Here is a 44,970-nt window from a genome sequence, read left to right as displayed (position 1 = left end):
GACGTTCAAGCGATATTCATCCGTAATATTCTCCGCGATGCTGACATCAAAACCAGCATCCGTCATCAATTTACGGGTTTCCTGGACGTCCAACAAATGAGGGGTCGAAGGTTCGTTTTGCTTCCACTTATCCAACTCCGGTGCTTCCCCTCCCATACCATCAAGCATGAAATCTGACATCATGAACTGACCTTCCGGTCTTAACATCCGATGAATGGCTTTGAAGCATTTTCGTTTATCTTTTACGTGGAACAAAGATTCTGACGAGTAGACCACGTTTGCCGAACGGTCTTTGGGTTTGAAATCCTCAAAATCACATTTAACGGACGTTATATTGCGTTGCAGACCCGCCATTTTTGTCATTTCATTGGCCGCATCGATAAGCGTCTGGTCTTCATCATAATTAGTTACATATGTTTCATATGTTTCCGCAACCCAACGCGAGAATCCCGCCATGTTTCCACCGAGCTCACTCACACTCATGGTTTTGTTGATGCCCATGGGCTGGGTCATTTTGGTTTTCATCTCGTCGGGAATACAACGGGTCATCCCTTCACCAAAAAGCGTGACCACGGACTTCTGACGACTGACACTCCATCCCTTCACCGTCGGCGGACCATCATCAGCAACTTGTTGCCGCTCTGCTTCTTCAAGAACAAGTTGAGGCTTTCCGTCATCCAGATCATAGCCATTCCACCAAGCTTTGAAGCGCTTTTTTAATGTCGGTTTGTCAGCGATATCCGCTTCCAGACCCTCATCTCCCGTACTCATTCTAAATACCTTGATCTCAAACAAATCTGCCCGCCCGGAGGCGGAAATACCAACTCAATAAATTTATGCTCTTATTTTGGCAGTAAACTCTTAAACTTTGGTAAAGCAGTACTTAAAGAGTACTAGGTAAATTTTATACGCGAAATAATTGTAAATCTAAATGCAACTCAACATCCCTATGACCGTTAGGAATTTTCCCAGTACGGCACCCGAAGTTCACGTTTCATGACTTTGCCAATAGTACTGCGCGGTAGATTATCGCGAAATTCGACAGCAGATACCCGCTGGGATTTCCCCAGCCGTTCATTCACCCATTTGCGGATATTTTCCTCCGAAGTCTGCGACCCGGAAGACCTGACAACAAGCGCTAGAGGCGTTTCCCCCCATTCCTCGCTCGGGATACCAATCACGGCCACATCGGCGACATTTTCATGTTTCGTCAACGCAACTTCGATATCTGCCGCGTATATATTGAACCCGCCGGAGATGATCATGTCTTTCTTACGGTCGAGCAGGAACAGAAAATCATCTTCGTCAAATCGACCCATATCGCCGCTTTTGAAAAAAACTTTTCCATCCGGCGACCGCCAAATCATTTCTTCTGTCAAATCCTGCCGACCATGATATCCAGACATCATGGCATCGGACCGGCCAACGATTTCGCCGATCTCGCCTTTGGCTAGTTCAACCCCTCGTTCATTGATGATCCGCAGCTCAGTGCCCTCACCGGCTTGTCCAACAGAGGCCAGCTTATCGGGAAACTCAGTTGCCGACAAAGCGGTACCGATGCCACCTTCCGTCAGGCCATACACTTCAATCATCTTGCCCGGCCACCGCGCGACAATATCTCGTTTGACGCCCTCACGGAGCGGCGCGCTGGTAGATAGTTTCACTTCAAAGGAACTGAGGTCATAGCTATCAAAATCGGGTCGCGCGAGAATGCGCTGATACTGCACGGGGACCAGCATGGCGTGGCTAACCTTTTCGAGCGCGGCGATCTTCAGAAACTCACCGGCATCAAACTTGGGCATCACGACAATCCGGCCGCCCAGCGCCAACGTGGGCAGCAGCGCTACCAGCGTTGTGTTTGAATAAAGTGCTGTGGATACAAGGGTCACGGCATGGGAATTAATTCCCATGGCTTCGAAGCGAACGATATGCTGGTTCCGCATTTTCTGGCTCTGTTCAATTCCTTTGGGAACTCCGGTAGTACCGGAGGAATAAATCAGGTTGAAGGGATCTGTTTCAACGACATCGACAAACAAATCAGCATCCGAAACATCCTCAAGTCGGCTTTCGTAGGGCGTCCAGCCTTCGGCTTCAAAGTCAAACGCCACATACCCATCAGCCGGCACGTCGTCGACTGTTCCTTTAAAAGGATCGATCAAATTTTTGGTGGCTTCAGACGCGAAGACCATTTTCGATCCGGAATCCCGGATCATTACAGCCAGCTGTTCTGACGACGCCATGCCAGAGAGAGGAACAATACATAACCCGGCTTGCAGCGCGCCCAGAAAAACTTCCAGATACTCGACACTGCTTTTTGCCAAAATCGCAACCATATCGCCCCGACCCAAACCACGGGAAGCCAGCATATTGGCCACCTGATTGGTGCGCGGTAAAAACTCCGACCAGGTGCGGACGATTTCACCACATTTGATAACCGGCAAATCCGGCTTGGCCGCCGCCGCCTGACGCATACGTTCGGCATAATGGATGAATTCAAAAGTTTCGGAAGAAGACGGCGTGACAAGGGTGTCGGTCATAATCTGGATCCTGTTTTATCTTTCGGCTGCGCTTGAACGGCGGCCGTGCGGTTGCTTTTGCCGCAGATTAACGTCAAGCATCCTGTTTGAAAAGCAAAGAAAAAAGCGCAAAGGCAAGTCTATGCCTTTGCGCCCATATTCTAGCTGTTATTTCGCGTTGATACGATCGCCTGTTGTCGGGCTTATTTCGCCGCGTTCAGCAATATAGTCGATGACCGTGGTCGCCATAAGCGTTCCTCCGGCGCGGTCAATTAACTGCGGTTTTCCTTTAAGAACCGCATACCCGTCGCCACCGTTGGCAACATAATCATTGGTCGCCAGAGTATATGTCTTAGACGGATCTAACGGCTCCCCGTTGACTTTGATATCATAGGCACGTGAGCCGACAGGCAATGCTTTATCGTAGCCAAAGGTCAGGCCTGAATAATGCCCAAACCGTCCGGCCACATCCTCAACTTTGGAGACGCCGGTTTCGACAACCTTTTTGACATCCGCTCCGGTAATCTCAACTTTTACAGTGACATTGCCAAATGGCAGTTCCGTCAGGATATCCTTGCGTGTCAGAACCGTTCCCGCGTCATAAACCTTGTCGCCGCGAATACCGCCGCCATTGGTGAAACCGATATCTGCACTCACTTCATCTTTCATGGCATCGGCAATGAGATTGGCGAAATTTGATTCCATTGAACGAACAGTCCCGCGGCGCGTATCCAGTGCCACGGTCGTTGTGCCAATTTCGACACCAAGTTCTTTATCGAGCTCTGCTTCATAGCGGGCAACAATGGCCCCGATTTTCGGGTCGCGATCCGCACCCTTCGTTGGGATCATGCGCCAGCTCGGTTGCACCACAAGGCGTTTCTTTCCGCGCTTTTCGATCCATTCAACATCCAGATCCACAACACCAAGATAAATACCCTGCGATCCGGACTGCATGATTGTCGTGCCGCCAACAACCATATTTGCCGGAATATGATCATGCCCAGCCAAAATCAAATGAATGCCTTTCACACTTCTGGCCAGTCGCATGTCTTCTTCAAAATCCATATGAGTCATGGCGACGATAATCTCTGCCCCCTGCTCTTTCAGGGATTTGACAGCCCGTTCCGCCGTCTCGAAGATATCGCCAAATTTGATGCCATCCCCAGGGGACGCTAGAAACTTGGTTTCCGGTGTGGTGATCCCGAAGAAGCCAACTTTGAATCCGGCAATCTCCATGATCAGGTAACCTTCGGCTCCGACCGCAATCTTACCGCTGGCATCAAAGATATTGGTGCCGAGCCATGGAAAGTTAGACTCGGCAACCCGCGCCGCCGTGACCTCAGGTCCAAAATCGAATTCATGATTTCCGAGCACAGCAACATCCGTGTCCACGGCGTTCATCAACTCGATCATTTGCGTGCCCTTGGTCAGACCCGAAAGAATGGACGGGGAAATCAAATCGCCCCCAAAGGTCGTAATGGAATTGGGAGAGCGTTTCCGTTCTGCCATTAACAAGGCAGAGAGTTCAGCAAAGCCGCCATTCCCCTTCACACCAGAAATCTGATCCATATCGTTGGTATGCAAAAAGGTCAGCCGCGTCGGTTCAGCCGTTGCCAGCGCTGTCATCATCAGCAGCGTCGCGGCAAGGGCCGCAATAAATTTGAGAGATATGACCTGTAACTTCATGTTGAAGCTCCTCATCCTGTTGGAAATAGGGGTTGTTCTTATTGCGCACCAGACTACGCGGTTCTGTCGCTGATGGCAAAAACTTGCTGTTCTTCAACGGTATTTTTGTATTACTGTTTACGCCATCAACCGCTCCGTCCGAAGACACTTATATTGAGGCCGCCATGTTTGACCTTCATCCACAGCTCGCCAATGACACTGAAACCGTACTTGAACTGGACATCTGCCGTGTGCTGCTGATGAATGATAGCCGTTACCCGTGGATAATCCTCGTCCCGCGACAGGAAAATCTTGTCGAGCTGCATGATCTGGATGCGGATATCTACCCCAGGGTCATGGCCGAAATTCGTCAGGCGTCCCGATTGATGAAAGAGCTGTTCTCGGCCCACAAAGTCAATGTAGGTGCCCTCGGCAACATGGTATCGCAACTGCATATCCATGTGGTCGCCCGGCATGAAGGCGATGTCGCCTGGCCCGGACCCGTCTGGGGTGTCGGGACCGCCATTCCCTATTCACAAGCGGATGAAATTGGCCGCGCGGCGCGCATTCGTCGCGGGTTCGACGCTTACAAAACCTCGTAACCGAACTGTTCAGCAGTTTCTGTAAGCCAGGTCCACATATTCAGCGCGGTAGTCCGCATGAAAATCAACTCGAACTGATCAGCTTTGTTGCGGATCAATAGAACACCCAAACCATGGATCTCCGTGAACCCGCAAGCGCCGACGGGAAAGGCTGCCTCCGACAAATCAAGACGGATGCCCCGCCTCAAAAGATTGGTAACTTTCGGGCCGCTGAGTGACAAGGCACAGCGGCTATGGCTAAGGGACACAACACTACCTTCGTCATCCGAGACCATCGCCCGCAGAATTTCCGCCGTGCCTTCATCCCCATAATAGACCAGTCGCCCCGGAGCAGCCCGCATCAAGGCGCCTTCCTTGATCCGCGAGACCTTACCCGCGATCGGCAGTTCATTGACGCCCAAAAGTTCGAAGAGTTTCGAGCTTAACGCCGGCGATGCGGCCGTCCAAAAGGTAAGTTCCAAATAGGAAAAACTTTTTGTTTCCTGAATGGTTACGCCTATTTCCTCAGATATATTTCCAAATTTCCCGAGGATACGTTTCTGGCTCAGGGGTGATTTCCGCTCAAGCATGTAATCTCTCCCCTTTTGGATCATAGAAATGCGGCGAACAGACCTTTACATCAATCACGCTGTCAGTCATGGCATCCACGGCTCGAATAATCGTCCCTTCACGGGCCCGGCCTTCGGCCAACAGCCCAAGCCCGATTTGCCGTTCCAATGCCGGACTATAGGTGACCGAGGTGACTTGCCCCAGACCATGACCGCGCGGCGTCGTCCCATCGCCTTCGAACAACAGATATCCGGCTTCCAAGGGGGTTGTGCCATCCACAGGCGACAGCCCTACCAGTTGTTGCCGGTCTTTTCGGATCAGGCCTTCACGATCTTTCAATACGCTGCCGACATAGGCTTTTTTGCTGCTCAGCAATCCGCCCATGCCTAAATCTGTTGCCGTCGTCCGTCCATCAAGCTCTGGTCCCGCCACATGGCCTTTCTCAATGCGCAGCGCCCCCAAAGCTTCCGATCCATATAAAACCATCCCTTCGCCCTGCCCGCCAACCTGCAACTGGTTCCACAACTGTTCGGCAAAGCCGGCACGGGTATAAACCTCAAACGCCAGTTCGCCGGAAAAGCTCAACCGGCAGATGCGGATCGGCATTCCTTCATACTCAAAATCAAGAACGCCCATAAACGGGACAGCTTCCGTACTGAAATCTGTGCCCGGAAAACTTGATGTCAGGATTTTTCGGCTGTTCGGACCCGCCAGTGCCACCCCGGCCCATTCATCCGTAACGGACGTCAGATTAACCTTCAATTCGGGCCAGTCGACTTGCAGCAAATACTCGAGATGCCGCATGACCCGGGCGGCGCCGGTGGTCGTGGTGGTCATAAAATACCGATTGTCCGCCAGCCGCCAGGTGGTTCCGTCATCCATAACCATACCATCATCGCGCAGCATCAAGCCGTAACGCGCTTTACCAACTGCCAGCATCTTCCAGCCATTGGTATAAACCCGATTGAGAAATTCTGCGGCGTCCGGTCCCTGAACATCGATTTTACCCAAGGAAGAAACATCCACCATACCAGCTGTCTGCCGAACCTCCGCTGTTTCGCGGATATACGCTTCAGTGACAGTCTCACCGGCTCTCGGATAGTACCAGGCGCGAACCCAGTCGCCAGCCTCGATAAATTTCGCCCCTGCCCGTTGGTGACAGGCATGAAACGGACTGAAACGGGTCGCGCTCAATTCGGCGCCGACAGACCGCCCGGCAATAACCCCGATACTGATCGGTGTATAAGGCGGCCTGAATGTCGTGGTTCCGATAATCGATCGTTCTTGTTTCTGTGTCTCAGCTAATATCTCTAATGTATTGATGTTACCTGTTTTTCCTTGATCTCCGGCCATGCCCTGCGTGGTGTATCTTTTGACATGCTCAGGCGATTTAAAGCCTTCCAGCTGAGCCTGTTCAATATCATCGCGGGTCACATCATGCTGCAAATCAACAAAGCTTTTTCCTGCTTTTCGGATCGGGATCGCGGTAACACTACGTCGATCCTCATCCTGCGTTCCTTTGAAGAGCAACGGCATGGTCTTGCGACCACCCGTCAAGTATTTTGCAATTTTCACGGCATGCAGGGCCGCTGCTTCCGCATCATAATACCCAGCCATTGCACCCGCGCAGCCATGTTCCTGTGTAGCGCAAGCACCGGGCATATAGGTATCCAGTGCGGCGTCGTAAACCGGTTTAATGCCAATCTGGCTTTGCAGATGGACCACCGGTGCCCATCCTGCCGATTGCAACAAACTATCGCACTCAATGGAGATTTCCTTGGCTTGTGATCCTTCTGACAATCGGACGAACTTAACACTGCTGATGCGTTGATGACCGCGGGCCTCAATCACTTCGCAACCGGGAAAAAAGGGAATGCCGTTTGTGCGCGTAAATTCATGTAAGCGGCCATCGACCGTGGTTCGGCTATCGATGATCGCTGCGGGTTTGATTCCCTGCTGCATAAGGGAAACCGCCACGTCATAAGCACGGTCCTGATTTGTATAGAGGACTACACGCTCTCCGACTGCAACAGCGTAACGGTTGAGGTACTGTTCCGCCGCACTGGCCAGCATCACACCGGGTAAGTCATTGTTTCCAAAAATAAAGGGCCGCTCCAGCGCGCCGGTCGCCAGAATGACTTTCCCGGCCCGCACATGGCGCAAACGTTGTCGCGGCAAATGCGGATCGGACTTGCTGACATGGTCTTGTACCCGCTCGACGCAGCCAATCATATTGCCATCATAATAGCCAAATGCCGTCGTCCGCCGCAGGATCTTGATATTATCCAGTGCGTTGATTTCCGTGAGCATCTGCGCACGCCAGTCTTCTAAAGATTTACCGGCAATCTGTCCTTGTTCATACAGCAACGCTCCGCCCAGCTCGAAATCTTGCTCGACCAGCAAAACACGATGCCCGGCTTGACCCGCCGTCAGCGCCGCGCTCAAACCTGCAGCGCCACTGCCGACTACCAGAATATCCGTATGATCGTGGACATGCTCATAACTTTCGGGGTCCGGTAAATGCGTCCCCTTGCCCATGCCCGCAGCACGGCGGATGAATTTTTCATAGAATTCCCACGCGCCGGCCGGCCACATAAAGGTTTTATAGTAGAAACCGGCACTCAAAAATCGTGAAAACAATCCGTTTACCGACAACGCATCCACACGTAACGACGGCCAGCGGTTCTGGCTTTTCGCCGTCAATCCGTCAAACAGCTCTTGAGTTGTCGCCTGCACATTTGGTGTGAGACGGCCCAGTTCGCCCAGTTCAACCAACGCATTGGGCTCTTCCACTCCGGCAGCAAAAATACCGCGCGGACGATGATATTTAAAACTTCGGGCCACCAGATACTGACCATTTGCAAGTAAGGCGGAAGCCAGGGTGTCGCCTTCAAAACCCGTCATTTCACGCCCATCAAAGCGGAATTTTACGGTTTTAAGTCGATCGACACGGCCGCCCGAAATCCGACAGTTTTTTGTTCTAGGCATCATTCGCTGTCTCCTGCATCCGGAGTGGCAAATGTAACGTCGCTGATCTCGTTAGTGACCACATCGCGATTGACTTTCAACCAGGACCGGCAACCTTGCTGGTGGAACCAGTACTCCGCATGGGGACCCTTCGGGTTCTCGCGAAGGAAGACATAGTCGTTCCATACCTTCATATCAGTAGTGGACATGTCAGGGCGTGTCCGACTGGCATCGCCACCATAGACAAATTCCGTCTCGTCCCGCTTTCCGCAAAAAGGGCAGTCAAAGCGCAGCATTACAAGCTCCCTTTAAACAGATGGTTGGGTAAAAGTTAATGTGCATTTGGAACTGGCCCCGCGCCTCTTTCGTCAATCTGATATCCTCTAGAAAACCGGTCCAGCCTGAATTTTTCGTTAAAGCGATGCGGTTCATCGCGGGCAATAGTATGGGCGAAACACCAACCGGATGCCGGTGTCGCCTTGAAGCCGCCGTAACACCAGCCGCCATTGATATACAGTCCGTCAATCGGCGATTTACAAATGATCGGACTGCCATCCATGGTCATATCCATGACCCCACCCCATTGCCGCAGGATTTTTAACCGCGACAGGAACGGTGCGAAGGAAACGCCGGCCGCGAACACATGTTCGAACGTTGGCAATCCGCCTTTTTGCGCATAACTGTTATAGCCGTCGAGATCACCGCCCATGACAAGTCCGCCTTTGTCCGACTGGCTGATATAGAAATGCGCGGCCCCAAAGGAAATAACCGTATCAAAAATTGGCTTCAATGGCTCAGAGACGAATGCCTGAAGAACATGGCTTTCAATAGGCAGGGTCAGACCTGCTTTTGCCGCCAGATGGGACGTATGTCCGGCCACGGCCGTGCCAATTTTATCTGCTCGAATTTCACCGCGTGACGTTCGGACACCGACCATTTTTCCATTCTCGCGAATAAATTCCTCAACTTCGCAATTCTGGATAATATCGACACCCAGTTCATCAGCGCCGCGCGCGTAACCCCAGGCCACGGCATCATGGCGCGCCGTCCCGGCTCGTTGTTGGTAAACCGCCCCCAATATGGGAAAGCGGGCATTGGCCGAATAATCAATTCCCGGCACTTCCGCTTTCATCTGTTCCGTATCAATTAGTTTCGCTTCAATGTCGTTAAACCGCAACGTGTTAACTCGACGGCGTGCCGCATCACGCTGGGCCGGATTATGAAAGGTATTATACTGTCCACGTTGCGAGAACATCACATTGTAGTTCAGGTCTTGCGACAAATCTTCCCACAGCTTTACCGAATGCTCGTAAAAATCAGTATTGCCTTCAATCATGTAGTTTGAGCGGACAATGGTTGTATTCCGGCCCGTATTGCCACCGCCAAGCCAGCCTTTTTCAAGCACGGCAACATTTGTGATGCCATGCTCCTTCGCCAGATAATACGCGGTCGCCAGACCATGCCCGCCGCCGCCGATAATGATCACATCATAGCGGTCCTTGGGCACGGGATCGCGCCAAGCTGCCGCCCAGTTTTTATGGCCGGATAGTGCCTGCTTGAAAATTTCGAAGGCCGAATAACGTGCCATTCAATTCTCCCCCTATTTGTGCCCGTCTGCCCGACCACATCAACGTCCATAGCGACATATGATTATGGTTCTTTTTTGTCTCATTACGCCACAGTTTTCTATGTAAGCGTCATCATTGACATTATCCGCATCCCGATCCAAACTTTTTATCGCGCAACAGGCTTCAAAAAGGAAAAAAAATGACCAAAAAATCCTGTCTTGTTATCGGCGCCGGAGATGCGACCGGCGGCGCCATCGCCAAACGGTTTGCCCGCGAAGGGTTTGAGACCTGCATTGTCCGCCGGGCCCGGCATCTCGACCAGCTGCAAGGACTCGCTGCGGAAATTGCCGCCGAGGGTGGCTCCGCCCATGCCTTCGGCGTCGACGCCCGCGAGGAGGACGAAGTAACCGCCTTATTTGCCAAAATCGAACAGGACATCGCGCCCCTTGGCGTTGTCGTGTTCAATATTGGCGGCAACGTTAATTTTCCGATCACCGACATGACCACCCGGGTATACCGGAAAGTCTGGGAGATGAGTTGTTTCGCCGGCTTTCTGGCCGGCCGTGAAGCGGCAAAATACATGATGCCACGCAACGCCGGCACGATTATCTTCACCGGCGCCACAGCATCAGTTCGCGGTGGCTCTGGCTATTCCGCTTTTGCCGGGGCTAAACACGGGCTTCGAGCTCTGGCGCAGAGCATGGCCCGCGAACTGGGCCCCCAAGGCATTCACGTGGCCCATACCATAATAGACGGCGCCATCGATACCGCCTTCGTTGCAGAGCGTTTCCCCGACCGATATGCCACCAAAGATCATGACGGCATCCTGCGCCCAGCCGAAATCGCGGAGAATTACTGGCATCTACATTCCCAGCAACGCAGTGCCTGGACATTTGAGATTGATCTGCGGCCGTGGGTTGAAAAATGGTAACGGACGAACACCTCTAATCCTGCCAGCCGGTCCAATCCACCCAACGACCATGAAAATCGGCGCGGCCAACTTGTTGACGTTCACCGCCGGGCCAGACCGTCAAACTCAGTTCGGCACCGGGGCCCACGCCGTCATTTTCCATCAACGCCCAAGCCAGCGGCGCGTCATCAGTGGCTTGGGCACCAGCGGCATGGATAATTTCTTCCCCCGCAGCACGTGCTTCTTCCGGCAGATACTGCCAGGCAATGGTGCTGTAAATAACATGCACCGCGCCCTCATGGGATCGCGCTGTCTCCTGCTTCAGCCAGTCCAATGCATCTGCTTCAGCCACCCGGATATCACGAGCCGCCGCGATTTCGAAGGCCGCTCTGGTCCGGACGAGCCGATCTTCCTGATCTGCCCAGATATAGGAAAGCTTGCGATCCCGATCCTCTGGCGAGCCCGGGTCAATGGGTTTCAAATCACAGCCTGTCCGGGCAATGATATCCAACTCTGTTCGCGGGGCTGGAACGCCATGCCATGTTGGATTGAGGGCCACAGCAGAGCCTTCATCCCCCCAAGCCTGATCACCCAACGTAATATGATAGTCATCCAGAAACAGATTTAATCCCGCGCTGGCACCGATTTCCGTCAAGCTGAGCGGCTTGCCCGTCAGCCGGCTAATCTCCAGAAATAATGGTAAAGTGGCGCCGGATCGCCGCACTTCGTTGGTTTGCGGCGGACTTTTCAAGCGCTCCAGAATAAAGGTTTCTTCGCTGACTAAAACGCTAATAATTGCCGCCCAAAGTGTATCGTCATCCACGGAAAGGTCATTTGGCGGATATACCGCCAGCAACACCGGCTCTTTTTTCGAGATCAACAAACCATGCAACGCACCGGCCAACCGCAAAGGAACGGAATCGGCCAAAGCTGTTGGATCCCCGGGCCACTCTAATATATGATCCATCACCGTATTTCCCGGCGCCAATCGCTCCCCTGCCAATCGGCATAACCGAGCGGTAAACGGGGATCCGAGTGTTTCACAGGCTTTTACCTGCTGCAAAAAAGCCGCACGAATATCTTGTTCCGACACATTGGTCTCCAGTTAAAAACGTCAACAAACACGGGTGATTGAAAATCACAATAATGCCGGCTATCTGGCAAAGGGTTTATCGTTAGGAAGGTGGAGATAATACAACAGTAAGGTTCAAATGTCAAGTTATTTAAACTCTTTAACCGAGTATTGATATGGAAACAAAGCTCGCAATACATAAAAAAACGGGGATTGAGTTGTCTCAATCCCCGTCAATTTTTAAAGTTCAAAAGTTAGTAGAGAGCCACTGGATTAATGATCATCTGAACCGTACCACGAATCCGCGGCTGGCCAAGAACGAACATAAATTCGGTCACACCATCCCGAACCAGAGGACCGGTATTCATGGTCTCCAGAATATAGATACCATGTTCCTTCAACAGTATCACATGTCCGTAGAACGGACGGCCTTCTTTTTCAGGCGGAACCACATCAACACCCCAGGTGTCAGCTCCAACGGCCATGACATTTTTGGACGCCAGCCATTCCGCTGCATCCTCAGAAGTACCAGGTTCGCCGCTTGCCCAGGCTACCGGATCAGATTCCAACTTGGCATCCGTCCAGCCCGTATAAAATAACACGATATCACCTTCGCGAATTTCAACACCTTGTGCCTTGGAGGCGGCTTGAATGTCGGCGGCTGTAAAGAACTTACCGGCGGGCAGAGATTCCATACCAAAATGTTTGGCCATATTCAGCACCACGCCCCGACCGACCAGCGGCGGCACATTATGGGTACCCATTTTCTTCAACCCGGTGAGTGCAGCGAAATCTTTTTCATCATTACAGTTGTAATACATGCCGTCCTGACCGAGATGGCCAAGGCCGTCGAGCTGTGATCCAATCCCCAACCAAAGCTGTACCAAATCGTCGTTGTAACTTCCGTTATACGCAAACAGACGTCCACCGCCCTGCTGATTAGGCTGCACCACTTGCAAACTCAACCCGCGTGGAGGAAAGGCTGGCGTTGAACTGTCGATGACAATCCCAAGCGGCACTGATTTGCCTTGCTTAATGAGCTTGGTAGCGGCCAGCGTCCGTTCCGGTGTCACCAAATTGGCTGACCCGATTTCATCATCCGCACCCCATTGCGAGGGTTTGCAATCTGCTGCGAACGCTGCTCCTGTCATGAAAGTTAATCCCACCGCACTGAGGGCGAGGGTTTTTAGTATCGACATTGTTTTCCTCCACATTATTTTTTTGTTTAGGAGGAAATCTTAATGTTCACCCCCCTATTACACAAGGCTGGAAAGAAAATACTTTTAAAGCCTAATGCCTGCGCCATATTGATTTCAGGATTGGTAACAATTTTGTCGCGAAATTGTTCTTTTCTTGAACAGTTGATTCGCGTACCGTCGTTCTGGATAAAAATCTCATAATGGGAAGTAAATGATGAAAAAGATAATAGGGATCGTAATTGCGGGGATGATGATGAGTGGTGTCGCCAATGCTGTTGACAACCGTGTCGATGGCCAGCGGCCAGACGCGCCAGTTCTCGCCAAACCCGGCGATTTTGGAATTGGCGTTCGAACTATCAAACTGGTTCATAAAGATCAAGTCGACATTTTGAAAGTTGAAGCCGGCAAACCACTTCCAAAATATGACCGCCCCCTGACCGTAGAAGTCTGGTATCCGGCTGACGGGGATGAAAATGGCGGGACTTATGAAAATGTATTTTTGCGTGATGGCAAAACTCAAGTGTCTTTGTATGGTCTTGCGGCGCGCGACGATCAGCCCTTTAAATCTGCGGAGCCTTACCCGCTGGTCATTATCTCTCACGGGTATCCCGGCAACCGGTTTTTGATGAGCCATTTCGGCGAGAACCTTGCGTCCAAGGGATATATCGCTGTCTCCATAGACCACACAGAAAGCACTTATGACAACAAGGCCGCTTTCGGCAGCACCTTGGTCAATAGGGCCCTGGACCAGAAGTTCGTCCTCGATGAAATGACACGCCTGAACAATGACAAAAATAGCTTCCTCAACGGCATGATCGATACTTCCAAAACGGGTCTAATCGGTTATTCCATGGGCGGCTATGGCGCTGTGATCACTGCCGGCGGCGGCGTTACAAAAGCCAGCACCGAATATCCTTGGGGAGCGCCAGCCGGGACATTGGAAGTGATGATGGCCGGCACTGATTCCCACAAAGCGCTCCTTGATGATCGGTTTAAAGCCATTGTCGCCATCGGGCCTTGGGGTATGAATGCCGGGTTCTGGAATGCCGAAGGCCTCGCCGGTGTTCGCAAGCCAATGATGTTTATTGGTGGTAGCGAGGATGAGACCTCCTTATATGAAAATGGTGTGAAAGCATTATATGACGGATCGGTAAATTCGGATCGGTACTTACTAACTTTCATGAGTGCAGGCCACAACGCGGCCGCCCCTATTCCCGCACCAATAGAATCCTGGGCTCCGGTCGACAACCTGGATTTTTTCCCGTTTGAACATTATGCGGATCCAGTTTGGGATACTCTGCGTATGAACAATATCGCCCAGCATTTTGTCACCGCTTATTTCAACCAGCATCTAAAGGGAGACGACGACATGAAGTCTTACCTCGATATTGTTGAAGTTGCAGAAGACGGTGTCTTTGCCGTTGAAAAAGATGGCTCGGAAAAGCCAGAACATACCTATTGGAAGGGCTTTCAAAAAGGCTCTGCCAAGGGTCTGAAACTGGAACATTCCGCGGCCAAGTAACCCCTTGCTGACAGCGGGATATCCTCGCTGTCAGTTTCTCCGCTTTTTTGGTCCAAGCAACATGAATAGACCGAATGGAACGGTGCATAAGGCCAACACACCGAGCGAAACCAACGGCAGCATATCGTGCCCGAACTCCACATAAGTGAAATTGGAAATCCAGGAACCAACGGAGATGCCGAGATATAAGGCAGATGCGTTAAGTGCCAGCAATAGACTGCGTTGGGCCGGGTCAATATTGGCGATGCGTTGCTGTTGCGGTGAATGGAACATCATGCCCGAAAATGCCCAAAAGGATACGCCGACAAGGGCCAATAAAAAGACTGGCTCTACTAGTTGCAGGATGATCAATCCGGCAGCAAGTCCCAAAAGGCTTATCAAGATGATTTTATCCGGCCCATAGCGATCTCCTAGCCGGCCAACGAAGACATTGCCCAGAACCCCGTTGACACCGTAGACAAGGAGAACGACGGCAATCATATTTTCCGGCATATTGAATTTATCGGTCATATAAGGCGCAATCAGCGCATAGGTGCAGAAAATCGACGTCATTTGCAAGAATGTCATGAGGATGGCCCCAGATGATCTGCGTCCCAAAAGCGCTCGCAACAAATGGCGCAGTGATGACTCTGCTCCCGGATTTCGATCGCGAACCAACAACAGTACGGAAGCCATGGACAACAGGCAAAACAATGCCAGCAGCAACATTACATTGCGCCAACCAATCAGGGTTCCCAAATACGCCGTCAAGGGAGTCCCCAAAACCGAGGCAACTGTCAGGCCGGCGAACACAATTCCCATTGCCCGTCCCTGCTGTTCCGGTGGCGCCAATCCGGCGCCGATGGCGGAACACATGGGACTGACAGACGCCGCACCCAACCCCATTATCCCTCTCGATATAAAGAGCATTTCGTATGAAGTCGCGTAGGCACCCATGACCTGGGCTCCGGCCAATATTATGAGGCCCATTGACAAGATAGTTATCCTGGGAAGCCGATATAGAAATACCTGCGTCAAAGGCGCCGCAATGGCAAAGGTCAGAGCGAAAACGGTGATCAGGAACGCAATATCCGCTGGTGATACCTTTAACCCGTCGGCAATTTCATATGTCAGGCCGATGACTGAAAGGCTGGACGTCCCAACCATGAAATAGGCTGTACCCATGGACGCCAGCGCCCAAAGCGGGAACGGTTTTTTTATTATTGGTTTTACCATCGCCGCGAATATATCAAATCAACATTGGCAACGACAGCAGTAATATTTGGAGACCGCCCGTCTGAACAATAATAAGTACACTGTTACTATGTATCTATTTTGAGCAGGGATCGACCAATGGCGTTTCCATTCATAGCCTCCAACCACAATGATTTACTCGTGAATTTATATCATAAAAGTAGAATGTACTATATACAGAGTACATTAAAAACGTAATCATATTAAGTGCATAGAAAATAGTTACATTTGTTAAAAATCCCTCATTACCTGTTTTTTTTCACAAAATTACCCGCAGTAACAGAATATGAAGAATAATTTTAATTGAAATTACCTAAAATTTTCGCTACCAATAGATGAATATTGTATTTCGCCAAAATAAATTTCAGCCTCAGCAACCAACGACTCAAAATATGGTGCCGGGCAAGATAGTAAAGAAAGAGAAAAATGACTTTAAGAAAAACCACGATTTCGCTCCTAGTAGCCGGAACCACCCTCTTCGCTTTTAATGCTAACGCCGCCATCGTCGCCGATACGACAGTGACGCCGAATGTCATTTTTGGGGATGGCAATGCAAATGGTGGTTTTGCTGTCGATACGCAAAATAATGTTGAATTGGGCTTACGGGCTAAGCAACGGTATCCAGCCGCCAACATTTTCCCCAATGGCGGCACGACGACATATACTTTCGAGCCGGGAAATGGCCCTGGAAACACGAGCCCCAATCGACCTCTCTGGAATTTCGAATGGTCAGTAAATACGAATGTTGCCGGCGGCGAAGGCGCGACCTTGATTGACTATTTCTATATCCTGTCAATCGATACGGATCCCGGTGTTGGAACGGACTATCTTTTTTTCGATCCCATAAATCAACCTTATGTTGACAATGCCATTGGAGATAATACGACCAGTAACGGTGGCGGTGAAGTGGCTGCTCTCGGGGATGTTTCAGCATATCAGTCGTTGATAGATGAGAATAATGTGGCACAAAACTCTTGGTGGTTGGGAACGTTCCTGGATCCCACCTTCGACCCGAACGCCGCCGGCATTTATCACTTTATGCTCGAAGCCTTTGATCAAAATGAAAATTTACTGGCCAGAACGGAGATGAATGTTCAAATTTCCGCCGTTCCTCTTCCAGCTGCATTACCGCTTTATGGCGCAGGCCTTGCCGCCCTTGGCTTTATGGCATGGCGCCGGAAAAACAAGGCAAAAACAGCCTAGTTTAATAAATTCAAAGAGATCAAAAAACGGCTGTATCCAAGATATGGCCGTTTTTTTTAACAACAGGGGGCACCGGGTGCCAGAACACTCTTGAGAGTGACTTCGTAATCGCCCGGTGTGTCGATATCAGAAATATAAGCGCTACTATCAACTGAAAATATTTCGGTTTTTTCCGGGTGTTCGCGCACCAGTTTCTTACAACCAGCATTCATCGCGCCCGCTGCGATATCTGCAATAAATTGACGCGGAATGATAATCGGATTTCCTCGCTCACCTGCATAATCTGGGATCAGTATTTTTGGCTCGGGCTGAACCGAGAACCGTCGGTGCAACCGCCGATAATCCTCCGCGGTCAAAAAAGGCATATCGGATAGGGCCACCATCATCCCCCCGCCCCGGCCCGAAATCACTCGGCTTCCCGCACGCACAGACGACATTTGCCCTACTTCGAAATCATTGTTGTGGCAAAACTTCACGGGCAAATCCGAAATTTCATTGCTAATCTGTTCAGCATCGAACCCAGTAACAACCATTATTTCACCAACATTCGCTGCTACCAATTGCTCAGCCACATGCCGGATCAAGGTGGTCGCTTTAAACGGCATCAACAATTTATTCTCGGCGCCCATACGCCGAGACTGCCCCGCCGCCAGCAACAACACATCGAGTTTTTGTATGGACGAGGCCATATTAGCCGACCCCTTGGTCTAAATCATCTTGTGGCCGTTTTTGTTGACCACTTTCCTGTCGTCGATGGGCAATGATTTCAGTGATGACCGCGAGGCCGATTTCCTCTGGCTCGATGGCGCCGATATTCAAGCCCGCCGGAGCGTATAACGTCTCAAATCCTGCTTTCAGATTTAGATCTTCAGTCAAAAGCTCTTCTTTCAGCGTGCTCAACTTGCGGCGACTGCACACCATGCCTTTATAGCCTGCACCGGATCCGATGACAGCGCGTAATGCGTCTCGGTCCCGTTTTCCCTGCGTTGCAACAATGGCAGCATCTTGCACATCCAACGTCAAAGCATCCAAATCAAACCCATCCAGGTAGGCGGCGGCGCCCGGCATTTTTTCATGATCTTCGGCGGAGGCAGCGACAATCAAATGGGCATCAAGGCATTGTGCGACAGAAAGGATAGCCTGAGCAATTGGTGAAGCGCCGCAAATTAACAGGATACGCGCCGCTTTCATGGGTTCGAGAAAAATATCAACAGTGCCACCGCTGGGACAACTGGATTTGTGTAACGTGACTCCATCCACATCCGTCGTCGTAACCACCTCATCCTTGGGCTTGACCCGGATCATTTGCGGCTCTCCCTGTTCAAGGCTTTGCAAAGCCGCACGGCGCACTGCACCGGTGACACAGCCGCCACCAACAAATCCATGCAAGTCGCCTTCTGGCGTGATAACCGCTTTCGCTCCAGCACGCGCCGAGGTGCTATCTGCCGTTCGCAAAACTGTCGCAACGCAGAAACTCTGGCCACGGGCCCGCAGCTTCTCAATCAGATCGAGCGTTTTCTTGGATGTGACCATGTAAGCTCTCCCTTCTTTATATCTTTGCGATTTCGGGCTCGAGAGCGGCAAGGCTTTCAAGCGTATTGGCTGCGGCGAAAAAATCAATATAGGGCTGCGCGGCAGCCATGGCCTGCGTGATGGGCTCATATTGCCGCCAGCCCAACAGCGGATTAAGCCAGATTAGTTTTGGTGCCCGTTTCTTCAAACGTTTTAATTCAGCGGCCAATTGATCCACGGATCCCGTATCATACCCGTCACTTAGGATGAGCACGACAGACCGACCGTTCAGGCTACGTTTGGCATATTGATTATTAAACTGCGCCAGGCTTTCCCCCAGCTTGGTCCCGCCGCCAAACCCCTCGGCCATCAACGACAATCGCGTCATCGCTTTCGTCGAGTTTTTATCGCGAACCACATCAGTGACCCGGATCAGTTTCGTATGAACCAGATAGGCATCTGCCTCCATCCATTGACAGACCAACCCTTTCACGAACTGTAGAAAAAAGCGGCTATAGTGCTTCATGGAACCAGATACATCGAGAAAAACAACGAGGCGAATAGGACGATCAGGACGCGACCGCCAATTCAAAGCAATCGGTTCGCCACCGGTCGCGAGGCTTCGCCGGATTGTCCGGCGTAAATCGAGTTTCGACCCTTGCCGCGACAATCTGTGGCGGCGGGAAAGCCGGTACCGCATGGCACTGGCAATTCGGTAAGCGAGTTTCTCGGCATCCCGAATTTCATCCGCATCCACATATTGACGCAAATCCGTCCTCACCTGAGATTTTTTATCTGTGGCAATCAGACGGCCGGAGGCTTCACCATAAACATCCCCCGCCCCTTCGGTTTCAATCTGCGGCGCACTTCCGCCCTCAGGCGCGGCCGCCGACAAATGCGTTTGCCAGGCTTTAGGCAAAGACGCCTTGGTTCGGTTACGAACATTCTTTTCATGTTGCCAACTGGCGCGTTCTTTACCAAGCCGCGTCCAATAAGCTTCAAATAAATCATCAAAATGACGCCATTCTTCCGGCCGGCCGGTTAGCAGGACTTTCAGTTTGAGGCGTGCTTCGTTCAGGCCCGAAAACGGCTCGCTGATCACACTTAAGGCAGTTTGCGTCTCAGCGGGCCCCAGCGCATATTCATTCATGCGCAAATGATCGATAAATCCGGCCATACGCGCCGCGAGCGGATGGTTTCCGAGAATATTCTTTTCATGAATTTTATGACTAATCGGTTCCATATTATGCCGCTTTTCCGAGCAGTCGGCTGGCGACCTCCTTGGTGATGGATTTAAGATCGGTTTCCGTTTTCAACAAACAGATCAACGTCGACTGGATGATCTCTAGGTCACCGTCCAGACTACTGATTTTCAATCCGACCAGCGCGGCCGCCCAATCAAGGGTTTCCGCGACACCGGGATTTTTCTCCAGATCTTCTTTTCTCAAGCTCAGAACGAAACGGGATATCTGGTCGGCAAGATTAACTTCAATTTCTGGAACACGGGACAAGATGATTTCTAATTCTCGCGCCTGAGACGGAAAATCCACGTAAGAATAGAGGCATCTTCGGCGCAAAGCATCCGACAATTCTCTCGTGCCATTGGACGTGAGAATAACATGCGGTATGGATTTCGCTGCTATCGTTCCAAGTTCTGGCACTGTAATTTGAAAGTCCGACAGAATTTCAAGAAGATAGGCTTCAAACTCTTCGTCTGCCCGATCAATTTCATCGATTAACAGAACGGGCGCCTTATCCTGACATATGGCTTTTAGTAACGGCCGCTCGAGCAGAAAATCTTCGGTAAAAATATGCTGTTCGACCTGTGATGCCGTTTTTTCTTCCCGTTCCGAGGCCTTTATATAAAGAAGCTGTTTCTGATAGTTCCATTCGTAGATAGCTGCTGCTGCATCCAGTCCCTCATAACATTGAAGCCGGATTAGGTTGGTATCCATAATGGAGGACAGAGCTTTCGCGACTTCAGTTTTGCCAACACCAGCTTCACCCTCCAATAATAAGGGTCGCTTGAGGTTGATCGCTAATTGCAACGCTGTGGACAGCGCCTCGTCCGCGACGTAATCTGCGGCGCGCAATTGCTCGCGTATGGTTTTAATTTCGGTCATCTTACCCCTACTAAATAGCGCGGGGCCGGAAAAAGTCATCCGGCCCCGAACATTACCCCTAGTCTGTCAAACCAAGTTTCTGGGCTGTTTGCCAAACACGCCAGTGATCATGAGGCATTTGAGTATGCGTCAAACCTTTATGGGCGAAGGCGTCATGAACCGCATTTGAGAACGCCGGTACACCTCCCACGTTGGGGCTTTCACCGACACCCTTCGCGCCTATGGGGTGATGTGGAGATGGGGTTGTCGTGAAATCAGTTTCCCAAGTCGGCGTTTCCACGGCTGTTGGTAAGAAGAAGTCCATCAGACTGCCGCCATGGACATTTCCGCCTTCGTCATAGGTAATATGCTGCCCCATGGCGATAGCAAGTGCCTCCGTCAATCCGCCGTGGACCTGCCCTTCGATAATCATTGGATTGATACGGGTACCGCAGTCATCCAGCGCATAAAACCGCCGGATATCAACAACACCGGTATCCACATCCACTTCGACCACGCAAAAATAAGCGCCAAAGGGATATGTCATGTTCGGCGGATCATAATAGGAAACCGCTTCAAGCCCCGGCTCCAGTCCTGGGATTGCCTGATTGTACGAGGCAAAGGCCAGTTCCTTCATGGTTTTATGTGCTTCTGGATTTCCTTTGATCTGGAACCGATCTACATCCCATTCCAGATCACCTTCATGGACTTCCAGCAAATAAGCGGCAATCATCTGCGCTTTAGCCCGGATCTTCCGCCCCGCCATAGCCGTTGCCGCCCCGGCCACCGGGGTCGATCTCGACCCGTATGTACCCAAACCATATGGCGCCGTATCCGTATCTCCTTCTTCTAGGGTGATATCTTCCGCCGGAATACCAATTTCAGTGGCCACAATCTGGGCAAATGTTGTTGCGTGCCCCTGCCCCTGACTAATGGTGCCAAGACGCGCAATGGCAGAGCCTGTTGGATGGATGCGAATTTCGCAGCTATCAAACATACCGAGACCAAGAATATCGCAGTTTTTGATCGGTCCAGCGCCGACAATTTCGGTAAAGAAAGCCGTACCAACACCCATCAATTTACGGGTTTCCCCGCGATCAAACGCCGCACGGTTTTTGGTTTGCTCTTTGCGCAAAGCATCGTAATCCACCGCAGCCATGGCTTTTTCCATGGCCGTATGATAATCTCCACTGTCATATTCCCAACCAAGTGCGGACTGATAAGGGAATTGGTCTTTACGAATAAAGTTCTTCATCCTCAATTCCACTGGATCCATATCTAATTTATGGGCCAGGATTTCAATCATCCGCTCAATCAAATAAGCAGCCTCTGTTACCCGGAACGAACACCGATAGGCCACACCACCCGGTGCTTTGTTGGTATAAACACCGTCAACACCTACATAGGCGACTGGTATGTCATAAGATCCCGTCACAATATGGAAAAATCCGGCCGGAAACTTGGTTGGATCCGCGCAAGCGTCAAAAGCACCATGATCCGCCAACACATGGCACCATAAGCCAGTGATCTTACCGTCTTTCGTCGCTGCTATTTTGCCGGTCATATGGTAGTCGCGGGCAAACGCCGTAGACGTTAGATTCTCCATCCGGTCTTCAACCCATTTAACGGGAACGCCCGTTACGATGGACGCGACGGCCGAACAGATATATCCGGGATAGACACCGACTTTATTGCCAAAACCACCACCAATATCAGGTGAAACCACCCGAATATTATGCTCGGCAATATTGGTGATTAGAGAGGCGACTGTCCGCACTGCATGTGGCGCCTGGAAGGTGCCCCATAAGGTCAGCTTGCCATTAATCTTATCCATAGAAGCGACACAGCCGCAGGTTTCCAAAGGACAAGGGTGAACCCGCTGATAAGTGATCATCTCTTCTACGACAACCTCCGCATCAGAAAGTGCTTTCTCAGCTCCGTCTTTATCACCTTCTTCCCACAAGAAGATATGGTTGTGATGTTTGCGGGGGCCGTGGGCCCCTTCCATCTTGTCCTTGATATCTTCACGCAACAAAGGTGCATCTTCATCCAACGCCTTGAAGGCATCCGTTAAAGCCGGCAGTTCCTCATAATCTACTTCCACCAACTCCACGGCGTCGGCCGCAATATAGCGATCTTCAGCAACGACAAAAGCAACTTCCTGATTTTGAAACAAAACTTTCTCATCTGCCAGAACCGCCTGTACATCGCCTGCTAGTGTCGGCATATAATGAAGGTTAAGCGGCTTGAGATCTTCTGCTGTTAAAACAGCGACGACGCCCGGCACGGCAAGTGCCGCTTCTTTATCGATACTTTTGATCCGCGCGTGCCCATAAGGGGAGCGAACAAAATCGCCGAACAACATGCCAGGCAAATTAATGTCATCGACAAAATTGCCTTTGCCTTGTGTAAATCTGGCATCCTCGACGCGTTTTCGCTCTGAGCCGATACCTTTTAGGTTTTTAATCCGGTCTTCCCGGGAAAGGGGTGCTTGTTCATTCATGTTATTCTGCTGCCTCCTGAGCGTTAAGCATATCCGCAGCGACCGTGATGGCCTTGACTATATTCTGATAACCTGTGCAACGGCAGAGATTGCCGGAAATCCCGTAACGGATTTCTTCCTCTGTCGGTGACGGATTTTCCTGTAACAGGCGGTGCGCCCGCGTAATCATCCCCGGCGTACAAAAGCCGCATTGCAATCCATGATGCTCCCGAAATGCTTCCTGTAATGCGTGTAAGGTACCGTCAGGGTGCGCAATTCCTTCAATTGTTGTGACGCTTTTGCCATTGGATTGACCGACGAAAGTCATACAAGATTTAACCGATTTTCCATCCATATCGACAGTACAGGCACCGCAATGCCCGGTATCACAGCCGATATGCGGTCCGGTCAGTCGTTGATTTTCCCGAAGGAAATGAATTAAGAGTGTGCGCGGCTCAGCAAGGCCTTCTACTTCCTTGCCGTTCACCGTCATTTTAACATGCATTTTTGACATTTTTTTCTCCGACAAGATAAGATTAACCAGCGTTGGCTGCTGCGGCACGAATGGCGCGTTCAACCATCACGCCCAAAATATGAGTGCGAAATTCTTTCGGACCTCGTCCATCAAGAGCAGGATCGGTGATGGATTTCGCAGCATCAACGGCGGCTTTAATACTGGCGTCATCCAGGGATGAGCCAACAAGAGCCGCAACGGCTGCTTCCGCATATAGCGGTGTATCCGCCACATTGGTCAGGCCGACGGCGGCCGAACTCACATTGCCATTGTTCAACGTCAACATGACGGCTGCAGCCGCCGTTGCGTAATCCCCGATTTTACGCTTCTGTTTCATATAAGAATAACCGTGGCCCGAGGGCGGCGCCGTGAATTTTATGGAAGTCAGTATCTCGCCTTCTTCGCGGGCCGTAAAAAACGCCGCTTCGTAAAAGTCGCGCGCTTTCACTTCGCGACTACCGGATCCACCAGCCAGTACAAATGTCGCATCAAGTGCCTGCATGATCGCCGGCATATCATTGCCCGGATCTCCATTGGCAACGTTGCCGCCCACTGTTCCGACATTTCTGATTTGCGGGTCCGCAATTTGCAAAGCCGTTTCGCGTAAAATTGGGCAGACAGCATGCACTTCTTCTGACGTGATAAGCTCTGCTTGCGTCACCATGGCACCAATGGTGACATCCAATCCAGAAACGGAAATTCCCTTGATGTCGGATATATCCTGAATATCGATAAGATGCTCTGGCAGTGCCATGCGCAATTTCATCATCGGTATCAAGCTATGTCCGCCCGCAACGATGATTGCGTCGTCCCCCATATCCGCCAGCATGCCAACGGCTTCGGAAACGGTTTGCGGTCGATGATAGTCAAATGACCCAGGTATCATTCTGATGTTCCTCCCTATATTGTAGTTTTCAGACCTTTTTGACGGACTGATCGAACGATTATTTCGTAATTGGGAAGAGCATGAGGCAAAATCTGGGCAGAAGGTAAGGTAACAGGCTTGGAAAACGCCTGTCGTGCACGAAATGCAAAATACCTGCACGAAATGCGGTTGGAAATTGAGAGTCTAACTTATCCGGTTTTCAATATTTCGCGAAGTTCAGCCAATCGACCGCGGCTGACCGGCGCTTCTAGATTAGTCTCGTCGCCCATCAGACAGAAGGCTTTGTCCCCATCCCGGCGCAGCCCCGTTATCTTCTGGCGGTTAACAAGATAGCTGCGGTGCGTGCGAATAAACATGCCGGGATTCAGCTTTTTCTCAAGGCGGGAAATCGGCCAGGGACAGAACAATTCTTCTTCGCCATTATGGAGTTTCGTGTAGTGCCCGTCCGCTTGCGCCATAAGAATGGCCGATGATGGCAAGAAGCGGATTGTCTTATTCCTGTCATAGGGTATGCGACCGTCATTTATGTCTTCTGGCGATTGCGACATAGCACGAGAAAAGGCAACAGAGGAAGCTGCTTTGGCGCCGACCTCTTCGCTCTCTGTTATGGTCGTACGTACTTCCTGTGTTCCAAGGGCATTATCACCAATAGCAGGCTCAGTCGCAGGTTCATCGCTCGACGGCACCGCTGACAGGAGGAATAATCCACAAATAAAGAAGGACGCTAAAGCGACTATCAATGCCAATGTATCTTTACTCAATACCGGCGTTGCAACAACATTGCTATTGATACTGAAAATAGTGAAATACATGGCGGAATAATGCATGGCCGAAATGGCAAGCCCGAGAACAACAGCCCCGGCGATGGCGGCCTTTAAGGTGCGTTGTCCATAGGCGAGTTCCATTGCGGCAATGGAGGCCGCGATCCCAATTGTAACAGCGACGATCAAACCTAATGGATTATACGTGACGATACAGTTCGCTGAAATTGCGCTCATACCCAGATAATGCATCGCGACAATACCAATTCCGGTGATTATACCGGCGATGGCAATGCGTTTTTTATTTCGCACACCGAAATGCAGCGACAGCAAAGCGGCCCCCGTCACCAATATCGCAATAAGAGCTGATCCGAGCGTTGGCAAGGGTGCATAGGCCAGCGACAACGGCATATCCACGGCCAACATGCCGACAAAATGCATGGACCAGATCCCGCCACCCAGCGCTAGCGCACCTTGAGCAACCCGTTTTTTCCGCTGTGCCACCGTCATCAGGCGTAAGTTGGAGGTCATCCTCAGGGCCGTAAATGACGCGGTTATCGCGATCGCAATTGACGCCATCACCAATAAAGGTGAGTAAGAGATTTCAAGCGGCATGTGTTCTCCCAAACAACAATTTGCATCCCCAAGCTTAACAGCGTACTCGACAATACGCTGCAGGCAAAGCCGCTTTCTTGATCTGCCTTGACAAAGCGCAATGAAAACCGCCATCACTTAACAAAGAAAATAAAAAAGGCAGTTCAAAAATATGACCCGACTATCTGTTCTGGATCTGGCGCCCATCACGGAAGGCAGCGATGCCAGTCAATCATTCCGCAATTCTGTTGAGGTTGCACAACTTGCTGAGAAAAGCGGCTTTCATCGATATTGGCTCGCGGAGCATCATAATATACCCGGCATAGCCAGCGCGGCGACGTCAGTTTTACTCGCCCACGTGGGAGCGCATACAAATTCAATTCGCATAGGTTCTGGCGGCGTCATGCTGCCCAACCACGCTCCCCTGGTGATCGCCGAGCAATTTGGCACCCTCGCCTCCCTTTATCCTGACCGAATAGATCTTGGCTTGGGCCGGGCACCCGGAACAGATGGTATGACGGCCCACGCACTTCGCCGCTCCATGACCAGTGATGTGGATAGTTTTCCAAGTGATGTTCAGGAACTTCAAAAATATTTCTCCGACCCGGAACCGGGTCAACGCCTAAAAGCCGTTCCCGGTGCCGGTCTGCATATTCCCCTTTATATTCTCGGTTCCAGTTTATATGGGGCACAACTGGCGGCTTATCTTGGTTTGCCATACGCTTTCGCCTCACATTTTGCGCCCACTCATTTGCAAGAGGCCCTCCATATTTACAGACGGGATTTTCGCCCCTCGGCGCAGCTTGCTGAGCCTTATGTAATTGCTGCGATGAATTTGCAAGCAGCAGACACGAAGGAGGAAGCAAATTACATTGCCACCTCCCTGATGCAAGGCGTGATAAAACTCGCCACCGGCAACCCGGTACAATTACCGCCGCCAGTAAAAGGTTTCGGCGATCAGCTGGGTCCTCAAGAGAATGCCGTTGTCTCTCGTTTTATGACTTATACAGCGCTTGGAGATCCGGAGGATGTCCGAACAAGCCTGATCAATTTCAAGAAAGAAACAGCCGCTGACGAAATTATTTTGACCGCGCAGATATTTGACCATACAGCGAGACTCAGAGCATTTGAAATTGCCGCAGAGGCCGCCGAATCCCTCGACGGGTAGTTCTAACGGAAGATTATCCTCTCATAGATAGATATTTGCCGGCGGAAAGCGCTAGCGTAAAATAATAATAATTACGAAATACTTATTTAATACAATAATTTAGCTAAACAAACTAATAGCTATTTCCAACATCAAAATAATTAGGTAAGGTCTTTGCCTGATCTGAAAGGGACTTACAGGATTCAGATCATCCATTAAATATCAGGGAGTGAAATAATGGGATCCAAAAAACTATTGCTGTCAGCTGTGTTGGCGTCGGCGATGATGATTGGCAGTGTGCAGGCGAAAACGCTTGTTCATTGCTCAGAAGGCTCGCCGGAAGGTTTTGACCCAGCGCTTTATACCGCTGGGACAACTTTTGATGCCTCTTCACGGCAGGTATATAACAAACTTGCAGAATTCAAAATTGGTACAACGTCAATTGGCCCCGGACTTGCCGAAAGCTGGTCGGTTTCGGACGACGGGCTGGAATATACATTCAACCTTCGAAAAGGTGTTAAATTCCATACGACTGAATTTTTCACACCGACCCGTGATATGAATGCCGATGATGTTGTTTTCTCGTTCAAGCGGCAGCTAGATAAAGATCATCCTTGGAACCAGTATACAGCTGGTACGGCGTGGGAGTATTTTGACAGCATGTCCATGCCGGATCTGCTTAAGGATATTGTCGCGGTTGATGACAATACGGTCAAGTTCGTTTTGAACCGGCCAGAAGCACCCATGATTGCAAACCTGGGAATGGATTTCGCGTCCATTATGTCCAAGGAATATGCGGATCAACTGGTCGCGGCAGACAAAATGGAAGACCTCAACCAGAAGCCGGTTGGTACAGGCCCTTTCAAATTTGTTAACTATCAAAAGGATGCGGTCATTCGCTACAAGGCCCATGATGATTATTGGGCTGGCCGGACAAAAATCGATGATCTGATTTTCGCGATCACACCTGATTCATCCGTTCGTCATCAGCGTCTTCTCGCCGGTGAATGCCATTTTAATCCCTATCCTAATCCAGCCGATTTACAGGCCATTCGCGACGATGGCCGTTTGAAACTTCCGGAGCAAGAAGGACTGAACGTCGGATATCTCGCCTATAACACGCAAGTTGCGCCGTTCGACAATCCAAACGTGCGGAAGGCTTTGAATAAATCCATCAATAAGCAAGCCATCCTGGATGCGGTTTTCCAGGGTGCAGGCAAGGCAGCCAAAAACCCGATTCCACCAACCATCTGGTCTTACAATGAAGCGATACAGGATGACAGTTATGATCCGGCTGCTGCCAAAAAGATGCTGGACGACGCCGGTGTTAAAGACCTGAAAATGAAAATCTGGGCAATGCCAGTTCAGCGTCCTTATAACCCGAATGCCCGCCGGATGGCGGAACTCCTTCAAGCTGATTTTAAAGAAGTCGGCGTCGACGTTGAAATTGTTTCCTATGAATGGGGCGAGTATCTGAAACGGTCAAAAGAATTAGACCGCGATGGTGCTGTCTTACTCGGCTGGACCGGAGACAATGGTGACCCGGATAACTTCCTGGCCGTATTGCTCGGCTGTGACGCTGTTGGCGGATCTAACCGTGCCCAATGGTGTAACAAGGAATTTGAAGATCTAGTTCAGAAAGCTAAAATCACTTCTGACGTTGAAGAGCGCACCAAACTTTATGAGCAGGCGCAAGTCGTCTTCAAGGAACAAGCTCCTTGGGCGACAATTGCACATTCTCTTGTTTTTAAAGCAATGCGCAATGAAGTCGAAGGTTATAAAATCGATCCATTCGGTGGTCATGTCTTCTACGGTGTTGATATTGACAACTAAGTCAGCCGGTTAATGGCGCAATTTCTGCCACCAGTATATTTCATCACTGGTGGCAGAGCATATATCGGTTAGCACATGTTTTATTTTATATTGAGACGCGTTGGTCTTCTCATACCAACATTTTTAGGCGTGACCATAGCCGCGTTCAGTTTTATCCGGCTACTTCCAGGCGATCCGGTTCTTCTGATGGCTGGAGAACGCGGGTTGACCCCAGAACGCCACGCGGAACTCCTTGAAAAATTTGGTTACAGTCGACCAATATGGGAACAGTTCCTTGAGTATGTCTACGGGGTCATGCAAGGAGACCTGGGAAACTCGCTGATCACCAAAAAGCCCGTTCTTGAAGAGTTTTTTACACTCTTCCCGGCGACTTTTGAACTAGCCCTCTGCTCGATAATATTTGCGACAATTATTGGTGTTACGGCCGGTGCAATAGCTGCTGTTAAACGAAGTACCTGGTTCGACCATACAGCCATGGGAACAGCACTGATTGGTTATTCCATGCCAATTTTTTGGTGGGGTTTGCTGCTCATTATCCTGTTTTCAGGAATTCTTGGCTGGACCCCAGTGTCCGGGCGGATCTCTTTGATTTACTACTTTCCTCAAGTCACCGGGTTTATGCTGATCGACAGCCTATTATCGGGCCAAAAAGGCGCCTTTTCTTCCGCCGTCTCGCATTTAATCTTACCGACTATTGTCTTAGGAACCATTCCTCTCGCTGTTATCGCCCGCCAAACACGATCTGCGATGCTGGAAGTACTTGGCGAAGACTATGTAAGAACGGCTAAAGCCAAAGGCCTCTCTCCAACTAGAGTTGTCGGTGTCCATGCGCTCCGCAATGCGCTGATCCCCGTTATTACAACCATTGGCCTTCAGGTTGGCGTTCTATTGGGCGGAGCTATTCTTACGGAAACCATTTTTTCCTGGCCAGGTATTGGTAAGTGGATGGTTGATTCCATTTTCCGGAGAGATTATCCCTCGGTACAAGGCGGGCTACTGCTCATTGCGACTATCGTCATGCTCGTCAATCTAATTGTTGATTTGATGTATGGGCTTATTAATCCAAAAATTCGGCATACGGGAGGCTGACATGACAGACACACTTGCGCCCATCCCAGAAGAACTCGACAATCGCAAAACAACGCGCCTGGCATTGCTGATTGAGTTCTGGAATTATTTCAAGGAAAACAAGGGTGCCGTTGCTGGCATGTGGTTTTTCCTCTTCATCTGTCTTGTTGCAATATTTGCAGACGTCATCGCACCGCATACCGCCATAGAACAATATCGCGACGCCCTGCTTGTCCCGCCTGTTTGGCAGGAAGGTGGATCCTGGAAGTTTATTCTTGGAACAGATCCGGTTGGCCGGGACATGCTTTCCCGGCTTATCTACGGCAGCCGTTATTCACTATTTGTCGGCTGTATCGTGGTCTCGCTGGCCTTGGGTGTCGGCATCATTGTTGGGCTAATCTCCGGCTATGTCGGTGGTATCGTCGATACGTTGATCATGCGGGTCATGGACGTAATTCTTTCGTTCCCGGCCCTACTTCTCGCACTCGCACTCGTGGCCATCCTTGGCCCGAGTTTAGTCAATGCCATGATTGCCATCGCGATTGTTCAACAACCGCATTATGTGCGACTGACCCGTGCAGCGGTAATGGGCGAACGATCGAAGGACTATGTAACCGCGGCACGTGTTGCTGGCGTAAGAACACCGCGCCTGATGTTCAACACTATTCTACCCAATTGCCTCGCCCCTCTTATTGTACAAGGCGCTTTGTCATTTTCTACGGCAATCCTTGATGCCGCAGCTTTGGGTTTTTTAGGCATGGGCGCCCAACCGCCGACGCCTGAATGGGGGACGATGCTGGCCGAGGCGCGTGAATTTATCCTGCGCGCCTGGTGGGTCGTTACATTGCCGGGTTTTGCAATATTGCTTACTGTTCTCGCCATCAATCTGATGGGCGACGGCGTACGCGATGCTCTAGATCCCAAGCTTCGGAGGTCATGATATGAGCTTGCTGGAAATTAAAAACCTGAGTGTTGAATTTCGAACAGCGCACGGAAATTTCCGTGCCGTGGACAATGTATCATTGACGGTGGAGAAAAGTGAAGTTTTGGCGGTCGTCGGCGAATCCGGATCTGGAAAATCCGTGGCGATGTTGGCGGTTATGGGACTTCTTCCTTGGACAGCAACAATCACCGCAGATGTCATGGCCGTTGATGGCAAAGATATGCTCAATATGGCGCCAAAAGAACGACGAAAAATTATTGGCAAAGATATCGCCATGATCTTTCAAGAACCGATGACCAGCCTCAACCCGTGCTTTACCATCGGATTTCAACTGGGAGAAGCCCTTCAAGCACATCTCAAACTCAACCGGCGCGAAAAAAAGGAGCGGGTTATAAATCTGCTGGAGCAAGTTGGTATTCCGGCGCCAGAGAAACGCCTGTCCTCGTTTCCCCATCAACTCTCAGGCGGCATGAACCAGCGGGTCATGATTGCTATGGCCATTGCCTGCCAGCCAAAATTATTAATTGCTGATGAACCGACCACCGCTCTTGACGTTACAATTCAAGCTCAGATTATCGACCTGCTTCTCAAGCTACAACAGGATACAGGCATGGCCTTGGTCTTGATCACCCATGATATGGGCGTCGTGGCGGAAACAGCTCAGCGAGTTTCGGTCCAGTATGCCGGGCAGCGCATTGAAATGCAGGATGTCCAAGGCCTTTTTGCGGAACCCCATCATCCCTATACCCAAGCGCTTCTTTCCGCCCTGCCAGAACGCGCCGTCGGCAAAAAGCTGGCGTCAATTCCCGGTGTTGTACCCGGACAATTTGATCGGCCGGACGGTTGTCTCTTTTCACCTCGATGCTCTTATGCAACATCCCTATGCCGCGCTAAAAAGCCCGCAATTGCGACGTCCGATTTTGGTTCCGCCCTTTGTCATTATCCACTTAAAGATGGACAGCCTGTTGGTCACCCAGGAAAAGAAGAGGTTGTCGCATGAATAGTGAAACTGTCCTCACCGCCACGGATCTTGCGCGCCACTACCCGATTTCTACCGGCGCCTTCAAACCGAACCTTTCCCTTAAAGCTCTTGCAGGCGCCAGCTTTACGCTTCAACGCGGAAAAACTTTAGCGGTTGTGGGAGAAAGCGGCTGCGGGAAGTCGACATTGGCCCGGCTAGTAACAATGATAGAACCAGCGACTAGTGGGTCCTTGGTTATCGGCGAAGAAGATATCGCGACCGCTTCTTTGAAAGCACTCGCCCATCTCCGCCCCAAAGTCCAAATTGTATTTCAGGATCCTTACAGCTCCCTCAATCCACGGCAGCGGGTCGGTGCAGCACTGGAAGAGCCCTTGCTCGTAAACACGAAGTTAGCTGCCCCTGAACGGCGGGCGCGAGCTCAAGAAATGATGTCCAATGTAGGATTAAGACCCGAGCATTTCGATCGGTACCCTCATATGTTTTCCGGTGGCCAGCGCCAGCGCATCGCAATAGCTCGCGCGCTGATGTTGGAGCCGGATATTCTGGTTCTAGACGAGCCGGTTTCCGCCCTAGATCTTTCCATTCAGGCGCAGGTTCTTAATCTACTGACCGAACTTCAGGAACGAATGAACCTCGCCTATTTATTTATTAGTCATGATTTGTCTGTTGTTCGTCATATCGCTGACACCGTTATGGTTATGTATCTCGGGCGTCCGGTAGAACAGGGTCCTGCGGCCGAAGTCTTTGCGAACCCGTCTCACCCCTATACACAGGCCCTTCTCTCGGCAACACCTGTTGCAGATCCAAACCATATCTCCGAACGTATTGTGTTGAAAGGCGAGCTCCCCTCACCCATGGATCCGCCGGCTGGCTGCCCGTTTAACCCGCGCTGCCCTAAAGTTTTTGGGAAATGCTATGAGCATCGACCAGTACTACAAAACACTTCGGACAACGTCGCCGTCGCCTGTCACCTGTTCGATTAACCGCGGAAACTCTCTAACTGTTTAACGAGATCCGGAAAATCGTCCGCAATAATATCATGATGCTCATCGGGAATGGGATCCGGTGGTCCGGCAGTTCCCCATTCATCTGGTCGGCGGACAAATGCAGACTTATATCCGACAGCACGCGCCGCGTTCAAATCAATATTATGGCAAGCTACCATCATAACTTCGCTTGGATCGAGAACGAGCCATTTTGCCACTTGCTCATAGGCAACGGGGAGCAACTTGTAACGCCCAATCATTTCGCAAGAAAATACGGCATCCCAGCTCAAACCATTGCGTTTAGCAGTATCGACAATCAGCGATACGGAAAGGATGGTGAAAGAGGCCACAACAAAATTTTCTCGCATTTGTCGAAGGGGTTCGGGAAAATCCGGCCAACAATCAAGCTCATGCCAAGCTTGCCAAATTTTATCCTTGTCCTTGGCTGTGAACGCCTCAAGGCCGTACTTCGTTACCATTTCCGTGAGCTTGTCGCGATGAACATCATCAATGTTGAAGTCTGCGGGTGTATCCGATCCTGCATTCGCCATAGCCCTCAATGACTGCCCTCTATAGTCATTTGCAATTCCAGCCCAGTCCCGCTCGAGATTATGTTCTTGACCGACAGATGCCAATGCGGACGATATGCCCTTATGCCAATCAAGGATTGTTCCGCCAGTATCAAACGTTAGTGCTTTAATCATTGTTGTGCCTTTTCACAATTTAAGTACCTAGCCATTACCCTAGCAGAGGTTCGCGAAGTGTTCTCAGGCCATAAAATCAAAAATTTTGACCTCTCTTGACTAAACCATCCCTGGAACTCTTAAGACTTTATCCAGTCCCAGGCTTCATCGCGTTCATCCACATCAAACATCTTCATTTCAACGGGTATTATAGCTGACATCAATTTCGTCATCGCTTCCATCCAATCTCGCATGCCCACAACAGCCATCCTGTCAAAATGACTCCAGTTACGAATACCAAAATTAAAATCCTGCCAGAAAGCCGAGATTTCCATACCATTAAAACCCGACATATCTACATACAGCTTGATTTTTCCATGTTGCGAAATCAATTCATTTAACAACGGAAGGAGCGATTTTTCATAATCTTCCCCTGTAAGTTTATCGTTAATTTTGAGGCCAATAATATCGGGAACACCACTCGCCAAAATCGAAAAAGACGATTGTTCATCATTGGAAAGCCAACTTTCCGCAACCTCTTTTTGATCTTCTTCAAAAGTGCGAATTTCCGTATCGACGAAAATTTCCGCGATACCCGCCAACCACCCTTGCCAATGATGATCCACAATAAGCGCAATACGATCGACGTTTTCATGATGTAATTTAACAAAGGTGAAATGAGCGCGAGCCGCATCAAGGTCTTTCCAACCGGCAAAATCACTCGCATCTAGAAATAACCGAACTGTGCCTTTTTCCGCAACAATGGGATCGATTGCTTTCAAGACGTTATCCCAATCTTCGACTTCGATCTTGCCAGCGACTTCAGCTCTCAGAATGTTGCCCGTCTTCTCTTTTTCCACAGTGATCATGATTATCTCCTTTTGATATGGTGCAGGTAAGCATACCTATACCCCAAATCCAGCTAAAAATAGATAAAGTGGACCTGTCCGTCAATTTGTCACAATTTAGAACAAAAGTAGTAACGTGGCCGAGGAACTATTCCCTGTTGACCCTATAATAAACTCGATGGCCTTCCAATATTGCTTCCAAGTTTAATGGTTTGTAACAGAGATCTCATAGCAACACTCTGGGTAGATAATTTTTCAAAATAAGCCATCTATTACTTCTGAAGAACGCGACAAGCTATGTTGGGGTTCTAACGCAATTGAGATTTTTAGTGTGCACCCTGTTCGTTATTTTGCGAGGCAAATAGGACTGATGGTTTTCTTCTCAGTTATTGAAATATATGGTGGGCGCTACAGGGTTCGAACCTGTGACCCGCTGATTAAGAGTCGTACGGTCACTATTTCTAGCCGCTTCGCTCTATTACTATTAGTCGAGTTAAAGTGTTATATTTCAATGAATTATAACACTTAACCAAAATCAATCTACCATCTATCTCTTTCTTTTACGATATTTTAAGCTTACCTTACGCTTATCTATTGATTAGAGACAAGGTTATAGACATCAATGTCAAAAATAAAACTAACGAAAAATTCAATTGATACACTTACGGCGGACTTGGCCGAGAAATTATTCTGGGACGATGCCCTGCCCGGTTTTGGAGTAAGAGTAAAACCGTCAGGTGTAAAGAGCTACGTTGTTCAATATCGCAATCGGCAAACCGGGCGTTCGCGACGAAAAACGCTCGGCAAACACGGCCCCCATATGTCTCTTCATCAAGCGCGTGAACTGGCAAATGGATATTTGTCTGATGTCGTCCGTGGCGGTGATCCGGTAGCAGAAGCAAAAGCAGTAAGGTCATCCCCAACCGTACATGAACTGGCAGAACAGTATTTGGAGCTTCACGCTATCCCGAAGAAGCGCCCTAAGAGTGTCGCAAATGACAAAACCATGTTGAGTAGATTTATTTTGCCTACATTGGGCACTCACAAGGTTTTTGAAATTGAGCATCGTGATATCCAGGCACTCCATAATTCCGTCAAATCGACGCCATATCAAGCCAACCGGGTGCTTTCCCTTTTATCGAAGATGTTCGAACTTTCAATAAAATGGAACTGGCGCCGTGACAATCCTGTCAAAGGCGTAGAAAAGTTTCACGAGGAAAAGAGATACCGCTGGCTGTCAGACAACGAGTTAAAAAAGCTGACGACTGCCCTCGACAGCCATCCAAACCAAATATCGGCGAATGCAATCCGGCTTCAGCTATTGACGGGTTCAAGAATTGGAGAGGTCCTAACGGCAAAATGGACGGACTTCGACTTGGAACGATGTGTTTGGGTGAAACCCTCCCACCACACTAAGCAAAAGCGGACGGAGCACCTCCCCCTTTCCGGAGCGGCAACGGAATTGTTAGTCGCGCATCGGGATACAATCGGCAGTCAATCAGACTTTTTGTTTCCAGGAAAACATCCCCAAAAGCCAATTGTTGATTTGAAAAGATTCTGGCGGTCAGTCCTGTCATCTGCCGGAATTGAAGATTATCGCATCCATGACAATCGTCATACTCATGCATCACAACTTGTCTCCAGTGGCATGAGCCTGGCGATCGTAGGACGCCTGTTAGGGCACACAAACCCCATGACAACCCAACGCTATGCTCATCTTGCTGATGATCCTCTAAGAGAAGCCGCTGAAATCATGGCTAAAAAAATGAGCTAGTTTAAGAAATTGTAGAATTTTCGAAAAGGCGACGAAATTTAGTATATGGAGCTCCATAGGTAAAGTCTCCCTTTAGTACTAAAGAGGTTAAATCAAGATAGTTCAATTCCTTCCGTTGTCGGGCCGCAAGTTGATTTGCTTGACATTAATGTCTGCAAAGCATGGAAAAGCGGAAGTGATTTCAGACCAACAAAAACTTCTGAAAGTGGCCCAGAACAGACATTCAACCAAAAAAATAGCGCTGCCACATTAACTGAATAATTGGCCAAATTTGATGTATTGGTGGAATTCAATATCCCTTAAGTCATTGAAAAATTGTAGTCTCGAAATTGTATTTTCCCAAATTTTGTGGCAATAATAAGTTAATGCGACAATGCCAGTTTAACTCTGTTTCGTCTATTTTTTGCGTTAAGGAACTTCCATGAAAAAATCGAAATCCGTTCTTATTGATCGCCATCCTGGGCGCTCAGCTCAAACCATTGGCCTCGCAAAGGAACTTGGAACCAGCCCGGACTTGATACATGAGCCGTCTGTCGGCGTGGTGGGAACTAAAGGCGATAGCCAATGCTATTTAGGCGTCACAGATAAAGTTGATGCAATTCATGCACGACTTAGGGATCGAATTGGAACTGAACCCGACCAATTGAAATTTCGTCTTGTCGAGCCTCAATACACGGTCGCTACTTCAGACGGCATTCGAAACGGGACGCGCGAAATGCGCTACTCGCTTATTGGCCGCGAAGTCACCAACGATGCACTTTGCGAACACCTTGAAGCGAGTGGTCTTGCAGGAACCATCGCAGTTGTTGCATGTGATAAACCGCCAGTAGGAACTCTTGCCGCACTGCTTGAACATAATGAGCCAGCAATAATCATGTCGGACGGGCCAATCCATCCTGGAATTGATCCGAAAACTGGCGGTGCAATCGACATCGTTAGTGCATACGAGGTCGCCGGCCATCCTGATCCAGAATACCGCCATCACATCGCTTGCCATGCATGTCCTGGTATTGGAAGTTGCGGTGGCATGTTTACCTACAATACCATGCAAACATTTATCGGCGTCGCAGGGATGCAACCGTTGCACATGGTGGCACCGGCTTCCGATGACCCGAGACGTCTCAATGAATTTCCAGACGAGCTCGTCCATTACTTAGCGCAGTTGATTGAGATGGATTTGAAGCCCCGCGACATCGTTGTTCGCGACTCTTTGCGCAATGCCTTGATTGTCGCACTGGCTGTGGGTGGTTCTACCAATGTCGTATTGCACGTGCCTGAAATTGCACGTGCCGCAGGATATGAGAACTTTTGGAAAGACGTTATGACACCAGAAGAATTCAATCATCTCTCGCAATATGTCGTGCCTGTCCTCACAGACGCCCGGCCGTATGGCAAATACTCCATGGTCGATATCGATCAAGTTGGTGGCGTTCAAGTGATTGTGCGCGAACTTCTGGAAATGGGCTTGCTTAATGGAGACGTTATGACGTGCACAGGGGAAACCCTAAGTGCGCAGGTCAACCGGCTCAATACACCAAACCCGGACGGCAAGGTGGTCTACACAGTTGAAAATCCCTACAAACCAACCGGTGGCTTGCGCTTGCTGAGCGGTAATCTGTCACCAGATTTTTCAGCAATATTGAAGCTTGCGGGCGTCGAGGGTGGACTGGGCGACAATCTATTCCGCGGTAAAGCATGTATTTTCAATGGACAAAGTGACCTTCTGAAGGCGCTTGATGAAACACCTGGGAGCTTTCAAAATAACGATATGGTCATAGTTCGCTACGAAGGGCCCAGTGGCTCACCAGGTATGCCGGAGATGCTCGATCCGACGGCACGCATTACGACCCTTTGCCGCGAGAGGGGCATTGTGATTGCTTTGATGACTGATGCTCGTTTCTCTGGAGGGTCCGTTGGGTTGGTGATTGGACATGTGGGGCCTGAAGCGGCTCTTGGGGGTCCAATCGCGTTCATTGAAGATGGGGATGAAATTGTCGCAGACCTGAATACAAATGAATTAACTTGCACAGCGCTTGATGATCCAGATACGCTTGCGAAGCGCAAAGCTAATTGGGAGAAAGAAACCGCTGGTAATGGCGGTACTCATCCTTCTTGTGGGATCGCGGACACGCGCCTTTTACAACGTGCGCGTCACTCTGCTGTTCCCGCATCGCGTGGTGGCGGCATCCACCCAAATCGAGAGGTTTGGGTCAGGGAACCACGAGACGCGGAACGCTCCGGTTTTATTCCGTCGAATAAAACACGGCCGAGCACTATTAAAGAATTTTGAGATTCAGTCCGGCTAATTCAAACTCGTCTCTGCTTAGCATTATTATGCAGGATTTAGGCGAAGCCAAGATCAGAAATCTCTTGCAATTTAGGAGGCGTCCATAGATGACAGCGCCATTCAGTAGCCTGTCATTTCGAGATACCCTCTACCCTGATGACTGCCTGTGAACCAGATGGGACCTTCCCAATACGGAAAGCGAGATTCCATCCAGCTATTTGCATTTAGCGGAGTTGTTTGTATGGAAAGGTTTTTTGAATTTATTTTTATAATCCACTCCGTCGGAACGGATCGGCCAGAGATTGTTGATTTTTCAACTGGATCGAAAATAATATCACCGTCGACAAGCGGCTCGACTTCACCGTTGGCGCTCACCCATGTGCCAGAATAAAAGGCCGTTTTATCGGTATGGCGCAACCGAAAAAGCATGACCTTTTCACCCCCCTCAAGATGAAGCGAAAACCAGTCCCAGCCTGTCTGATCCGGCGACAAAGGCTGACTGCTCCATTCCCGATCCAACCATCCTGAGCCGGTCACCTCGACGGGCTTGCCTGCAAGCGTTATTGTCCCGTTCACCTCAAGAAACGGGGCGCTAAAATAATGGGAGGCTTGTCCCCGATCAGATTTTCTGCTGAAGCCGTTATCTCCATGGAGGGCCCGCCTCGCGGCTGAGCTTAGAGAAAGGTCATACGCAAAATTATTGCCCGAGGCATTCAACGCTAGACTGTTGTCTTGATTTTCGGTGTCTGTCCCCACTGTTTTCAAATTCCAATTATCGATCCAGGCATGAAACGGTGAAGCCGTTACATTGGCTTGTCCTGTGCCGCCGCGGGCAAAAATCTCGCGAGTATGATGCTGATCTTTACTTGTAACTGCCGCATGGGCCATCCAGATTTGTTGATTTGTCCAGCCGAGACCCTCCGGTCCTGGCGCCATGGCCTGACGAAACAATGTCCATTGAATACCATAATGGTTCCCGGATTTATCCTGGAGGTTGGCTGTGACATACCACCATTCGATACGAAATTCAGGGTGTGGCCCAAGGTCTTGGGGGAAAGTTATCGCCGTTCCGGGCACCACCTGCCCATATCCCTCACCTTCCTTTCCCAATCCGGCAAATCCTTGCGCCCCGATATGCCGGATGCCAAGCAGCAACATCAGACATGCCGTAGCCAATAGCAACACGAGCCAAAAATTCCTGCCTTTAGCGCTCATCGGAAAAAACTTTCAATAAACGTTGAGGCGGCATGCGGCGCAATTGAAGCACAGGATAAATTGTAGCTAGAAGGGCAACTATGAGGGTCATCGCCAAAAGCAGCGCCCACTGTGTCGGAAACAGTTGAAAAGGTAAACGCCATCCAAATGCCTGGACATTAATGACGGCAACAAGGCACCAGGTCAGCAGAAGGCCTAGAGGAAGCGCCAACACGGCCGTCAGCAAAGCCAACAACATGGACTTCGCCAACTCTATCCATGCCAGACGATGGCGCGTAATACCGATCGCCCATAACGGAGCAAGCTGGGGCAAGCGGCTTCTGCTTAATGTCAGCAAACTACAGAGCATTGCGATACCGGCAACGCCGAACGTCAAAGTATTGAGGGATGCCGTAATAGCGAAAGTACGTTCAAAGACTGTCGACGCCCGTGCTTTTAACGTGTCCTGGTCTACCAGGCGGCTGTTGGGAAGATCAAAGCGTGCCTCAAGTTCTTTAAGGACGGTTGTCTTGGACTGCGGGTCAACCCGAACGCCATGCCGGGTTTTTGCCACATCTGGCCAGCGCGATAGAAAAGCGTCGACATTTGTCATAATCAGACCCTTCGAATTCCCATAGTCCGAGAAAATGCCAGCAACGGTCAATTCCCAGACCCCCGAGGGTGCCACGATCTCAATCTCTGATCCCAATGTGAGGTTAAAACGTCTCGCCAGTTGCTCGCTGATAAGGGCCGCGTCGCCAGTTTTTATGGCCACCCAAATATCGGATGTGGCTTCAAGAAGCGGCCAGTTGTCACGATAGGTCACATGGTCTTGAAAGCCATATATCTGGGTCGGCCAGTCTTGAAAGCGTATCTCGATATTTCGAATGGGCAGGACGGCCGTGACATCGTCTCGGCTTTCCAACCAGGATTTTATGTCCAGCGCCTGCTCCTCATTTTGGGCGTTAAAATAGATTTCCGGAGCTAAACGCTGGTCCAGCCAATGGATAAAGGTATGGCGAAAGCTTTCCACCATCGAGCCGACACCAATATTGACACTGAGTGCCAGCAGCAGCGCCATAAGGGCGAAAGACAGACCAGGAAGTTGCTGCCGACTGTCAGCCCAAAACCATTTCACCATCGGGCCCTTGGCCGAAGTTTCACCGTAACCCAGTATCAGCGATAAGATTGCCGGCTGAAGCAAGGCACATCCCAATAACAAAGAGCCCATCATGACAAATCCGGCGACAAGCCCTTCTCCCAAGGTAAGGGTCACGACGAATAGCAGAAGCAATAGGCCCGCAACAGCCGATTGCACGCGTAGCCATTTTTGCTCCGCCGTATGCCATGCGCCCGGCAGGGCGGAGGACAGCAGCGGCAGACGGTAGACTTTCCAAAGGCCGCCGCCTGCGGCGACAAGCGCACCGAATACGCTCATCGCGATGCCTAAAATCCACCAGGAATGATCGAGGGATAGCTCACCACTGATCCGCGCGCCATATAGCCCACGAATACTGGCGGCGACATCCGGCAACAAGGTGGCGGCAATAGCATATCCAAGGATAACACCAAGGATGCCCGCAAAGACTGCAAAGACCATAAGCTCAATCAAAAGGGTAGATATGAGCAATCGCATGGAAACGCCGCAGGACCGCAATGTACGTATCATGGGTCTACGCTGTTCGAAAGCGAGACCAATCGCCGAATAAACGATAAATATGCCAACAAAAAAGGAGAGGAAACCGAAGGCCGTCAAATTCAGATGAAAGCTGTCCGTTAGCCGTTCAAAATCCCCTTTACTCTCTGGCCGATATTGCTTCAATTGATCGCCAACAACTTCAAACAAGGGCGACCTTCGCTGTGACGCACGCGGATCAATCAGAAGGCGAGATGCCAGTTCCGGAGCATCTAAGATACCTTGCGCAATGCCAATATCCACCATCAACACCCCGGGTGGGAGACCTGGCCGAACGATCAGAGGAGGTAATTGCACTCCTGTTTCCGAAGAAAGTCTCTCGCCTTCGGAAAATCCATACGCCTTAAGCGTCTCGACGGAGATAAAGGTAAGGCCCGGCGGCGTCATAAAGTCTATGGCAGAGCCACCGGCATCGCCAAACCCCAATTGGTCAGACATCTGCATCATGGAAACGGGCTCGATGCCAATAATGTCGAACAAGACACCAGAGATTTCAAGCCGACCTTCCAAGACTGGTGAGACTACCCAGCCCGCTTTGCGAAGATCAACAAATGTCGATTGCTGGAATTTCGAACCATCTGTTGCCGCCAGAAAGGCCGTCTGCTCGCCTCCCATATTCAGAGCTGCCCGGTCGTAGCTGATACGGGCTTGCTGGTTCAGCGCTTGCACGCCGCTCCAAAGGGCGGTCGCCGTAGCAAGTCCAATCAGTAATGTCACAAATTGACCGGGAAATCTCCGCCAGTGACTGAGAAGGCTCACCAACACCCAAATTATTTGCCTCATGTCAACCGACCTGCCCTCAGCGTGACCTGACGATCGAGAAAGGAGGCAAAATGCGCGCTATGGGTTACCATCAGAAAACTCGCGCCTGTGCGCTTCACCAGATCCATTGCCAGCGCGAGTACTTCATTTGCCGTGCTCTCATCCAGATTGCCCGTCGGCTCGTCGGCCAGCAGCAAAGACGGTTTGCCGGCAAACGCGCGTCCGATCGCCACCCGCTGCTGTTGCCCTCCGGAAAGCTGTTCCAGATACCGGTCCATCAATGTTTCCAGCCCAAGCCGGGAAACAAGTTCTGACTGCCATTCAGGGTCATACCGACCCGCCAATCGCGCCTGAAACGCCATATTATCTTTGACCTTCAGGCTCGGGACCAGATTAAATTGCTGAAATATAATTCCGAAATCGTTTAGTCGGAGGCTGGCGCGCTCAGTCTCGGAAAATCTCGTGATATTCTGACCCTGAACGAAAATATTGCCAGCGTCCACACGATCAAGTCCGGCGATCAGATGCAGCAACGTACTTTTCCCGCTCCCGGACTCGCCCATGAGCGCCATACTCGATCCCGCAGCAAGCTCTAAACCAACACCCTTCAGGACAGTAAGTTTTCCCTGTGGTGTGTCATAGCTCTTACTCACATTCTGAATTTTAAGCATAGAATCCTACAAAACGCTGAGGTCGATGGGCAAATATAGAAAGGCAACGCCTATGTCCACGTTTCTATCGGATTTTGTTGATTACCACCATTTATCATCTAACCATATAGGGCGGTGTTGTCACATTAAGTTATTAAACGTACTACCGCGGAAATTTTAAAAAAAATAATTTGTTATATTTCAAAGACTTAATGGGTTCTTAATTTCCTGAAGAAGACAGAAATAGCCTAGTATCGAGTTAATGTGACACCGCCTAAATTCGAGTTGAGACGAATGTCTGCTTCTGGCACTTTGCAGACCTTTGCTGAATGGGGCAGAACATGTCTGCTCTACCCCAGTATATCAGACGTCAACCTGCTCAGCGATTGCAAGGGCATCATCGACCTCAATACCAAGATATCTGACTGTGCTTTCGACTTTTGAGTGTCCCAATAGCAGTTGTACCGCCCGAAGGTTTCCTGTCTTGCGGTAAATGAGCGTTGCCTTGGTACGCCTTATCGAATGTGTGCCAAACAATGACGGGTCCAATCCGATAAGTGCGATCCAGCGCGAAACCAGTCGAACATATTGCCGGGTCGTTAAGCATCGGTCGCCACCGCAATGGCCAGTAAATAGAAAATCACTCAGCGCCATCTTCTTCGTTTCAAGATAGTTGTCAATTGCCTGGCGTGTCTGCTCCGAAATTTCAAATTTGACAGGCCGTCCAGTTTTCTTTTGACGTACCATTGCACGGTCAATTGCATATCCATGTGGGGCAACATCCTCAACCCTCAATCTTACGACGTCGCATCCGCGAAGTTTGCTATCAATAGCAAGATTGAAGAGAGCCAAATCGCGAATACGCCTATTAAGTTGCAACGTTGTTCGGATTGCCCAAACGTGTTTAAGCTGAAGAGGTGGTTTCTGCCCGGTCAACTTGCCCTTATTCCAAGGCACCTGCCGTGCGGTCTCTTTTTTAAATAGTCGCATGTTCTTCTCCTTTTTTGTTTGAGAAGAACCAGCATGTATTCAAACTCGCTCTACGGCGCCAATAACGTCCGGTATTAGAGTAAATCCAGAATATTCGGGGAAAGACGGGGACATAACAACGTCAGTTTATGACCCGAAGCAGACATCATGGCAGTCAGGTTCGCTGAACGAAAAGAAACCCTCGCCGTTCGAGCACAGGCGTCCATATCCATCCGGATTTCTCGAAAACTTCTTTGAACGCGGGGATGTTTGAGCGTTCATCGGCTATTAAAACGTGGGACTGGGGCGCTGTTGCCACCAGCAACGCGTGTAGGACAGTTAAGCGCTCCTCGGCACCAAGCATGTGAAGTGTTCTGTCGATAACAATCACATCAAAAGGCCCCGGCCAAACGTGCTCGCGAATGTCAGCAGTTTCGGCGGCAATCGCCAAGGTCTCGGCATTTGCATCCAAGTTGAGGTCACGAATGCCAGAGGGTGATTGGTCAACAGCAGTAACAAGATGTCCCAGCCGTGCAATAAACAGCGAGTCGCGCCCCTGCCCACAGCCGACATCCAGTACCCGCGCGACTTTCTTGTCGTATGAATTGAAGAACGTAACGAACTCTTTGGTTGGTTCACCGAGCCCGTGTCGATTCTCTAGATAAAACTCTTCGTAATCAGTTGCCATATCCCGATAGTGGCAGAGAAGAGAGAGCCTGTCTAAGTGATTTCACTAACATGGCGGCGTCTGCGTTTGGCACTTAACGGACGTGTGGAGACACCTTACTGAACGTCTGCTAATGACCCAAAGCGGAAATTCGTTTGAATGGTTCAAAGTTTCGCTATGCGGACTTTTGAGGCATTCGGTCTGATCGCACCAAGGGCCGCTTTAGCGCGGTGAAGCTCGGATCAATTTACAACATTGAATTCGAGTACAGTTAGATGACCCCAAAAGTTGATGGAAAAAGATGTCTAAACTGAATACATTCACAGCATGAGCTCAATTAAATTTCAAAAGATGCACGCAAACGGGGATCATTTCGTTCTCATTGACGCACGTGGGCAGAATAATCCAGTCAGTCCACGTCTGGCAAAATTACTTGGTGATAGGAACAGAGGAATAGGTTTTAATCAATTGGCGGTTCTTATCGACAGTGAAGATGCAGCTGCTCGACTAATTTTTTGGAACCCAGATGGTACAAAACTTGGAGCATGTGGAAGTGCAACACGGGGCGCTGCAGATTTGATTATGGCTGAGGAGAAATCAGATTTAGTCATTTTCAGAACTGAT

Annotated in this window: 37 protein-coding genes and 1 pseudogene; 13 read left to right on the top strand and 25 right to left on the bottom strand. The window is 50.2% G+C overall.

What is annotated here, in order from left to right; genetic code table 11:
- The 3 genes from V7723_RS16670 to V7723_RS16660 form a co-directional block, all read right to left on the bottom strand.
- On the bottom strand, positions 1-771 hold a 771-nt coding region (locus V7723_RS16670), incomplete at its 3' end, for an SAM-dependent methyltransferase (RefSeq protein WP_335685624.1).
- 185 nt (positions 772-956) lie between these two features.
- Positions 957-2,537, bottom strand: coding sequence for a class I adenylate-forming enzyme family protein (locus V7723_RS16665; RefSeq protein ID WP_335685623.1), 1,581 nt, complete (start codon positions 2,535-2,537; stop codon positions 957-959).
- Between the two features lie 147 nt (positions 2,538-2,684).
- Positions 2,685-4,202 (bottom strand): bifunctional metallophosphatase/5'-nucleotidase, encoded by a 1,518-nt coding sequence (locus V7723_RS16660; RefSeq protein WP_335685622.1) that lies wholly within the window; start codon positions 4,200-4,202, stop codon positions 2,685-2,687.
- 41 nt (positions 4,203-4,243) lie between these two features.
- Between V7723_RS16660 and V7723_RS16655 the strand changes: the two genes are divergently transcribed.
- Positions 4,244-4,783 carry an HIT family protein gene (locus tag V7723_RS16655; RefSeq protein WP_335685621.1) on the top strand — a complete coding sequence of 180 codons (540 nt, stop codon included), beginning with the start codon at positions 4,244-4,246 and terminating at the stop codon, positions 4,781-4,783.
- On the opposite strand, the gene V7723_RS16650 is transcribed toward V7723_RS16655, so the two are convergent.
- Genes V7723_RS16650 through V7723_RS16635 form a run of 4 tightly spaced genes read right to left on the bottom strand, consistent with a single transcriptional unit; the run spans position 4,768 to position 9,887 of the window.
- The gene (locus tag V7723_RS16650) at positions 4,768-5,352 is read right to left on the bottom strand and encodes a sarcosine oxidase subunit gamma (protein ID WP_335685620.1); all 585 of its coding nucleotides are present in this window, start codon (positions 5,350-5,352) and stop codon (positions 4,768-4,770) included. The genes V7723_RS16655 and V7723_RS16650 overlap by 16 nt on opposite strands.
- Entirely contained in the window at positions 5,345-8,323 is a 2,979-nt protein-coding gene (locus tag V7723_RS16645) for a sarcosine oxidase subunit alpha family protein (protein ID WP_335685619.1), read from the bottom strand. Before V7723_RS16645 ends, V7723_RS16650 begins: the two co-directional genes overlap by 8 nt.
- Complete coding sequence (locus V7723_RS16640) at positions 8,320-8,595, bottom strand: sarcosine oxidase subunit delta (protein ID WP_335685618.1); 276 nt, start codon at positions 8,593-8,595, stop codon at positions 8,320-8,322. Before V7723_RS16640 ends, V7723_RS16645 begins: the two co-directional genes overlap by 4 nt.
- A gap of 35 nt (positions 8,596-8,630) precedes the next feature.
- The gene (locus V7723_RS16635; protein WP_335685617.1) at positions 8,631-9,887 is read right to left on the bottom strand and encodes a sarcosine oxidase subunit beta family protein; all 1,257 of its coding nucleotides are present in this window, start codon (positions 9,885-9,887) and stop codon (positions 8,631-8,633) included.
- A gap of 179 nt (positions 9,888-10,066) precedes the next feature.
- Here V7723_RS16635 and V7723_RS16630 point away from each other — a divergent pair, with 179 nt between their 5' ends.
- Positions 10,067-10,798 (top strand): SDR family oxidoreductase, encoded by a 732-nt coding sequence (locus V7723_RS16630; RefSeq protein ID WP_335685616.1) that lies wholly within the window; start codon positions 10,067-10,069, stop codon positions 10,796-10,798.
- 13 nt (positions 10,799-10,811) lie between these two features.
- Here the strand turns inward: V7723_RS16630 and V7723_RS16625 are convergent, their stop codons facing one another.
- Entirely contained in the window at positions 10,812-11,870 is a 1,059-nt protein-coding gene (locus tag V7723_RS16625) for a DUF2332 domain-containing protein (protein WP_335685615.1), read from the bottom strand.
- A gap of 233 nt (positions 11,871-12,103) precedes the next feature.
- A complete protein-coding gene (locus V7723_RS16620; protein ID WP_335685614.1) occupies positions 12,104-13,048 on the bottom strand; it encodes a cyclase family protein in 945 nt (314 codons plus the stop codon).
- A 214-nt stretch (positions 13,049-13,262) separates the two neighbouring features.
- Here V7723_RS16620 and V7723_RS16615 point away from each other — a divergent pair, with 214 nt between their 5' ends.
- On the top strand, positions 13,263-14,570 hold the full coding sequence (locus tag V7723_RS16615) for an alpha/beta hydrolase family protein (protein WP_335685613.1): 1,308 nt from the start codon (positions 13,263-13,265) through the stop codon (positions 14,568-14,570).
- A 30-nt stretch (positions 14,571-14,600) separates the two neighbouring features.
- Here the strand turns inward: V7723_RS16615 and V7723_RS16610 are convergent, their stop codons facing one another.
- Positions 14,601-15,734 carry an MFS transporter gene (locus V7723_RS16610; RefSeq protein WP_335685612.1) on the bottom strand — a complete coding sequence of 378 codons (1,134 nt, stop codon included), beginning with the start codon at positions 15,732-15,734 and terminating at the stop codon, positions 14,601-14,603.
- A gap of 495 nt (positions 15,735-16,229) precedes the next feature.
- On the opposite strand from V7723_RS16610, the gene V7723_RS16605 reads away from it, so the two are divergent.
- Positions 16,230-17,006, top strand: coding sequence for a VPLPA-CTERM sorting domain-containing protein (locus V7723_RS16605; protein ID WP_335685611.1), 777 nt, complete (start codon positions 16,230-16,232; stop codon positions 17,004-17,006).
- Positions 17,007-17,062: 56 nt separating this feature from the next.
- Here V7723_RS16605 and V7723_RS16600 read toward each other — a convergent pair whose 3' ends face one another.
- The 8 genes from V7723_RS16600 to V7723_RS16565 form a co-directional block, all read right to left on the bottom strand.
- Complete coding sequence (locus V7723_RS16600; protein WP_335685610.1) at positions 17,063-17,695, bottom strand: nucleotidyltransferase family protein; 633 nt, start codon at positions 17,693-17,695, stop codon at positions 17,063-17,065.
- A 1-nt stretch (position 17,696) separates the two neighbouring features.
- Positions 17,697-18,539 (bottom strand): XdhC family protein, encoded by an 843-nt coding sequence (locus V7723_RS16595; RefSeq protein WP_335685609.1) that lies wholly within the window; start codon positions 18,537-18,539, stop codon positions 17,697-17,699.
- 16 nt (positions 18,540-18,555) lie between these two features.
- Entirely contained in the window at positions 18,556-19,761 is a 1,206-nt protein-coding gene (locus V7723_RS16590; RefSeq protein WP_335685608.1) for a vWA domain-containing protein, read from the bottom strand.
- Position 19,762: 1 nt separating this feature from the next.
- Entirely contained in the window at positions 19,763-20,641 is an 879-nt protein-coding gene (locus V7723_RS16585) for an AAA family ATPase (protein WP_335685607.1), read from the bottom strand.
- Positions 20,642-20,699: 58 nt separating this feature from the next.
- Positions 20,700-23,123: an aerobic carbon-monoxide dehydrogenase large subunit gene (locus V7723_RS16580; protein WP_335685606.1), complete on the bottom strand. Its 2,424-nt coding sequence runs from the start codon at positions 23,121-23,123 to the stop codon at positions 20,700-20,702.
- Between the two features lies 1 nt (position 23,124).
- Positions 23,125-23,616 carry a (2Fe-2S)-binding protein gene (locus V7723_RS16575; RefSeq protein WP_335685605.1) on the bottom strand — a complete coding sequence of 164 codons (492 nt, stop codon included), beginning with the start codon at positions 23,614-23,616 and terminating at the stop codon, positions 23,125-23,127.
- A 22-nt stretch (positions 23,617-23,638) separates the two neighbouring features.
- Positions 23,639-24,502 (bottom strand): FAD binding domain-containing protein, encoded by an 864-nt coding sequence (locus V7723_RS16570; RefSeq protein ID WP_335685604.1) that lies wholly within the window; start codon positions 24,500-24,502, stop codon positions 23,639-23,641.
- Between the two features lie 188 nt (positions 24,503-24,690).
- The gene (locus tag V7723_RS16565) at positions 24,691-25,878 is read right to left on the bottom strand and encodes an MHYT domain-containing protein (protein ID WP_335685603.1); all 1,188 of its coding nucleotides are present in this window, start codon (positions 25,876-25,878) and stop codon (positions 24,691-24,693) included.
- A 151-nt stretch (positions 25,879-26,029) separates the two neighbouring features.
- Between V7723_RS16565 and V7723_RS16560 the strand changes: the two genes are divergently transcribed.
- From V7723_RS16560 to V7723_RS16535, 6 genes are all read left to right on the top strand, one after another.
- Complete coding sequence (locus V7723_RS16560) at positions 26,030-27,025, top strand: LLM class flavin-dependent oxidoreductase (protein WP_335685602.1); 996 nt, start codon at positions 26,030-26,032, stop codon at positions 27,023-27,025.
- A gap of 216 nt (positions 27,026-27,241) precedes the next feature.
- Complete coding sequence (locus V7723_RS16555; protein WP_335685601.1) at positions 27,242-28,837, top strand: ABC transporter substrate-binding protein; 1,596 nt, start codon at positions 27,242-27,244, stop codon at positions 28,835-28,837.
- Positions 28,838-28,912: 75 nt separating this feature from the next.
- Positions 28,913-29,926 carry an ABC transporter permease subunit gene (locus tag V7723_RS16550; RefSeq protein ID WP_335685600.1) on the top strand — a complete coding sequence of 338 codons (1,014 nt, stop codon included), beginning with the start codon at positions 28,913-28,915 and terminating at the stop codon, positions 29,924-29,926.
- 1 nt (position 29,927) lies between these two features.
- Positions 29,928-30,845, top strand: coding sequence for an ABC transporter permease subunit (locus tag V7723_RS16545; RefSeq protein WP_335685599.1), 918 nt, complete (start codon positions 29,928-29,930; stop codon positions 30,843-30,845).
- Between the two features lies 1 nt (position 30,846).
- On the top strand, positions 30,847-31,848 hold the full coding sequence (locus V7723_RS16540; RefSeq protein ID WP_335685598.1) for an ABC transporter ATP-binding protein: 1,002 nt from the start codon (positions 30,847-30,849) through the stop codon (positions 31,846-31,848).
- Positions 31,845-32,813, top strand: coding sequence for a dipeptide ABC transporter ATP-binding protein (locus V7723_RS16535; protein WP_335685597.1), 969 nt, complete (start codon positions 31,845-31,847; stop codon positions 32,811-32,813). The genes V7723_RS16540 and V7723_RS16535 overlap by 4 nt, the downstream gene beginning before the upstream one ends.
- On the opposite strand, the gene V7723_RS16530 is transcribed toward V7723_RS16535, so the two are convergent.
- Both V7723_RS16530 and V7723_RS16525 read right to left on the bottom strand, forming a co-directional pair.
- Positions 32,810-33,520: an HAD-IA family hydrolase gene (locus V7723_RS16530; RefSeq protein ID WP_335685596.1), complete on the bottom strand. Its 711-nt coding sequence runs from the start codon at positions 33,518-33,520 to the stop codon at positions 32,810-32,812. The two genes, V7723_RS16535 and V7723_RS16530, sit on opposite strands and share 4 nt — an antisense overlap.
- Positions 33,521-33,639: 119 nt before the next feature.
- On the bottom strand, positions 33,640-34,368 hold the full coding sequence (locus V7723_RS16525) for an STAS/SEC14 domain-containing protein (protein ID WP_335685595.1): 729 nt from the start codon (positions 34,366-34,368) through the stop codon (positions 33,640-33,642).
- Between the two features lie 601 nt (positions 34,369-34,969).
- On the opposite strand from V7723_RS16525, the gene V7723_RS16520 reads away from it, so the two are divergent.
- Both V7723_RS16520 and V7723_RS16515 read left to right on the top strand, forming a co-directional pair.
- The gene (locus V7723_RS16520; protein WP_335685594.1) at positions 34,970-36,121 is read left to right on the top strand and encodes a tyrosine-type recombinase/integrase; all 1,152 of its coding nucleotides are present in this window, start codon (positions 34,970-34,972) and stop codon (positions 36,119-36,121) included.
- A gap of 421 nt (positions 36,122-36,542) precedes the next feature.
- Positions 36,543-38,411 (top strand): dihydroxy-acid dehydratase domain-containing protein, encoded by a 1,869-nt coding sequence (locus V7723_RS16515; protein ID WP_335685593.1) that lies wholly within the window; start codon positions 36,543-36,545, stop codon positions 38,409-38,411.
- A gap of 117 nt (positions 38,412-38,528) precedes the next feature.
- On the opposite strand, the gene V7723_RS16510 is transcribed toward V7723_RS16515, so the two are convergent.
- The 5 genes from V7723_RS16510 to V7723_RS16490 all read right to left on the bottom strand — a co-directional run bounded on the left by V7723_RS16510 (position 38,529) and on the right by V7723_RS16490 (position 44,367).
- Positions 38,529-39,623 carry a lipocalin-like domain-containing protein gene (locus tag V7723_RS16510; RefSeq protein WP_443024246.1) on the bottom strand — a complete coding sequence of 365 codons (1,095 nt, stop codon included), beginning with the start codon at positions 39,621-39,623 and terminating at the stop codon, positions 38,529-38,531.
- Positions 39,613-42,081 (bottom strand): ABC transporter permease, encoded by a 2,469-nt coding sequence (locus V7723_RS16505; RefSeq protein WP_335685591.1) that lies wholly within the window; start codon positions 42,079-42,081, stop codon positions 39,613-39,615. Before V7723_RS16505 ends, V7723_RS16510 begins: the two co-directional genes overlap by 11 nt.
- Positions 42,078-42,731 (bottom strand): ABC transporter ATP-binding protein, encoded by a 654-nt coding sequence (locus V7723_RS16500; protein ID WP_335685590.1) that lies wholly within the window; start codon positions 42,729-42,731, stop codon positions 42,078-42,080. Before V7723_RS16500 ends, V7723_RS16505 begins: the two co-directional genes overlap by 4 nt.
- A 342-nt stretch (positions 42,732-43,073) precedes the next feature.
- Positions 43,074-43,700 carry a tyrosine-type recombinase/integrase gene (locus V7723_RS16495; protein WP_335685589.1) on the bottom strand — a complete coding sequence of 209 codons (627 nt, stop codon included), beginning with the start codon at positions 43,698-43,700 and terminating at the stop codon, positions 43,074-43,076.
- A 154-nt stretch (positions 43,701-43,854) separates the two neighbouring features.
- Entirely contained in the window at positions 43,855-44,367 is a 513-nt protein-coding gene (locus V7723_RS16490; RefSeq protein WP_335685588.1) for a methyltransferase domain-containing protein, read from the bottom strand.
- Positions 44,368-44,673: 306 nt separating this feature from the next.
- Between V7723_RS16490 and V7723_RS16485 the strand changes: the two are divergent.
- A pseudogene (locus V7723_RS16485) lies at positions 44,674-44,970 on the top strand (diaminopimelate epimerase); the annotation flags it as partial.

The sequence above is a fragment of the Sneathiella sp. genome, from assembly GCF_036960985.1.
Taxonomy (GTDB): Bacteria; Pseudomonadota; Alphaproteobacteria; order Sneathiellales; family Sneathiellaceae; genus Sneathiella.
Note: the sequence above shows the minus strand (reverse complement) of the source record. Positions and strands in the feature narration are given on the sequence as shown.

Excerpts from the sequence above, each read along its gene's own strand:
- V7723_RS16665 (WP_335685623.1), bottom strand. The coding sequence starts at position 2,537 with ATGACCGACACCCTTGTCACGCCGTCTTCTTCCGAAACTTTTGAATTC.
- V7723_RS16660 (WP_335685622.1), bottom strand. The coding sequence starts at position 4,202 with ATGAAGTTACAGGTCATATCTCTCAAATTTATTGCGGCCCTTGCCGCG.
- V7723_RS16650 (WP_335685620.1), bottom strand. The coding sequence starts at position 5,352 with ATGCTTGAGCGGAAATCACCCCTGAGCCAGAAACGTATCCTCGGGAAA.
- V7723_RS16645 (WP_335685619.1), bottom strand. The coding sequence starts at position 8,323 with ATGATGCCTAGAACAAAAAACTGTCGGATTTCGGGCGGCCGTGTCGAT.
- V7723_RS16640 (WP_335685618.1), bottom strand. The coding sequence starts at position 8,595 with ATGCTGCGCTTTGACTGCCCTTTTTGCGGAAAGCGGGACGAGACGGAA.
- V7723_RS16635 (WP_335685617.1), bottom strand. The coding sequence starts at position 9,887 with ATGGCACGTTATTCGGCCTTCGAAATTTTCAAGCAGGCACTATCCGGC.
- V7723_RS16630 (WP_335685616.1), top strand. The coding sequence starts at position 10,067 with ATGACCAAAAAATCCTGTCTTGTTATCGGCGCCGGAGATGCGACCGGC.
- V7723_RS16620 (WP_335685614.1), bottom strand. The coding sequence starts at position 13,048 with ATGTCGATACTAAAAACCCTCGCCCTCAGTGCGGTGGGATTAACTTTC.
- V7723_RS16615 (WP_335685613.1), top strand. The coding sequence starts at position 13,263 with ATGAAAAAGATAATAGGGATCGTAATTGCGGGGATGATGATGAGTGGT.
- V7723_RS16610 (WP_335685612.1), bottom strand. The coding sequence starts at position 15,734 with ATGGGTACAGCCTATTTCATGGTTGGGACGTCCAGCCTTTCAGTCATC.
- V7723_RS16605 (WP_335685611.1), top strand. The coding sequence starts at position 16,230 with ATGACTTTAAGAAAAACCACGATTTCGCTCCTAGTAGCCGGAACCACC.
- V7723_RS16600 (WP_335685610.1), bottom strand. The coding sequence starts at position 17,695 with ATGGCCTCGTCCATACAAAAACTCGATGTGTTGTTGCTGGCGGCGGGG.
- V7723_RS16595 (WP_335685609.1), bottom strand. The coding sequence starts at position 18,539 with ATGGTCACATCCAAGAAAACGCTCGATCTGATTGAGAAGCTGCGGGCC.
- V7723_RS16590 (WP_335685608.1), bottom strand. The coding sequence starts at position 19,761 with ATGGAACCGATTAGTCATAAAATTCATGAAAAGAATATTCTCGGAAAC.
- V7723_RS16585 (WP_335685607.1), bottom strand. The coding sequence starts at position 20,641 with ATGACCGAAATTAAAACCATACGCGAGCAATTGCGCGCCGCAGATTAC.
- V7723_RS16580 (WP_335685606.1), bottom strand. The coding sequence starts at position 23,123 with ATGAATGAACAAGCACCCCTTTCCCGGGAAGACCGGATTAAAAACCTA.
- V7723_RS16575 (WP_335685605.1), bottom strand. The coding sequence starts at position 23,616 with ATGTCAAAAATGCATGTTAAAATGACGGTGAACGGCAAGGAAGTAGAA.
- V7723_RS16570 (WP_335685604.1), bottom strand. The coding sequence starts at position 24,502 with ATGATACCTGGGTCATTTGACTATCATCGACCGCAAACCGTTTCCGAA.
- V7723_RS16565 (WP_335685603.1), bottom strand. The coding sequence starts at position 25,878 with ATGCCGCTTGAAATCTCTTACTCACCTTTATTGGTGATGGCGTCAATT.
- V7723_RS16560 (WP_335685602.1), top strand. The coding sequence starts at position 26,030 with ATGACCCGACTATCTGTTCTGGATCTGGCGCCCATCACGGAAGGCAGC.
- V7723_RS16555 (WP_335685601.1), top strand. The coding sequence starts at position 27,242 with ATGGGATCCAAAAAACTATTGCTGTCAGCTGTGTTGGCGTCGGCGATG.
- V7723_RS16550 (WP_335685600.1), top strand. The coding sequence starts at position 28,913 with ATGTTTTATTTTATATTGAGACGCGTTGGTCTTCTCATACCAACATTT.
- V7723_RS16545 (WP_335685599.1), top strand. The coding sequence starts at position 29,928 with ATGACAGACACACTTGCGCCCATCCCAGAAGAACTCGACAATCGCAAA.
- V7723_RS16540 (WP_335685598.1), top strand. The coding sequence starts at position 30,847 with ATGAGCTTGCTGGAAATTAAAAACCTGAGTGTTGAATTTCGAACAGCG.
- V7723_RS16535 (WP_335685597.1), top strand. The coding sequence starts at position 31,845 with ATGAATAGTGAAACTGTCCTCACCGCCACGGATCTTGCGCGCCACTAC.
- V7723_RS16530 (WP_335685596.1), bottom strand. The coding sequence starts at position 33,520 with ATGATTAAAGCACTAACGTTTGATACTGGCGGAACAATCCTTGATTGG.
- V7723_RS16525 (WP_335685595.1), bottom strand. The coding sequence starts at position 34,368 with ATGATCACTGTGGAAAAAGAGAAGACGGGCAACATTCTGAGAGCTGAA.
- V7723_RS16520 (WP_335685594.1), top strand. The coding sequence starts at position 34,970 with ATGTCAAAAATAAAACTAACGAAAAATTCAATTGATACACTTACGGCG.
- V7723_RS16515 (WP_335685593.1), top strand. The coding sequence starts at position 36,543 with ATGAAAAAATCGAAATCCGTTCTTATTGATCGCCATCCTGGGCGCTCA.
- V7723_RS16510 (WP_443024246.1), bottom strand. The coding sequence starts at position 39,623 with ATGAGCGCTAAAGGCAGGAATTTTTGGCTCGTGTTGCTATTGGCTACG.
- V7723_RS16505 (WP_335685591.1), bottom strand. The coding sequence starts at position 42,081 with ATGAGGCAAATAATTTGGGTGTTGGTGAGCCTTCTCAGTCACTGGCGG.
- V7723_RS16500 (WP_335685590.1), bottom strand. The coding sequence starts at position 42,731 with ATGCTTAAAATTCAGAATGTGAGTAAGAGCTATGACACACCACAGGGA.
- V7723_RS16495 (WP_335685589.1), bottom strand. The coding sequence starts at position 43,700 with ATGCGACTATTTAAAAAAGAGACCGCACGGCAGGTGCCTTGGAATAAG.
- V7723_RS16490 (WP_335685588.1), bottom strand. The coding sequence starts at position 44,367 with ATGGCAACTGATTACGAAGAGTTTTATCTAGAGAATCGACACGGGCTC.